This is a genomic window from Burkholderia sp. AU45251 (genome assembly GCF_030482905.1).
In the GTDB taxonomy this organism is placed as follows: domain Bacteria; phylum Pseudomonadota; class Gammaproteobacteria; order Burkholderiales; family Burkholderiaceae; genus Burkholderia; species Burkholderia aenigmatica.
This window is the reverse complement of sequence record NZ_JAUJQH010000018.1, coordinates 1-56,565: the sequence shown is the minus strand read 5'-3', so window position 1 is coordinate 56,565 and position 56,565 is coordinate 1. Positions and strand designations below refer to the sequence as shown.

Genomic DNA, 56,565 nt, shown 5'->3' with positions numbered 1-56,565 from the left:
CGCCCAGTTGATGAAGTCCGCAACGATCAGGAAGTAGCCCGGGAAGCCCATCTTCGTGATGGTCCCGCACTCGAACTCGAGGCGCTTGTAGTACGTGTCGCGCTGCGCGTCGCGCTCGGCTTCGGCCGGATACAACTGCGCGAGGCGGGTCTCGAGCCCTTCCTTCGACAGCTGGACCAGGTAGTCGTCGAGCGACATGCCGTCCGGTGTCGGGAACAGCGGCAGTTTCGGCTTGCCGAGCTCGAGCTTCAGGTTGCAGCGTTTCGCGACTTCGACCGTGTTCGCGATCGCCGACGGCAGGTCGGCGAACAGCGCGGCCATGTCGTCCTGCGTGCGGAAATACTGGTCGGTCGTGAAACGCTTCTGGCGCCGCGGGTTCGCGAGGATGTCGCCTTCCGAGATACACACGCGCGCCTCGTGCGCGGTGAAATCGTCGTCGGTCATGAACTGCGTCGGGTGCGTCGCGACGACCGGCAGCTGCAGCGCCGCGGCGAGCGTCGCGGCCTGCTGGATGTACGCCTCGGCGCCCGGCTGGCCATAACGCTGCAGTTCGATGTAGAAACCGTCCGGGAACACCTTCGCCCAGCGCTCGGCGTGACGGCGCGCGGCTTCTTCGTTGCCCGCGGCAAGCGCGAGCCCGATATCGCCCTGTTGCGCGCCCGACAGCGCGAGCAGCCCCTGCGCGAGCTCGCCGTCGAGCCAGCTCGCGTCGAGTTCCGCACGGCCGCGGTACTGGTTCGTGAGCCACGCCTTCGACAGCAGCTCGCAGAGATTCAGGTAGCCGACCTTGTCCTTGACGAGCAGCAGCAGCCGCGACGGCTTGTCGCGGTCGTCCGGATTGGCGATCCAGACGTCGCAGCCGGCGATCGGCTTGATGCCCTTGCCGCGGGCTTCCTTGTAAAAACGGACGAGGCCGAATGCGTTGCCGAGATCGGTGAGCGCGAGCGCGCCCTGACCGTCTGCGGCTGCCGCCTTGACGATGTCGTCAATGCGCACGATGCCGTCGGCAATCGAGAATTCGGAGTGAACGCGAAGATGGACGAAGCGGGGATCTGACATGGGCGCTATTGTAGCCGCCCCGCCACGCGGGCTGCCCAAAAAATCCCCGCACCAGCCGTTCGGCCGATGCGCGCGACCACACGCCGCGCAGCTGGCCAAACGGCCGGATGCCGGCCTGAGCGCGGTTTGCGGGATAATACGGTTTTTCGAATCAACGCCCCGGCTTCGCACCCTTTTTTGCGGGCCGCCGTGCGGCCGTTTTCCCGTCGGACCATCATGACCATCGTCAACCTCGCCGCCTACCACTTCGTGTCGCTCGACGCGAACGACCAATGGCGCCCGCTCGTCACCGCCCGCTGCAACGAACTCGGCCTGCGCGGCACGATCCTGCTCGCACCGGAAGGCATCAACCTGTTCATCGCCGGCACGCGCGAAGCCGCAGACGCGTTCATCGCGTATCTCCGCCACGATCCGCTGTTCGAAGGCAAGTTCGCGTCGCTGCAGTTCAAGGAAAGCCTGTCCGACTCGCAGCCGTTCCGCCGCATGCTCGTGCGCCTGAAGCGCGAGATCATCACGATGAAGAAGCCGGCGATCAAGCCGGAACTCGGCCGCGCGCCGTTCGTCGACGCGCGCACGCTGAAGACGTGGCTCGATCGCGGCCACGACGACACGGGCCGCCCGGTCGTGATGCTCGACACGCGCAACGCGTTCGAAGTCGACGTCGGCACGTTCGACGATGCGCTCGACTACCGGATCGACAAGTTCAGCGAATTCCCGGAAGTCATCGACGCGAACCGCGCCGACCTCGAAGGCAAGACGGTCGTGTCGTTCTGCACGGGCGGCATCCGCTGCGAGAAAGCCGCGATCCACATGAAGGAAATCGGCATCGAGAACGTGTACCAGCTCGAAGGCGGGATCCTGAAGTACTTCGAGGAAGTCGGCGGCGCGCACTATCACGGCGACTGCTTCGTGTTCGACTACCGCACCGCGCTGAACCCGCAACTCCAGCCCACCGAGAACGTCACGTGCTTCGCGTGCCGCGCGGTCGTCACGCCGGAAGCGCAACAGTCGCCGAGCTACGTGCCCGGCAAGTCGTGCCCGGCCTGCGCACCGGCAGCGAGCGCCGCGTAAGCGCGCGTTGCCCCGCGCCCCGATGACTGCCTATCGCGGCCGCTTCGCGCCGTCGCCCACCGGCCCGCTGCACTTCGGCTCGCTGGTCGGCGCGCTCGCGAGCTGGCTCGACGCACGCGCGCACGGCGGCGCATGGCTCGTGCGCATCGAGGATCTCGACGGCCCGCGCACGGTACCCGGCGCGGCCGACGACATCCTCGCGACGCTCGCGCATTTCGGCATGACGCCCGACGAACCGCCCGTCTGGCAAAGCACACGCGATGCCGCCTATACGGTCGCACTCGAACGCCTCGTCGCGGCCGGGCTCGTTTATCCGTGCGGCTGCACGCGCAAGGAAATCGCCGATTCGCTGCGCGCCGCGCACGAGCGCCACACGACGCTCGCCTACCCTGGCACCTGCCGCACTGGCCTGCACGGCAAGCCCGCGCGCGCGTGGCGGCTGCGCGTGCCGGACGGCGACGATGCGGTCGTCACGTTCGACGATCGCTGGCAGCACACGCAATCGCAGAACCTCGCGACCGAAGTCGGCGATTTCGTGCTGAAGCGCGCGGACGGGCAATGGGCCTATCAGCTCGCGGTCGTTGTCGACGATGCCGATGCGCACATCACGCACGTCGTGCGCGGCGCCGACCTGCTCGACTCGACCGCGCGCCAGATCCACCTGCAGCACTGCCTCGGCGTGCCGACACCGCGATACCTGCATGTGCCCGTCGTCGTCGATGCGAACGGCGAAAAGCTCAGCAAGCAGACAGGCGCGACCGCGCTCGAATGCGACGATCCGCTGCCGGCGCTGCAAGCCGCAGCCGCGCACCTGGGCCTCGCTCCCGGCGGCGCGCTCGCAGGCACGACGCTCGACGCGTTCTACGCGGCGGCAACGGCCGCGTGGGCGACGCGCTTCGGGCCGCAAGCCGGCTAAACGCGCGGCAGCGCGCCGGTTTCGCGGCGATCGGGCGTCGGCCGGGTGCCGACTGCATCGCTCCCCGCCAGCGCCCCACACGTCCCCCATCGAACCGCGGCTCCAATGAAAAACGGGCACATGCTCATCGCATGCACCCGCTTCTCCCGCAGCGCTCGCGCGCCGCACCGTCACATCCGCCGGGCTTACGCCGACGGCTTGCGCGGCATCCCGAACCCGCCGAGCAGCGCGGCGACCTGACGCTTCGGCCCCTTCTTCTCGGGCTGCTGCGCAGGCTGCGCGTCTTCCTGCTGCTTCGCCGGCGCCGACGGCTCGTACGGCTTCAGGAAGAAATCGTCGACCGGCGCTTCGTGGCGACGGTGATGGCCGCGCTCGGAACCGCCCGGCCGGCGACCCGATGCGCCACGATGCTCTTCGCGTTCGCGACGGCCGCCGCGTTCACCGCCTCGTTCGCCACCGCGCTCGCTGTTGCGATCGCCGCCGCGGTCGTTGCCGCGCTCGTCGTGACGGTGGCGCGCCGGCTTGTCGAGCGCGAGCGTCTGCATTTCGAGCGGACGCTTGATCAGCTTCTCGATATCGGCGAGCTGCTTGCGCTCGTTCGGGCTGCACAGCGACAGCGCGTCGCCCGTCGCACCCGCACGGCCGGTACGGCCGATCCGGTGCACGTAGTCTTCCGCGCTGAACGGCAGGTCGAAGTTGATCACGGCCGGCAGCTCGGCGATGTCGAGACCGCGCGCGGCCACGTCGGTCGCGACCAGCGCTTCGATCTCGCCGCGCTTGAACGCGTCGAGCGCCTGCATCCGCTCGATCTGCGTCTTGTCGCCGTGGATCGCCGACGCGACCACGCCGTCGCGCTCGAGATTGCGCGCAAGCCGGCTCGCGCCGATCTTGCTGTTGCAGAACACGATCACCTGCTTGAGCCCGCGATCGCGCAGCAACTGCACGACAGCTGCCTGCTTGTCGCCTTCGGCGACGTCGTAGACGATCTGCGTGACGTTCGCGTTCGTCGAGTTGCTGCGCGCGACCTCGATCGTCTGCGGGTTGCGCAGGTAGGTCGACGCGAGCTTCTTGATTTCGCCCGAGAAGGTGGCCGAGAACAGCAGCGTCTGGCGCTCCTTCGGCAGCAGGTTCAGGATGCGCTGCAGGTCGGGCAGAAAGCCCATGTCGAGCATCCGGTCGGCTTCGTCGAGCACCAGGATCTGCACCTGGCCGAGGTTCGCCGTCTTCTGCTGCACGTGGTCGAGCAGGCGGCCTGGCGTCGCGATCAGGATCTCGACGCCGCGGCGCAGTTCGGCCATCTGCGGGTTCATGTCGACGCCGCCGAACACGACCGCGCTGCGCAGCGGCGTGTGCTTCGCATACGCGTGCACGTTCGCGGCGACCTGGTCGGCGAGTTCGCGGGTCGGCGTGAGGATCAGCGCACGCACCGGGTGGCGCGCCGGTGACGCGCTCGTATTGGCCTGCGGCAGCAGCCGCTGGATGATCGGCAGCGAGAAGCTCGCGGTCTTGCCGGTACCCGTTTGCGCGGCGCCCATGACGTCGCGGCCGGCGAGCACGACCGGAATGGCCTGCGCCTGGATCGGCGTCGGCGTCGTATAGCCCTGCTCCGCAATGGCTTTCAGGATATCGGCGGCAAGGCCGAATTGATCGAAGGTTGCGTCGACGGGCTTGGCGACAGAATCGGACATGGTGGCGTTTCGCTCAAAAGGCGCGGCGGGGACATCGTGCGTCAGGCCAGCCGGGCCTGCGCTCATCACAATTCGGAAATAGACGGAGCCGCGGCGCGCCGCGCGGCGCCGCTCTGGCGCATGGGACCGGTTCAATACGAACGCTGGACGCCAGGCCGTGCGGACTCCGTTCGGCGCGAATGCCGGCGGAAAGGGGCGTATTGTAGCACTGCGCGGCCATCTGTCCGTGACAACGCCGCGAACGGCCGCAATGGCGGTTCGCGCAATGGGCCCGGGCAGGCCCTCGTGGTCGACGGATGGCCCGATCGGGCTGTCCCGATCGGCCGGTGGGCAATTTAAAGGGTCCGATCCCGGATCGTCTTGCCCGGCCGCCCGCTGCCAGCCCGCCTGCCGGGCCGTCACGCACGGGAGCCGGCCGCCGACAGGCACCGGCAGCGCACGATCCGCGTTCGCCCAGGCGCTCAGCCCTTCTTCTTTTTCTTCTCGACCTGTACGCAATCGCCCAGCAGCGGCGGCGAATTCTGGTCGGCGATCTCGTCGCGCAGCGTCGCTTCCTTGCCCTTCGTCCACCACGTGTAGCGGCCGGCCTGGTAGCGCGCGCCCGACGCCGACACGGTGTCGACGAACAGCATCTGCTTCCCGTTGACCGGCACGAGCGCAAAGCTCTGGCCGTTGCCCGCGAGCCAGTACGACACGCGCACCGGCTGCTTCTGGTTCGCACATTGGTAGACGGCCTGCTGGCGCGAATCGGCGTCGATCTCTTCGACGGTCAGCTGTGCGGCATGCGCGACGGAGACGGCGGTGCCGGCAAGCGCGAGCGCGGCGAGGGTTTGGCGAATCATGCAGGTCCTCTCACGAGACGGTTGGAAACGCGCCCTCGCGGGGCGCGCGATTATTGTTGGCGATCGGTTGGCGATCGCGTCGGGTATCGCGATCAGGGATCGATGACGTCGGCACACGCGTCGGTCGGCGCGGCCGCGACGTGGCCGACGAGCGGCACGATCTTGAGCCCGGCCGAGGCCACCCGGCACGGTGCGGCCGCAAGGCCGCAACCCGCGAGACTCGCGGCAAGCGCCAGCGCGGCGGCCAGCTTTCCGATACGCAACCACTTCGACGTCATCGTCCTCTCCTGGTTACGTCAGCGCGCCGACACGGGCCGGACGGCCGCCGCAGCACGCTTCGCGCGTTCGCGGGCTTCGTCGACGGTCGCGCCGGTCGCCAGCGCGACGCCCATGCGCCGCTTCGCAAAACTTTCCGGTTTGCCGAACAGGCGCAGGTCGGCGCCCGGCACCGCCAGCGCGTCGCGCACGCCTTCGAACGCGATGCCGCGCTCGTCGAGCCCGCCGTAGATCACGGCCGATGCCGCCGGCGTGCCGAGTGCCGGATCGACCGGCAGCCCGAGAATCGCGCGCGCGTGCAACTCGAATTCCGACTGGCGCTGCGATGCGAGCGTGACGAGGCCCGTATCGTGCGGCCGCGGGCTCACCTCGGAGAACCATACGTCGTCGCCGCGCACGAACAGCTCGACGCCGAACATCCCGCGCCCGCCGAGCGCCTCGGTGACCTTGTGCGCGATCTCGCGCGACTTCTCGAGCGCCACCGCGCTCATCGGCTGCGGCTGCCACGACTCGACGTAGTCGCCCGCGACCTGCACGTGGCCGACCGGCTCGCAGAAGTAGGTGCGCGTGGCGTTCGTCGCCGGATCGATCGCGCGCACGGTGAGCTGCGTGATCTCGTAGTCGAAGTCGACAAAGCCTTCGACGATCACGCGGCCGTGATTCACGCGGCCGCCCGCCATCGCGTAGTCCCACGCCGGCTTCACGTCGGCTTCCGTCTTCACGACCGACTGCCCCTTGCCCGACGACGACATCACGGGCTTCACGACGCACGGCATGCCGATCTTCGCGATCGCCGCGCTGAACGCGTCGAACGAATCCGCGAACGCATACGGCGACGTCGGCAGGCCGAGCTCCTCGGCCGCAAGCCGGCGAATCCCTTCGCGGTTCATCGTGAGCTGCGTCGCGCGCGCGGTCGGGATCACTTCGGCGAGACCGGCCGCCTCGATCGCCGCGAGTGCGTCGGTGGCGATCGCCTCGATCTCGGGCACGATCAGGTGCGGGCGTTCGGCCTCGACGATCGCCCGCAGCGCGGCGGCGTCCGTCATGTCGATCACGTGCGCGCGATGCGCGACCTGATGGCCCGGTGCATCCGGATAGCGGTCGACCGCGACGACTTCGACGCCGAGCCGCTGCAACGCGATGATGACTTCCTTGCCGAGTTCGCCGGCGCCGAGCAGCATGACGCGCGTGGCCGAGGGTGAGAGCGGCGTACCGAGCCGCTGACCGATCTGCATGTGATTACCCGCTTCTGGTGGAGGACGAAAACGGCTCCGATGTTAACACGCGCCACGACACCGGTTTGGTGCGTTTCGCCGGGCCGGCAACCGGCCGCGGGCCGCTCGCGAGCGGACTGCGAACGTTTTCACGCGCGAAGTGTCGGCTCGCCTGCCGCGGGGCGGGTGCGTTACTCTTACGCCTTGATCAGAATCCGATGAGGAACGAGGCTCATGTCCCACCTGTCCGCGGCCGCACGCGCACGCACCGGCCTGCTTCGCCCGTTGCGCGCGCCGCTCAGCGCGTTGACGCTTGCCACGCTTCTCGCCGCCTGCGCGATGCCGACCCACCCCGATTCCGCCGCACCCGCACCCGACCCGTACAACCCGGCCGCCGTCCAGCTGCTCGACGACACGAGCTGGGAGCTCACCAGCTGGCTGAATGCCGACGGCACGCAGCGCGCGATCCCGCACGGCGACAACGGCGAGCCGATCAAGCTCGCGCTGTCGAGCGACTCGGGCATCCGGCGCGCCAGCGGGTTCTCGGGCTGCAACCGCTACATGGGTACCTACGCGATCAAGAACGGCCTGTTGAGCTTCGGGCCGCTCGCCGGCACGCGGATGGCCTGCCCGAATACGCTCGGCGGCCAGCTCGAAGCCGCTTACCTCGACGCACTCGCCCACATCGACAAGGCCGGCGTGCAGATGCGCGAGCCGCAGCAATTACAGATCGTGACCGCTTCCGGCGCAACGCTGACCTTCACGCACCGGAGCCCCTGATGCACGGCGCGCGCGAAGGCCGACCGACCGCCTTCGCGGGCGCGCCACGCGCGGGTGCCGCGCACCCGCGTCGCGCGGCGTGAATCGGATGCACGCCGCGTTAGAGTCTTGTCCGCCGGCCGGTTAAACTCGGCGGGTCGCGCCCCGCGCGCCCCTCCCCACTCCTGTTTCAAAGCATGCACACGGTTGTCTTCGGCTGGTTCGGCATCTCCGCCGTCTGGTTCCTCCTTCTCTTCTGGCGTCTCGTGCAGGCGATGCTGCCCGGCGGCGGCGGGCTCGCCGGCCGCGGCTCGATCCGCCTGTGGCTCGGCTTCGCCGCGGTATTCGTGGCGAGTTGCACGCTGACGAGCCCGCTGTCGGGCCCCGACACGGACGCGCTCGGCCACGCATTCTCGGCAGGCTTCGCCCACGTGCTCGGCCCGATCGGCACGCCGGTCGCGATGGTCGTGCTGTTCTTCGCCGGGCTACCCTGGCTGACCGGCATCGGCTGGCGGCAGTTCGCCGCGTGGGTCGACACGTCGTTCGGCGTCAAGCTGTCGCGCGACGGCAGCGACGACGATGCGCGCAGCATCGCCGACCTGCCGCGCAGCGCGCTGCATCGCGACGACGACGTCGTCCAGCCGAGTACCGCACATACCGTCAACTCGATGGCGCCGCGCCAGAACGGCCGGTATTCGCGTCCGACGCTGTGGAAACCCGACCCGCAGGCGCGGCCGAAGCCGCGCAGCACCCCGCCCCCGCGCCCTCATGTGGAACCCGTTGCGCCGTCAGGCTGGCTGAAGCCGACCGCGCCCCAACGCACGCCGACGACGCCCGCGCCGATCCCCCCGGCCAGCGCGATGCCGCCGCCCACGACCGGCAGCACCGCCAGCCTCGCGCGCGCAGCGGCGAACTCGCAAGTCCCGCGCCCCGACCCAGCCCCGCTTCCGGTCGGATTCGAACCCGTCCGCCCGCGGCCGACTGCCGCGCGACCGACCACTGCCGCGTTGAAGCAGACCCCGCCGCGTACCACGGTCACGCCGCGGCCGGCCGCCGCGCAGCCGCAGCGCCCGCCGGTGCGCCCCGCCGCAGGAGCCGGTTCGGCCGGCCTGCCGTCGGATGCGGCACGACGTCGCCCGGCGCCGCCAACGCCGGCGCGCGCGCCGCTCTATGCCTGGACGGAAAAACCCGCCGCGGCGATCACGCCGGCGCCGAGCGTGCACGACACGCTGCGCTCGATCGAGGCCAGCACCGCACAGTGGGCGACGCTGGGCAGTGCGCCGTCGGCCGACGCAGGGCACGCGGCAGCGGCAGCCGCGACCGTGGCTGGTGTGGCTGCGGCAGCAGCCGGCATGGCAGCGCCCGCAGCGGCGGCCGTGCCGACCGGGATCGCGTCCGCGACCCACGGCCTCGCGGCGCATGACGCCCCTGTTCCGCTCGCACACGATGCGGCGCCGGCGTACGACGACAACGCACCGATCGTGCTCGACGCGTTCATGCCGGCAGCGCCCGCTGCCCATGCACCGGTTAGCGATGCAGGCGCCGTGACGTTCGACGCTACGGCACCGCACGCGCTGCCGGATACCGGCATCGACGATGCCGCGTTCCCGGATCGCGCCGACGATGCGATCCGATTCGCCGACGATGCGCCCGCCGCGCCGGCATCGGGAATCACGCCCGCGCCGTCGTTCGACGCACCCATCGACCTCGCGCCGTGGGAAGATCTCGCCAGCCAGCCGGCTTCCGCGTTCGACGCATCGGGCTGGAATCCGGTCGCCGAATCATCGACGGACACGACGGGATCGGAAGCGGCTCATGCTCCCGCCGCACAACCCGCGACCGAGGCGGTTCACGACATCGCCGCAAGCGACCCGTCGGCATCGTTCGATACCGACGACGAGGACACGGCGCAACCGGCTCCCGCAATCGATCGCACGGCATCGGCCCGCGTGCCGCAGGGCATCGCCGACGTGAAGCCCGCCGGGAACATCGCACCGTTCGCGGCCCTCCCCTCTTCGCCGATCGCCGAAACGCCGTCGCGCGCAAGCACCGAAGCCAGGCCGTTTGCGGCAGCGCCGACACCGGCCGCACCGGAAGCCGCCAAGCCGGACACGGTGGAATCTGCGGCACGGCCGTCGGGAGTCGCTCAGGGCGCCGCCCCGACAGCGGCATGGACGTGGACGCCGTCGACGGCACAACCTGCCACGACGAATCCGCCCGTTGCCGCTGAATTGCCGAAATCTCCGGTCGCCGCTCAACCGTTTGCCGCCGCGCAAACGGCTTCGGCAACGGCTGCGTCGCCGCTCGTTGGCACCACCCACGGTTCGACCGCGCAAGCACCAGCATCGCCCGTTGCGCCGGTCACCGCTGCCGCTTCACCGAATGGCATGACCGGCGCTGCGTCGGCTGCGCTTTCGCAGCCCGCCGCGTCGGCATCGACCGTTGCATCTGGCACGCCGGCATCCCCCATCGGCGTGACCAGCACTGCGTCGGCTTCGCTTTCGCATCCCGCTGCTTCGGCACCGACCGTTGCATCTGTCACGCCGGCATCTCCCATCGACGTGACCGGCGCTGCGTCGGCTGCGCTTTCGCAGCCCGCCGCTTCGGCATCGACCGCCGCATCTGTTGCGCCGATCAGCGATACGGGCACGGTTTACGGTTCGCTCTCCCGCGCATCGACACCCGTACCGAACGTTGCGCCCACCGTGACGCCGTCGACGGTCGGCCCGTCGGCTTCGACATCCGGTTCGAACGCACCGGCGCCCGCACCGGTTGCCTCGTCGGCAATCGGCACCGCGACGCCCGTAAATGTCGCGTCCGGCTCGATCACTGCGCCGTCTTCCGCCCCCGCCCCGACACCTCCGGTCAGCCCGGCAACCTCGTCGACGGGTACGACATTCGGCACATTTAGCCCCTCCGGCGCAGTCGCACCGATCGCCACGGCCGCGGCCACTCCGGCGCAACCGATCGCCGGCTCGCCCGTCACGCCGGCCGGCTCGCTGATGTCGTTCGGCGCAACCGCCGCGACACAGGCTCCGTCGATCGCTTCCGCCCCCATAGCAATCGGAGCCACGACGTTCGCCCCCCAACCCGCCCCGGCCTCGTCGCCGGCCAGCTGGTCCGTGTCGAATGTCGCCGCAACACCGGCAGCCGCATCGACCGTGGCACCGCCGCAACCCGCCGCGACACTCCCCGGCGCGAATCTGTCCTCACCGGCAATCCCCGTTGCCCCGCCGGCCGAAGCAGCCACCGCCGCGGCGACCGAACCGGCCGCGCCGATCGAAGCCGCATCGCCGCCGCCCCCCGACACCCCCGCTCGCCAGCCGCGCCCGAACGCGTTCGAATTCCACGCGCCCGCGTCGTTCAACGTCGAACTGCCGACGCTCGACCTGCTCGAACCCGCATCCGGCGACATCGAAACGATCACCGAAGAACACCTCGCGCAGACGGCGCAGGTGATCGAACAGCGCCTGCAGGAATTCAAGGTGCCGGTGACGGTGGTCGGCGCGTCGGCCGGCCCCGTGATCACGCGCTTCGAGATCGAACCCGCGCTCGGCGTGCGCGGCAGCCAGATCGTCGGGCTGATGAAGGACCTGTCGCGCGGCCTCGGCCTCACGTCGATCCGTGTCGTCGAGACGATTCCCGGCAAGACCTGCATGGGCCTCGAACTGCCGAACGCGAAGCGCCAGATGATCCGCCTGTCGGAAATCCTCGAATCGCGCCAGTACCAGCACTCGGCCTCGCAGCTGACGATCGCGATGGGCAAGGACATCACCGGCCACCCGGTCGTCACCGATCTCGCGAAGGCGCCGCACATGCTGGTCGCGGGCACGACGGGCTCGGGCAAGTCGGTCGCGATCAACGCGATGATCCTGTCGCTGCTGTACAAGGCGACACCCGAGGACGTGCGGCTGATCATGATCGACCCGAAGATGCTGGAGCTGTCGGTCTACGAAGGCATCCCGCACCTGCTCGCACCGGTCGTCACCGACATGAAGCTCGCGGCGAATGCGCTGAACTGGTGCGTCGGCGAGATGGAGAAGCGCTACCGGCTGATGTCGGCCGTCGGCGTGCGCAACCTCGCGGGCTTCAACCAGAAGATCCGCGACGCCGAAGCGAAGGAAAAGAAGATCGGCAACCCGTTCTCGCTGACGCCCGAGGATCCCGAGCCGCTGTCGACGCTGCCGCTGATCGTCGTCGTGATCGACGAGCTGGCCGACCTGATGATGGTCGCCGGCAAGAAGATCGAAGAGCTGATCGCGCGCCTCGCGCAGAAGGCCCGCGCGGCCGGCATCCACCTGATCCTCGCGACGCAGCGTCCGTCGGTCGACGTGATCACCGGCCTGATCAAGGCGAACATCCCGACGCGCGTCGCGTTCCAGGTGTCGTCGAAGATCGACTCGCGCACGATTCTCGACCAGATGGGCGCGGAATCGCTGCTCGGGATGGGCGACATGCTGTTCCTGCCGCCGGGCACCGGTTATCCGCAGCGCGTGCACGGCGCGTTCGTCGCCGACGAGGAAGTGCACCGGGTCGTCGAGTACCTGAAGCAGTTCGGCGAGCCGCAGTACGAGGAAGGGATCCTCGACGGCCCGGCCGCCGACGGCGCAACGCAGGACCTGTTCGGCGAAGCGCCGGACGCGGAAGCCGATCCGCTGTACGACGAAGCCGTCGCGTTCGTCGTGCGCACGCGGCGCGCGTCGATCTCGTCGGTGCAGCGGCAGTTGCGCATCGGCTACAACCGCGCCGCACGCCTCGTCGAGCAGATGGAAGCAGCCGGGCTCGTGTCGCCGATGGGCATCAACGGCAGCCGCGAGGTGCTCGTGCCGGCCGCGGCCGACTGAGCGCGGCGGCTGGCCGCCGGCAACCGACAGGGGCGCACCGGTAAACCGGCGGCCCCTGAAAAACGAAGGGCGCTGCATCGGCAGCGCCCTTTTTCATTTACTGCACCGGCACCAGCTTGAAGTCGACCGGCTTGCCGACCGCCACCTTCTGCGGATTCGGGCCGAGCTGCCCCGTTTCGACATTGCGGCTGAACACGTAGAACGTATCGCTGTCCTGGTTGCCGACGATCAGCCACTTGCCGGTCGGATCGATCAGGAACTCGCGCGGCGTCTTGCCGAGGCTCGACTGGCGGCCGACCTGCTTCAACCGGCCGTCGGCCTGGTTCACCGCGTAGATCACGAGGTCGTTCGCGTCGCCGCGGTTGCTCACGTACAGGAAGCGGCCGTCCGGCGACAGATGGATCGCGCCGCCGCCGACCTTGCCCTTGAAGCCCGGCGCCGTCATCGACACGGTCTCGACCGGCGTCAGCTTGCCGTCGTGGTAGCCGAACACCTCGACCGACGCGTTGAGCTCGCTCGTCACGTACGCGTACCGGCCGTCGGCGCCGAACACCATGTGACGCGGGCCCGAGCCTGCCTTCACCGGCGTGTAGCGGGTGTCGGTCGGGCTGATCAGCCCGCGGCTGCCGTCCACCGTGTAGCGGTAGCCGTAGATCTTGTCCGCGCCGAGATCCTGCACGAACAGGTAACGGCCATCCGGCGAAAACACCGTCGAATGCACGTGCGCGCCGTCCTGGCGGCCCTTCACGGGACCGGTGCCTTCATGGTGCACGGTCAACACGGACTGGCCGACCGCGCCGTCGTCGCGCAGCGGAAACACCGCGAAGCTGCCGCCCGGATCCTTCGCGACCGAGTAGTTGGCGGTCACGAGGTACTTGCCGTCCGGCGACAGCGCGAGATAGCAAGGATCGTTCCCTTCCGACGACACGCGGTCGATGAAGCTCAGCGCGCCCGTCTTCGCGTCGAAGCGGAATGCGCTGACGCCGCCGCGCTGCGTCGCCGGCCCGTCGTCGCCGGGCAGTTCGTTGACCGCGTAGACGGTGCGACCGTCGCGGCTCGGCAACAGGTAGGACGGATTCACGGTCTTCGCCGACGACACCGGCGCCACGCTGCCGGATTTCGTATCGAAGCGGTACACATAGATCCCGTCGCTGCCGCCGCCCGTGTAGGTGCCGACGAGCAGGTTGTAGACGCCGTCGGCCGGGGCGGGTGATTGCTGCGCAAATGCGTGGGTCGCGGACAAGGAGAGCACGATCGCGAAACCTTTCATCCAGTGAGCGAGCCTAAGCGGGAACCCTCGTGTCGAAGCGCGTGCGTCACGCTCGCGTAAACGGTTGGGCATTGAATCCTCCTTGCATCGAGTCGCTTCAAGTGTTGAGATAGGACGAAACGCCGGCCGTTCATGCGCTCCGCCGCCCGGCCGAGTATACGGGGCGCGGTGCCAAGGCGTGAAGCCCTGGCCACCGCCGTCCGCATTGTGAACTCGAATACCCAAGGATCGCCTGCCCATGCCCGCCCTGATCGAAGACTACGCCCTCGTCGGCGACGGCCACACGGCCGCGCTGATCGCCAAAGACGGCTCCGTCGACTGGCTGTGCTGGCCCCGCTTCGATTCGGGCGCCTGCTTCGCGGCGCTTCTCGGCACGCCCGAGCACGGCCGCTGGCTGCTCGCGCCGGCCGCCGACGCAGCGATCACGCACACGACGCGCCGCTATCGCGGCGACACGCTGATTCTCGAAACCGACTACGAAAGCGCCGACGGCGCCGTCACCGTGATCGACTTCATGCCGCCCGGCAACGGCTGGTCCGAACTGGTGCGGATCGTGGTCGGCCGCCACGGCACGATGAAGATGCGCATGGAGCTCGTGTTGCGCTTCGACTACGGCTTCTCGATCCCGTGGGTCACGCAGCTGACCCGCGAGGACGGCATGAAGGCGATCGCGGGCCCCGACACCGTCGTGCTGCGCACCCCGGTGCCGCTCACCGGCGAAAACCTCCATACGCTCGCGGAATTCACGGTGAGCGCCGACGAGCGCGTGCCGTTCTCGCTCAGCTATGCGGCGTCGCACCTGCGGCTGCCGCCCGCGCGCGACCCGCTGTCGATGCTCGCGCGCACCGAGAACTACTGGCTCGAATGGTCGGGCCGCTGCCAGGTGCAGGGCCGCTATGCGGCCGCCGTGCGCCGCTCGCTGATCACGCTGAAGGCGCTCGCGTACGAGCCGACCGGCGGCATCGTCGCCGCGCCGACCACGTCGCTGCCCGAGAAGATCGGCGGCAACCGCAACTGGGACTACCGCTACTGCTGGCTGCGCGACGCGACGATCACGCTGCTCGCGCTGATGCGCGGCGGCTACTACGACGAGGCGCGCGCGTGGCGCACGTGGCTCGGCCGCGTGATGGCCGGCTCGCCCGAGCAGATCCAGATCATGTACGGGATCGCCGGCGAACGCCGGCTGCCGGAAATGGAACTCGACTGGCTGCCCGGCTATCAGGACTCGAAGCCGGTGCGGGTCGGCAACGGCGCCGCGAACCAGCTCCAGCTCGACGTGTTCGGCGAGGTGATGGCGGCGCTGCACCTCGCGCGGGTGGGCGGCCTGCAGGCCGACGACACGGTCTGGTCGGTGCAGTGCGCGCTGCTCGACCATCTCGAGAAGATCTGGCAGGAACCCGACGAAGGCATCTGGGAAACGCGCGGCGGCCGCCTCCATTTCACGTTCTCGAAGGTGATGGCGTGGGTCGCGTTCGACCGCGCGATCAAGTCGGCGGAGATGTTCCGGCTGCCCGGCTCGCTCGATCGCTGGCGCGCGCTGCGCGAGCAGATCCACGCCGACGTATGCAACAACGCGTGGCACGAAGGCAAGCAGGCGTTCGCGCAGAGCTACGGCAGCGACGAGCTCGACGCGAGCGTGCTGCTGATGCCGCTGCTCGGCTTCCTGCCGCCGGAAGATTCGCGCATCGTCGGCACGGTCGAAGCGATCGAGCGCGAATTGCTGCACGACGGACTCGTGATGCGCTACCGCACGACCGACTATGACGACGGCCTGCCGCCCGGCGAAGGCACGTTTCTCGCTTGCAGCTTCTGGCTGGTCGACAACTATGCGCTGCTCGGCCGGATCGACGATGCGCACCGCCTGTTCAGCAGGCTGCTCGCGCTGTCGAACGACCTCGGACTGCTCGCGGAGGAGTACGACCCGGTGGCCGGGCGGCTCGTCGGCAACTTCCCGCAGGCGTTCTCCCACGTGGCGCTCGTGCATACCGCGATGAACCTGATGCACCACGAAGATGCAATGGCACGCGCAGCCGGCCAGCCCGCGCCGGCCGTCGCCACGGGGCGCTGAACGGGGGCGCGGGCGGCTTGGTCAGAGAACGTCAAATCGCAAAACTTTGATGAAAAATCGGGGAAATGTTGCATTGCACCACCCATCGTTGTCCGATATGATCGACGCGATTGTCCGGCCGCAGTGCAACATGGCCGGCCGCTGACCCACACGGCACGCCGCGACGCCCCACGCCGCCCTTGCGCACCGTCCCCCACGCGGGAGTAGTCTGCATGCTTTACCAACTGCACGAATTCCAGCGCGCCATGCTGAGCCCGCTGACGGCCTGGGCTCAGGCCGCGTCCAAGTCGTTCGCCAATCCGTCCAGCCCGTTCTCGCTGATGCCCGGCGCGACGCGGATGGCCGCCGCGTACGAACTGATGTACCGGCTCGGCAAGGATTACGAGAAGCCCGAATTCAACATTCATCAGATCGTCAAGGACGGCCACAACATCCCGATCGTCGAGCAGACGATCGTCGAGAAGCCGTTCTGCCGGCTGCTGCGCTTCAAGCGCTATTCGGACGACGCCGATGCCGTCACGCAGTTGAAGGACGAGCCGGTCGTGCTGGTCTGCGCGCCGCTGTCGGGCCACCACTCGACGCTGCTGCGCGACACCGTGCGCACGCTGCTGCAGGATCACAAGGTGTACATCACCGACTGGATCGACGCGCGGATGGTGCCGGTCGAGACCGGCCCGTTCCACCTGCACGACTACATCGCGTACATCCAGGAATTCATCCGCCATATCGGCGCGCGCAACCTGCACGTAATCTCGGTATGCCAGCCGACGGTGCCGGTGCTCGCGGCGATCTCGCTGATGGCGAGCCGCGGCGAGGACACGCCGCTCACGATGACGATGATGGGCGGCCCGATCGACGCGCGCCGCAGCCCGACGTCGGTGAACTCGCTCGCGACGCAGCACTCGACCGCGTGGTTCGAGAACAACGTGATCCACACTGTGCCGGCGAACTATCCGGGCGAAGGCCGCCAAGTGTATCCGGGCTTCCTGCAGCACACGGGCTTCGTCGCGATGAACCCGGAGCGGCACGCGCAATCGCACTGGGATTTCTACCAGAGCCTGCTGCGCGGCGACGAGGACGACGCCGAAGCGCACCGCCGCTTCTACGACGAATACAACGCGGTGCTCGACATGGCCGCCGAGTATTACCTCGAGACGATCCGCGTCGTGTTCCAGGAATTCCGGCTGGCCGAAGGCACGTGGGATGTCGAAGGCGAGCGCGTGCGTCCGCAGGACATCAAGCGCACCGCGCTGATGACGATCGAGGGCGAGCTCGACGACATCTCCGGCAGCGGCCAGACGCACGTCGCGCACGAACTGTGCACGGGCATCCCGCAGGATGATCGCCGCAGCCTGACCGCCGAGAAGTGCGGCCACTACGGGATTTTCTCGGGCCGCCGCTGGCGCACGATCATCTATCCGCAACTGCGCGACTTCATCCGCGAGCATGCGCCGGAGCCGAAGCACGGCGCGACGAAGGATGTCCCGGAGGCACCGGCGGCCACGACGCTCTCGGCCGTGCCGGCCGGCGACGCGCCAGCCGAAACGACGCGCGCCACCGCGGCGAAGCGCACGCGCGCGAAGGCGCCGGCCAAGGCCGCCGCACCGGTTCCCGCCAAGGCCGCACCGGCCGCGAAACGCGCCGCCGCCGGCAGCCCGCGCGCCAAGACCGTGCGCACGCGCAAGGCCGCCTGACGCACCGCGTTCCGACGAGAAAACGCCGCCGTTGCCTGCGCACGGCGGCGTTTTTACATCCGGCGGCCGCTACGGCCCGGTCAGCCCATCAGCGCCGCAACAGATACGCGAGCAGCACCTCGGTATTCATCCGGACCATCTCGGCGCGCTCGTCGGTGTCGGTGAAGTCACGGCCGAGCGTCGCGGCGAGCGTGAAGCGGTTCGACACGATGTAGTAGCCGAGCCCCGACAGCGTCACGTAGAAGCGCAGCGGATCGACATCGGTACGGAACAGCCCGGCCTTCTGGCCACGCATCAGCACGTTGCCGAGCTTCGCGACAATCGGCGACATCATCTCGCGGATCCGCGTCGACTTGTGCAGGTAGCGCGCTTCGTGCAGGTTCTCGTTGTTGATGAGCCTGAGCAGCTCCGGATGGTCGCGGTAGTAGTCCCAAACGAAATGCGCGAGCCGCGTGACGGCTTCGACCGGCGCGACGCCGTCGAGATCGAGCTCGCGCTCGGCCTCGGTCAGCGCGGAGAACGCGTGTTCGAGCACGGCCGTGAACAGTTGCTCCTTGCTGCCGAAGTAGTAATAGAGCATGCGCTCGTTGGTTTCGGCCCGGCGCGCGATCTGGTCGACGCGTGCGCCGAACAGCCCTCCACTCGCGAACTCTTCGGCTGCCGCCATCAGGATGCGGCGGCGCGTACCTTCAGGATCTCTTTTGATTTTTGGCTGATTCATGTGGCGTTTTGCTATGTGAGCCGCGTGATCCGGACCGGCACCCCCACCGCCTCGGCGCCGGCCGCCCTGGAACGGGCGCGCCGTAGGCGGCCGCCCTCCTGCTGAGCCCCTGCAAAAAAGCGGTTCGATTATGCGCACAGACGGCGTCCAGCGCAATGCGGGAAATCGGCGATAATCGAGCTTTGGCAAACCTTTCCGGCCGCGCCCGACGTGGCCGCGAGCCATTCGGCGCCGCTACGCCCGTTGTCACCGTGACCGACTCCAAAACACTCGCGGATCGCATCGAAGATCTGCTTCCCCAGACGCAATGCACGAAGTGCGGCTATAACGGCTGCCGCCCGTACGCCGAGGCAATCGCCGCCGGCGACGCGAACTACAACCAGTGCCCGCCCGGCGGCGCCGAGGGCATTGCGCGCCTGTCGAGCCTGCTCGGCAAACCCGTGATTCCGCTGAACCCCGTCAACGGCAGCGAGCATCCGCGCGCGGTCGCCTTCATCGACGAAAGCCTGTGTATCGGCTGCACGCTATGCATGCAGGCGTGCCCGGTCGATGCGATCATCGGCGCGCCGAAGCAGATGCACACGATCATCGAGTCGCTGTGCACCGGCTGCGACCTGTGCGTGCCCCCCTGCCCGGTCGACTGCATCGCGATGCTGCCGGTGACCGGCGATCGCACCGGCTGGGACGCGTGGTCGCAGGAACAGGCCGACGCCGCCCGCGCGCACCATGACCTGCGGCTTGCGCGCCAGCGCCGCGAACGCGAGGCCGCCGAAGCGCGCGCGGCCGCACGCCGCGCGGCCAGTGCCGCGAAGCCGGCTGCGGCACCAGCGGAAACGCCCTCCGCCACGCCGGCCGCCGCACCGGCCGCAGACGACGCCGAAGCGAAGAAGCGCGCGATCATCGCCGCCGCGCTCGAACGCGCGCGCAAGAAGAAGGAAGAGCTGTCCGGGCAAGGCGCCGGGCCGAAGAACACCGAAGGCGTGAGCGCAGCCGTCCAGGCGCAGATCGACGCGGCCGAGGCGCGCCGCCAACGGCTCGCCGAACAGCAGGCCCAACGCGACGCCAAAGCGGCGGCCGCGAGCGGCAACGACGAAGAGAACGACGCAGGCAACGACGGCCCCGGCGGCCCGTCCGCACCGCCCGACCAGAACGCTCCATGAACGCCAGCAAACGACGCGCGATCTACGAAACGCTGCAGAGCCTCAATCCGCATCCGACCACCGAGCTCGAATACTCGACGCCGTTCGAGTTGCTGATCGCCGTGATGCTGTCCGCGCAGGCGACCGACGTATCGGTCAACAAGGCGATGCGGAAGATGTTTCCGGTCGCAAACACCCCGCGACAAATCGTCGCACTCGGGGAAGAAGGCGTCACCGAGTACATCAAGACGATCGGCCTGTACCGGACCAAGGCGAAGAACGTGGTCGCGACATGCCGGATCCTGCTCGACCGCTACGACGGCGAGGTGCCGGCCGATCGAGAAGCGCTCGAAGGGCTGCCGGGCGTCGGCCGCAAGACCGCGAACGTCGTGCTGAACACCGCGTTCGGCCAGCCGACGATCGCGGTTGACACGCATATCTTCCGCGTCGCGAACCGCACGGGGCTCGCGCCGGGCAAGGACGTGCGGGCCGTCGAGGCCGCGCTCGAGAAGTTCACGCCGAAGGAATTCCTGCAGGACGCGCACCACTGGCTGATCCTGCACGGGCGTTACGTGTGCAAGGCCCGCAAGCCCGAATGCTGGCACTGCGTGATCGAGCCGCTGTGCGAATTCAGGCCGAAGACGCCGCCGCCGAACGAGTGATGCGCAACTGCGGCTAACGTGTCGCAGACCGCCCGGCGCCATGCGGCCGGACGCTCGATGCACACCCTATCGGGCGTGGTTCCGCCTGCAAGCCGCAGCCGCGACCGCGCGTAGTCACCCGCACCGCCGCGCCGCTTTCCTCCTTCTCGACTACGCGTTGGACGTCGCAGTTGCATCGTCGGCCGCCGCACCGCCCGCGCGTACCAGCGCCAGCACGGCCGCAAGGATCGCGACCCCGCCCGCCCACTGCAGCGGCGACAGCGCTTCGCCGAACAGCAGCGCCGCGAGCGCGACCGTCACGACCGGTTCGAGCGTCGACAGCATCGACGTGCGTGCGGCCCCGAGCCGTTCGAGCCCGGCAAAGAACGCGAGCATCGCGGCGACCGTCGACACGAGCGCGATCGCGAGCATCGACGCCCAGCCTCCGGCCGTCGCGGGCCAGCGCGGCGGCGCACCGAACGCCGCGGTCCGCACGACGGCGATCGCCACGAGCGTCGCGGTCGCCGACAGGCAGATGATCGCGGTAGTCGCGAGCGGATCGACGCCGCGCGTCGCCTTCGTGCCGCCGACGATGTACAGCGAATAGATCACCGCGGCGGCCAGCGCGAGCGCGATCCCGAGCGGCTCGCCATGCCCGCCGCCGACCATCAGCGCCGAACCCGCGATGCACAGCACGAGCGCGACGGCCTTCGCGCGCGTGAGGCGCTCGCCGAGCCACCACGCGGCCAGCAGCGTGACGAAGGCCGGATACAGGTACAGCAGCAGCGCGACGAGGCTCGCCTGCGCGTGTTGCAGCGCGCTGAAATAGCAGAACGACTGCCCGACGTAGCCGAGCGCGCCCATCGCCACGAGCGGCGCGAGCGCGCGCCCGCGCGGCCACGCGACGCGGCGATGCCGTGCGATCGCGGCAAGCACCGCGCCGCCGATCGCGAAGCGCACGATCAGCAGCCCGAGCACATCGACACCGGCCGCATACGCGTAGCGGCCGAAGATCGCCATCGCGCCGAACGCGGCGGCGGACAACGCGACGTAGAGCGTGCCCTGCAGGGCGGTGGACGACGGGCGGGCGGTGGCGGTCATGACGGAACGGGCGCGAACGGCGTGGCGACGGAAATCGTCGGAGTGTAACGGCGCGGCGGCAGCGAGCCTAGCCCGCGCTTACCCGTTCCCCGGCGCCGGTGGCGGGCGCCAACAACCGGCCCGCGGGCGACCACCACTACCGCCACCGCCGGCCGCGCAACCCGCTCCGCGCCCGCCGCCAGCACCGTCCGCCGACCCGGCGTACAATGCGCGACGCGGCATCACGCCGTCCGAATCACGACGTCTCCCCACCATGTTCAATCCAAGCCGCGACGATGTGCGTCGCTTTTTCACCGAGACCTGGCGCAAGCAGCGCGCCGGCGAGATCCTGACGCCGCTGGAAGCGATCGCAGCCGACTGGATCGTCGAGCATCCCGAATACCACGACGACCTCGCCGACGCCGATGGCGCGACCGCGCGCGAGTACACGCCCGAGGAAGGCCGCACGAACCCGTTCCTGCACCTGTCGATGCACCTCGCGATCAGCGAGCAGCTGTCGATCGACCAGCCGCCCGGCATCCGCGCCGCGCACGACAAGCTGGCGGCAAAGCTCGACTCGACCCACGAAGCACAGCATTCGATCATGGAATGCCTTGGCGAGACGATCTGGGAAGCGCAGCGCACCGGCACGCCGCCCGATACCGACGCGTATCTGCAGCGCATCCTGCGCCGCGCATCGCGCGACTGAGCGCCGCGGCACCGGCCCACGGGCGCCGGAGCGCGGACAAAAAAATACCCCGCCTCGGCGGGGTATTTTTGCTGCGCGAGCCCGTCGGGCCCGTCGCGCTTACTTCTTGAACACGAGATCGGTTTCTTTCAGCGACTCGATGTAGGCCGCGATGTCCTTCATGTCGCTGACCGACAGGCTCTGCACCTGTGCCTGCATGATCGCGTTGTTGCGACCGAGCAGCGGATTCGTCAGGCCCATCTGGTACTGGCGCATCGCCCACACGAGGTAGTCGGCATGCTGGCCGGCGAGGCGCGGATATTCGGCGTTGATCGGCTTGTTCATCTGCGCGCCGTGGCAGGCCGCGCAGTTGTGCGATTCGACCAGTTCCTTGCCCTTCGTGGTGTCCGCCGCGTGCGCGGTACCGATCGCGAGGCCGGCCGCCAGTGCAACCGCCGCCGTCTTGAATGCGTTGTTCATGAATGCTCCTGTCCCGCCGGAGAGATCGGCGGCGCGCGCTTACTTGTAGGGGTTGTCCTTCGAGTCGGCCTTCTGGGCGGCGTAGTACGCCGACAGATCCGCGATGTCCTGGTCCGTCAGCGAACCGGCGATCGCATTCATCGACGGGAAGTGACGATCCTTCTTGCGGTAGGCCTTCAGCGCGTTCTCGAGGTATTGCTGGTTCTGGCCGCCGAGGACAGGCACCCGGTAGACCTCCGGGTACGCCGCGCGGTAGTCCTGGATGCCGTGGCAACCGATGCACATGGCGGCCTTGCTCGCCCCGTCCTTCGGGTTGCCGACCACACCGGCCGCCTGCGCGCTGCCCGCGAGCGCCACGAGCGCTGCGACAACGACGTGTTTGCCGACGAATTTGTTCATAGCTCTTGTAACCTAGCTTGAGGGGAAACTGGCGCCAAAGCGGCAACGGCCCGCGCCGTTTTGCTTATTGGATCGCCACGCAGGCCAAAAAAAACGGCCAGATTGTACCGCGTCGGCGGGGAACGCGTCCATAAGGCGCCCCGCTTCGCCCCGCCGCAGTCCCGCAACGATACGCGGGCGCGGCCCAACCGCACAGCCCTTCTGACTTATACTGGGTTTTTTTCCCGATTGAGAAGAGCGCCGCCATGCGTTTCGAAGGGTCCTCGCACTACGTCGCCACCGACGATCTGAAGCTCGCGGTCAATGCCGCGCTGACGCTGCAACGCCCGCTGCTGATCAAGGGCGAGCCCGGCACCGGCAAGACCATGCTCGCGGAGGAAGTCGCGGCGGCCCTCGAGATGCCGCTGCTGCAGTGGCACATCAAGTCGACCACGAAAGCGCAGCAGGGCCTGTACGAATACGACGCCGTGTCGCGGCTGCGCGACTCGCAGCTCGGCGACGAGCGCGTGAAGGACATCTCGAACTACATCGTCAAGGGCGTGCTGTGGCAGGCGTTCGACGCCGAGCGCCCGACCGTGCTGCTGATCGACGAGATCGACAAGGCCGACATCGAATTCCCGAACGACCTGCTGCGCGAGCTCGACCGGATGGAATTCCACGTGTACGAGACGCGCGAAACGGTGCGCGCGAAGCACCGCCCGCTCGTCATCATCACGTCGAACAACGAGAAGGAACTGCCCGACGCGTTCCTGCGCCGCTGCTTCTTCCACTACATCCAGTTTCCCGACCCCGCGACGATGCAGAAGATCGTCGCGGTTCATTTCCCGGACATCCGCGAGGAGCTGCTGCGCGCGGCGCTCGAGAGTTTCTTCGAGTTGCGCGGCGTGTCGGGCCTGAAGAAGAAGCCGTCGACGTCCGAGCTGCTCGACTGGCTGAAGCTGCTGCTCGCCGAGAACATCCCGGCCGACGCGCTGCGCGGCGTGGACGCGAAGCAGATCGTGCCGCCGCTCGCGGGCGCGCTGCTGAAGAACGAGCAGGACCTGAGCCTGCTCGAACGGCTCGTCTACATGAACCGGCACAACCGGTAATCCTCCCCCCATCCGCGAAGGCTCGGCCATGTTGCTCAATTTCTTCTACGCGCTGCGCGCAGCCAAGCTGCCCGTCTCGGTGAAGGAATACCTGACGCTGCTCGAATCGCTGAAGGCCGGGCTGATCTCGCCGTCGATCGACGCGTTCTACTTCCTCGCGCGGATGACGCTCGTCAAGGACGAGCAGTACTTCGACAAGTTCGACCAGGCGTTCGGCGCGTATTTCCACGGCGTGTCGTCCCTGCCGTCCGAAGCATTCGACATTCCGCTCGACTGGCTCGAAAAGCGCCTCGAGCGCGAGCTGTCGCCGGAGGAGAAGGCGCAGATCGAGGCGATGGGCGGGCTCGACAAGCTGATGGAGCGCCTGAAGGAACTGCTCGACGAGCAGAAGGAACGCCACGAAGGCGGCAACAAGTGGATCGGCACCGGCGGCACGTCGCCGTTCGGGCACGGCGGCTACAACCCGGAAGGCGTGCGCATCGGCGGCCCGTCGAATGGCAACCGCACCGCGGTGAAGGTGTGGGAGGCGCGCGCGTATCGCGACTACGACGATTCCGTCGAGATCGGCACGCGCAACATCAAGGTCGCGCTGCGACGGCTGCGCCGCTTCGCGCGCGAAGGCGCCGCCGAGGAGCTCGACCTGCCCGGCACGATCCGCAGCACTGCCGCGAACGCGGGCTGGCTCGACCTGCGGATGGTGCCCGAGCGCCACAACAACGTGAAGGTGCTGATGCTGCTCGATGTCGGCGGCTCGATGGACGACCACATCAAGCGCACCGAAGAGCTGTTCTCGGCCGCGAAGGCCGAGTTCAAGCACCTGGAATTCTTCTACTTCCACAACTGCGTGTACGACCACCTGTGGAAGAACAACCGCCGCCGCCACTCGGAACGCACCGCGACGTGGGACGTGCTGCACAAGTTCACGCCCGACTACAAGCTGATCTTCGTCGGCGACGCGACGATGAGCCCGTACGAAGTGCTGCAGCCCGGCGGCTCGGTCGAATACAACAACCCGGAAGCCGGCGCCGTATGGCTGCGCCGCCTCGCCGACCAGTTCCCCCATCATGCATGGCTGAACCCGGAGCCCGAGCGGCTATGGGAATACCGGCAGTCGGTCGCGGTGATCCGCGACCTGCTCGGCCATCGCATGTATCCGCTCACGCTCGCGGGCCTCGAAACCGCGATGCGCGCACTCAGCAAGTAACGACACCCACCAAGACACGAAGGCCGCGTCCGAGCGGCCTCCCCCGGAGATAGCATGAACCCCTCGCCCACCGCGAGCGCGAGCCGCGCCGGCGGCCGCCGCTTTTTCGCCGATACTTCCGTCTCCGCACTCGTCGCCGGCTTCGTCGCGATGATGACGGGCTATACGAGCTCGCTCGTGCTGATGTTCCAGGCCGGCCGCGCCGCCCACCTCACCGATGCGCAGATCTCGTCGTGGATCTGGGCGCTGTCGATCGGCATGGCGCTGACGACGATCGGCCTGTCGCTGCGCTTTCGCGCGCCCGTCGTCGTCGCATGGTCGACGCCCGGCGCCGCGCTGCTGATCGCGTCGCTGCCCGGCGTGCCCTACCCCGAGGCGATCGGTGCGTTCGTCGTCTGCGCGGTGCTGCTGACGGCCGTCGGCGTGAGCGGGCTGTTCGACACGCTGATGCGCAAGATTCCGGCCGGCATCGCCGCCGCGCTGCTCGCGGGCATCCTGTTCGAGATCGGCATCGAGATCTTCCGCGCCGCGCAGTTCCAGACCGCACTCGTACTCGCGATGTTCTTCACGTACCTGATCGTCAAGCGGCTCGCGCCGCGCTATGCGATCGTGACGACGCTGATCGTCGGCACGGCGGTCGCCGGCGGTCTCGGCCTGCTCGACTTCAGCGGCTTTCATATCGCGTTCGCGCAACCCGTGTTCACGATGCCGGCCTTCTCGATCGCGGCGATCGTCAGCATCGGCATTCCGCTGTTCGTCGTCGCGATGGCGTCGCAGAACGTGCCGGGCATCGCGGTACTGCGCGCGGACGGCTACCAGACCCCGTCGTCGCCGCTGATCGCGACCACCGGCCTCGCGTCGCTGCTGCTCGCGCCGTTCGGCTCGCACGGCGTCAACCTCGCGGCGATCACGGCCGCGATCTGCACGGGCCCGGAAGCGCACGAGGATCGCGCGAAGCGCTACACGGCCGCCGTGTGGTGCGGCACGTTCTACCTGATCGCGGGGATCTTCGGCGCGACCATCGCCGCGCTGTTCGCGGCGCTGCCGAAAGCGCTCGTCGTGTCGGTCGCCGCGCTCGCGCTGTTCGGCTCGATCATGAGCGGGCTCGCGAACGCGATGCAGGACGTGAAGCAGCGCGAGGCCGCGCTCGTCACGTTCATGGTCACCGCATCGGGCCTCACGCTGCTGTCGATCGGTTCGGCGTTCTGGGGGCTCGTCGCGGGGATCGTCACGCAGGTGATCCTGAACGCGCGTCGCCCGGCGTGACGCGGCGCGGCGCCCGCCGCTGCGGCCATCGGACACGCCAGAACGTGCCCGACACGAATCGGGCCTAGAATAGCGGATCGGAGGCGGCGCCCGGCGCCGCTTCGCTTCGCCGCCGCGCTCGCGCGGCCCGTGAGAACCCGGCGCCTTGCGCCCTTCTTCCGAATCGCCATGACTACCGCACTCGACCAGCTGAAGCAGTACACGACCGTCGTCGCCGACACGGGCGATTTCCAGCAGCTTGCGCAATACCAGCCGCGGGACGCGACCACGAACCCGTCGCTGATCCTGAAGGCCGTCCAGAAGGATGCGTACAAGCCGATCCTCGAGAAAACCGTCCGCGATCATCGCAACGAAAGCACCGATTTCATCATCGACCGCCTGCTGATCGCATTCGGCACCGAGATCCTGAAGCTGATCCCGGGCCGCGTGTCGACCGAGGTCGACGCGCGCCTGTCGTTCGACACGCAGCGCTCGATCGACAAGGGTCGCGAGCTCATCAAGCTGTACGAAGCCGCCGGCATCGGCCGCGAGCGCATCCTGATCAAGCTCGCGTCGACGTGGGAAGGCATCCGCGCGGCCGAAGTGCTGCAGAAGGAAGGGATCAAGTGCAACATGACCCTGCTTTTCTCGCTCGTGCAGGCCGCTGCATGCGCGGAAGCCGGCGCGCAGCTGATCTCGCCGTTCGTCGGCCGGATCTACGACTGGTACAAGAAGCAGGCCGGTGCAGAGTGGAATGAAGAAAAGGATGGTGGCGCGAACGATCCGGGCGTGCAGTCGGTGCGCCGCATCTACACGTACTACAAGACGTTCGGCTACACGACCGAAGTGATGGGCGCGAGCTTCCGCACGACCAGCCAGATCACCGAACTCGCCGGCTGCGACCTGCTGACGATCAGTCCCGATTTGCTGCAGAAGCTGCAGGACAGCAACGACACGGTCACGCGCAAGCTGTCGCCGGAAGCGCTGCAGGACAAGCCGGCTGCGCGCGTCGCGATCGACGAGGCAGCGTTCCGCTTCCAGCTGAACGACGACGCGATGGCGACCGAAAAGCTCGCTGAAGGCATCCGCGTATTCGCCGCCGATGCGGTGAAGCTCGAGAAGCTGATCGACTCGCTGCGCTGAGCCGCCACACGCGTCAGCGGCTGTCAGCAACATTGACAACAGCCGTCAGCACGCACGCCGCACACGGCCGCGAACGTCATGTTCGCGGCCGTTTTTATTTTTCATTCCATCGTCAAGCACGCGCACTACAATCCACGTCACGGGTGCGCCGGCCGCCTCCCGATGCCCCCTTTCCCAGTCAGTCTTGCACGGTGCCGAACCCGCGCGGATGCGCAGGCCGGCCCATTACAGGAGACAGCGATGCAAGTTCAACCGTACCTGACGTTCTACGGTCGCGCCGACGAAGCCCTTCAGTTCTACGAAAAGGCACTCGGTGCGAAGACGATGTTCAAGATGCACTTCAAGGACGCGCCGCCGAATCCCGACTACCCGCTGACGCCGGAGATGGGCGACAAGGTAATGCACGCGAGCTTCACGATCGGCGACTCGATGATCATGTGCTCGGACGGCGACTGCAGCCAGCCCGGCGGCGGCATGCACGCCGGCTATTCGCTGTCGCTGAATCCGGCGACGGTCGAAGAGGGCCAGAAGCTGTTCAATGCGCTCGCCGACGGCGGCGAAGTGACGATGCCGTTCGGCAAGACGTTCTGGGCGCTCGGCTTCGGGATGGCGAAGGATCGTTTCGGCGTACACTGGATGGTCAACGTCGAAGACCTGTCGCAACGCGAGGACCTCGCGAAACGCGCGCAGGGATGACACGAAAGACAAAGCCCGCCACCTTGCCGGTGGCGGGCTTTTTTATTGCGCGGCCACGCGATCCGCGTCAGCCCTCGACGACGTCGAAATAGTCCTCCGGCCGCGTGCGGTCCTCCGCATGCGCCATGCCCATCACGCGCACCAGCACGCTCACCACCACCGCCACCACCAGGTTCACGATCAGCGACCACACGGCCGCGTAGCCGGGAATCGCCAGACCGAACAGGTGGATCGTGAAGATCGATCCGGCCAGCTTCAGCGAGATCGCCATCCACGTGCCGCACACGATGCCGGCGGCCCAGCCGGCCAGCAGGCCGCGATGGTCGAGCATGCGCGTGTACAGGCCGAGCACGATCGCGGGCAGTGTCTGGATGATCCAGATCCCGCCGAGCAGCTGCAGCTGGATCGCGTAAGTCAGCGGCAGCCCGAGGATGAACGCGACCGCTCCGACCTTCACGATCAGCGACACGAGCTTCGCGACGTGCGTTTCCTGGTCGTGCGACATGTTGCGGTTCACGAACTCGCGGTGAATGTTGCGCGTGTACAGGTTCGCGGCCGCGATCGACATGATGGCCGCCGGCACCAGCGCGCCGATGCCGATCGCCGCGAACGCGACGCCCACGAACCACGACGGGAAATACTCGAGGAACAGCGCGGGCACCGCGAAGTTCGGGCCGAATGCCTTGAAGTACGGCGCGTACTGCGGCATGTCCTTCACGCCCGACGCGAGCGCCATGTAGCCGAGCAGCGCGAGCAGGCCGAGCACGAACGAGTATGCGGGCAGCATCGCCATGTTGCGGCGGATCGAGTTGCCGGACGACGACGACAGGATGGCCGTCACCGAGTGCGGATACAGGAACAGCGCAAGCGCCGAGCCGATCGCGAGCGTCGCATACGCGCTGTAGCCATTCAGGCTCATCGCGTCGGGCGCCTTCAGCAGCAGCTTCGCGGGCGGCACGCTCGCGAAGATGTGCCCGAAGCCGCCGAGCTTCGCCGGGATCACGATGACCGCCGCGGCGATCGTGATGTAGATCAGGATGTCCTTGACGATCGCGATCATCGCCGGCGCACGCAGCCCCGACGTGTACGTGTACGCGGCGAGGATCGCGAACGCGATGATCAGCGGCAGGTCGCCGACGAAGCCGGTCGTGTCGAAGCCGAGCGCGCCGATCACCACTTCGATGCCGACGAGCTGCAGCGCGATGTACGGCATCGTCGCGAGGATGCCCGTCACCGCGATCGCGAGCGCGAGCATCCGGCTGCCGTAGCGCGCATTGACGAAGTCGGCGGCCGTCACATAGCCGTGCCGCTTCGCGATGCTCCACAGCTTCGGGAACACGACGAACGCGAACGGATAGATCAGGATCGTATAAGGCAGCGCGAAGAACCCCATCGCGCCGGCACCGAACACGAGCGCGGGAACCGCGACGAACGTGTAAGCCGTGTAGAGGTCGCCGCCGAGCAGGAACCACGTGACGATCGTGCCGAAACGGCGTCCGCCGAGGCCCCATTCGTCGAGATGGGCGAGATCGCCGCGCCGCCAGTTCGCGGCCAGGAAACCGATGATCGTGACGCCGATGAACAGCAGGACGAAGACGAAGGTTGCGCCGAGATTCATCGCGCATCTCCCTGCGGACCGCTCGCCTTCCACGCGTTCTTGGTCTTGAAATAGACAAACGCGGTGATCACCGCGCTAATGAAGACCCACAGCAGCTGGTACCAGTAGAAGAACGGAAAACCGAACCATTGCGGTTCGATCTTGCTGTACGACGGTACCCACACCATCGCGATCAGCGGCAGGACCAGCAGCCAGAGCCAGCGCTTGGCGGCCCGGTTGGCGTCGGCATCGTGAGCCATGACGTCTCCTCATCTTTCCCGGTTATCGATCTTGTTGAGCGGGTACGGCGCCGAGAGGAGCGCAAAACGGGTAGGCTGCGGCTCCCCTGGCTTCGCGCCAGTATAGGAGCCGCGGGCACGCGGTCAAGCAGGGGCGAACCCGAGGTGATCCGCCCCTTGTCGTGCGGTTGCACCGGCATGCCGCCGGTGCATGAAACGTCAGATCGCGAACACGGTGTCGCGCGCGCCGGTCGTTTCTTTCAAAGCTTTCACCCACTTGCGTGCGGGCAGCTTCAGCGTGTCCTCGATCAGCTTCGCACGTGCGTCGAGCTGCGCGAACGACACGTCGAGCGCGGGGCCCGAGAACGCGATCGCGATCCGGTTGCCGTCGTGCACTTCGGGCAGCGCGATCACGCGGTGATCGAACGCCGCGTTCAGGTGCTTCATGTTGCGCACGAAGCTCGGATGATCGCCGAACAGGTTGATGGTCGCGATGCCCGCATCGGCGAGGCAGCCGCGCACCGCGCGGTAGAACGCGACGCTGTCGAGCACGGGGCCGCGCGCGGTCGCGTCGTACAGGTCGATCTGGATCGCGCCCGTCGTGCCGCGGTTGGCCGGATCGTTGACGAAATCCCATGCGTCGGCTTCGTGCACGGCGAGACGTGCGTCGTCGGGCGGCAGCGCGAACATCGTGCGCGCGGCGACGATCACGGCCGGGTTCAGCTCGACGGCCTCGACCTTCGCGTGCGGCAGGAAACGGTGCGAGAACTTGGTCAGCGCGCCGGTGCCGAGCCCGAGCTGGACGATCCGCTCGGGCGTTTCGAGGAACAGCAGCCACGCCATCATCTGCTGCGCGTATTCGAGCTCGATATGCAGCGGCTTCGAGATCCGCATCGCGCCCTGCACCCATTCGGTGCCGAAGTGCAGGAAGCGCACGCCGCCCTCTTCCGAGAACGTGACGGGCGCGAAGCGCGGCTTGCGCGGCGCTTCGAGCACCGGCACGTCGTCGTGTTCGTCGATTTCCGGGCGGCGCTTCAGGCGCGGCGGCTGGAGTTTTTCGGAGCCGTTGTAGGCAGACGGCTTGCTGCGCTTGGACGCGCGCGCCTCGGCGGACGCGCGCTTGATCAGTCGGGTCATGTGTGAATCTCGCTGGGTGAAGCTGGTTTTAGCGGACGAGAGGATAGCATTGGTGGAGGGTGGCGGCCGCCGAGCGCACGGCAGATCACCCGGCCATCCGGTCGACTTGCCTGCGATCCGAGCGTGCGCGATAATGCATCGCAATTGCGATGCATTGAGGGCACAATGAAAACCGCTACTTTTCCGTCTGTCCGGGTCGAACCGGAATTGCGCGATGCCGCCGAGAATGTCCTTCAGGAAGGCGAAACACTGTCGGGCTTCGTCGAGCAATCGATTCGCGAAGGCATCGAACGTCGACGCCTCCAAAGCGAATTCATTGCGCGCGGCATTGCGTCGCGCGACGAGGCGCGCCGAACCGGCGAGTACGTCCCTTCGTCTGAAGTGCTGGAACGACTGGGCCGACGGCTCGATACGCTGCGTGACAGGAAGCGGCAGACTCTATGACCTATACGGTTCGCTTCACGTCCGGGGCATCGGACGATCTGGACCGGCTTTATGCTTTCGTCGTCGACCGTGACGACGCAGAGGTCGAACAGGCTGAACGCGCATTGGCGGCCATTGCGTCAGGAATCGCCACGCTCGAATCATCGCCGTTCACCTGCCGCAAAGTCCACCCGTCCATGCCGTTTCTGCGGGAGCTGATCATTCCATTCGGGGCATCCGGTTACGTCGCATTGTTCGAGATCGATGACAGCCGAACGGTGACGATCCTTGCAGTCCGACACCAGCGAGAAAGCGACTACCACTGACGACGAGGAATCACATGACCTCGACCGACAAGAAGATCTGGTTTCCGGCGAAACGCTACGGCTGGGGGTGGGGGTTACCGGTCGCGTGGCAAGGCTGGGCCGTCCTGCTGCTCTTTGTGATCGGGATCGTGGTGGTTGCGACGCGCGTGTCGCCCGCCCGGTCGCCGCTGGCGTTCGCGGCTTGCATCGTCGCGTTGGTCGCCGCGTTCACGGTCGTGTGCTGGCTGAAAGGCGAAAAGCCGAAGTGGCGCTGGGGCAAGGACGAGTAAGCGACGATCCGTCGAATCGTCAGGCACGAATCCCCTGCCACTGCGCGAGCTTCTGCTCGAACGACAGCATTGCATTCGCCGGGCTCGACGAAGGCAGCACGAGCGTGTCGTACCCCGCCGCACCAATCACCTCTGCAAACCGCCCTGCCGTCTTGCCGTTGAAACACACGCGCTTCAGCAACGGCGCATGTTCCCTCAACGCATCGAAATCGTTCGGCTTCGCATGCCGGATCGCCGAATCGAGGCTGCCCTCGCGATGGCACGCGGCCAGCACGTCCCAGATCCCGATCCCGTGCATCAGCACGCGTTCGAGCCGCGCGTCGTACGCGAGCTCGTGCAGCCCGGGCTCGCCGAGCACCGTGCCGAGCAGCCGCCAGAACTGGTTGCGCGGATGCGCGTAGTACTGCGCGGCATCGAGCGACGCCTCCCCCGGAAAGCTGCCGAGGATCATCGTATGCGTATTCGCCGCGACGACCGGCGGGAACCCCCGCAGCATCACGCGCCTCCGCCGGGCCCGCCCGAGCGCGGCCCGTCGCCGTGCGCATCGAGATGGCGCCACAGCGCCGGCAGCATGCACTCGGTGACCATCAACGGCTTGCCGTGACGCTGGAACACCGAGCGCCGCGCGGCGAACGCGTGCGGTGCTCGCGCACCGTCGAGCGCATGGGTCGCCAGCGCAAACAGCGGATGGCCCGCGATCACGCGCCGGCTGACGAGCGCCGAACGCTCGACCTGCGGATCGCTGTACAGCAGTTCCGCCAGCGGCCGCGTGCGCAGCCGCCGCATGGCCTGCCACACACCCTTGCTGGCCGCGAGCGGCGCGATGCTGTGCGCGGCGACGTACGGCGTGCCGTCGACCGACAGGATCACCTCGCGCACCCACATCGGCGCGCGCGGTGCACTGGCGACCGCGTCCGGCTCGTCGAACCACGGACAGTCGACGGCCTCGCGCGTCACGCGCACGTTCACGCGGCCAAGCCTTGCAAGGTGCGCGGTCAGCGATCCGCCGCGCGTCAGCCAGTCGCGCTGGTCGAGCGTGCAGCCAGGCCGCGGCGTCTCGCGCCAGCCGGCCTGCCCGCCGTCGAATCGCAGGCGCGTGTTCACGCGGCGCGCGACAGCAGCAGCGCGTTGGTCCGCTTCACGAAGCTCGCCGGATCGTCGAGCATGCCGCCTTCGGCCAGCAGCGCCTGATCGAACAGCAGGTGGCACCAGTCGCCGAAATCGGCGCTGTCGGCCTTCAACTGCTTCACGAGCGCGTGCTCCGGATTGATCTCGAGGATCGGCTGCATCGCCGGCGCGTTCTGGCCTGCCGCCTTCAGCATCCGCTGAAGGTAGCCGCTCATGTCGTTGTCGTCGGCGACGAGGCACGACGGCGAATCGGTCAGGCGGAACGTGACGCGCACTTCCTTCACCTTGTCGCCGAGCGCTTCCTTCATCTTCTCGACGACGGGCTTGATCGCCTCGCCTGCCTGCTCCTGCGCCTTCTTCTCTTCGTCGTTCAGCTCGCCGAGATCGAGGTCGCCACGTGCCACGCTCGCGAGCGGCTTGCCGTCGAATTCCTGCAGGAACGACAGCATCCATTCGTCGACGCGATCGGTCAGCAGCAGCACCTCGACGCCCTTCTTGCGGAACACTTCGAGATGCGGGCTGTTCTTCGCCGCCTGCCATGCGTCGGCCGTCACGTAGTAGATCTTGCTCTGCTCGGGCTTCATGCGCGACACGTAGTCGGCGAGCGACACGTCCTGCGCGTCGGTGTCGCCGTGCGTCGACGCGAAGCGCAGCAGCTTCGCGATGCGTTCGCGGTTCGCGTGATCCTCGCCGAGGCCCTCCTTCAGCACCTGGCCGAACGCGCCCCAGAAGGTCTTGTACTTCTCCTTGCCGGCATCGTCTTCCGCGTTCGCGAGCTCTTCGAGCATCGACAGCGCACGCTTCGTCACGCCTTCGCGGATCGCCTTCACGTCGCGGCTTTCCTGCAGGATCTCGCGCGACACGTTCAGCGGCAGGTCGGCCGAATCGACGACGCCCTTCACGAAGCGCAGGTATTGCGGCAGCAGCTGCTCGGCGTCGTCCATGATGAACACGCGCTTCACGTACAGCTTCAGGCCGCCGCGATAGTCGCGGTTCCACATGTCGAACGGCGCGTGCGCCGGCACGAACAGCAGTTGCGTGTATTCGCTGCGGCCCTCGACGCGGTTATGCGTCCACGTGAGCGGATCCTGGTGGTCGTGCGCGATGTGCTGGTAGAACTGCGTGTACTGCTCGTCGGTGACGTCGCTCTTCGAACGCGTCCACAGCGCGCTCGCCTGGTTGACGGTCTCGTCCTCGTCCTTCAGGACCATCTCGCCCTTTTCATGATCCCACTCTTCCTTCTGCATCAGGATCGGCAGCGCGATGTGGTCGGAATACTTCTGGATGATCGACTGCAGGCGGTGCGACGACAGCAGCTCGTCCTCGCCTTCGCGCAGGTGCAGCGTGATCGTCGTGCCGCGTTGCGCGCGCTCGATCGCGTCGATCGTGAAATCGCCCTCGCCCGCGCTTTCCCAGCGCACGGCTTCGCTCGCCGGCAGGCCCGCGCGACGCGTCTCGACGGTGATCTTGTCGGCAACGATGAAGCCCGAGTAGAACCCGACGCCGAACTGGCCGATCAGCGCCGCATCCTTCTGCTGGTCGCCGGACAGCTTCGTGAAGAATTCCTTGGTGCCCGAACGCGCGATCGTGCCGAGGTTCGCGATCGCCTCGTCGCGGCTCATGCCGATGCCGTTGTCGTCGATCGTGATCGTGCGCGCGGCCTTGTCGTAGCCGATGCGGATGCGCAGGTTCGGATCGTTTTCGTACAGCGCGTTGTCCGCGAGCCCTTCGAAACGCAGCTTGTCGGCCGCGTCGGACGCGTTCGACACCAGTTCGCGCAGGAAAATTTCCTTGTTGCTGTAGAGCGAATGGATCATCAGGTGGAGGAGTTGCTTGACCTCTGCCTGAAAGCTCATCGTTTCATGTGCCATGGATGCTGTTTCCTCTTACTTGAACTTGAATGGTGTGGCGCAGGCGTCCGGCGCGCGATGCCGGCCGGCCCGTGAAAGGCTGCCGCCTGGCGCAAGCGGTTTGCGCGGGTATCTGGGGACGGCACGCCCGATTTCAAGGGCCGGCGTGCCGCCCAGGGTCACGACGCGCGACGCGCGGCCGAATCGATATAACGCGACAGCAGCCCCGGCAGCGCCGGATCGCCGCAATTCGCGACGTTGAAGCGCATCCACGTCGACGGCGATTGCTGCGGCGAGAACAGGCTGCCCGGCGTCAGCAGAAAGCCGGCCTCGTGCGCGACCGCCGCGAGCGCGTCCGAATCGACGCCCGTGTCGGCCCACAGGAACATCCCGGCCGCCGGCATCGTGAAGAGGCCGAGCCCCGTGCGCTCGAGCATCCGCGCGGTCTTGTCGCGCACGCCGTCGAGCCGCGCGCGCAGCCGCTCGACGTGGCGACGGTAGTGCCCTTCGGTCAGGATCTTGTAAAGCACGCGCTCGTTCAGCTCGGGCGTCGTCATCCCGACCAGCATCTTCTGGTCGGTGACTGCCTTCGCGATCTCCGGCGCGCAGGCGACATAGCCGACCCGCAGGTTCGCCGCGAGCGTCTTCGAATAGCTGCCGAGGTAGATCACGCGCTTCAACTGGTCAAGGCTCGCGAGGCGCGTGGCCGGATAGCTCGGCGGGCACAGGTCGCCGTACACGTCGTCCTCGACGACGAGAAAGTCGTACGCCTCCGCGAGCTTCAGGATCCGGAACGCCTGCGCGGCCGACAGCGACGTGCCGGTCGGGTTCTGCAACACCGAATTGATCACGAGCATCTTCGGCCGCCACATCTGCACGAGCGTCTCGAGCGCGTCGAGATCGGGGCCGTCCGGCGTGTACGGCATCCCGACGAGCTGCGCGCCCTGCGCCGCGAAGCGGCCGAACATCTGGAACCAGGCCGGATCGCCGACGATCACCGCATCGCCGGGCTTCACGTAGATCCGCGAGATCAGGTCGATCGCCTGCGTGATCCCCGACACCAGCACGATCTGTTCGGGCTTCGCGCCGATCTCCACTTCGGCGAGACGCGTCTGCAGTTGCTGGCGCAGCGGCAGGAAGCCCTGCGCGGTGCCGAAGCCGAGCATCTGCGCGCCGGACTGGCGCCCGAGCGCGCGCAGCGCGCCGGTGATCAGTTCGCCGTCGAGCCAGCGGCCCGGCAGATAGCCGAGACCCGGCCCCTTTTCCGGGCTGACGGTGTGCAGCATGTTGCGCAGCAGCCAGACGACGTCGATCGTGTTGTGCACCGGCGCGGCCTCGGCCACGCGTGCGACGCTGTCGGCCGGTTGCGGGCCGGCGGCCGTGCGCTCGCGCACGTAGAAGCCCGAGCCGCGCCGCGAGTCGAGGTAGCCCTGCGCGACGAGCCGCTCGTACGCCTCGACGACGGTGAAGCGCGACACGCTCTTGTCGAGCGCGAGCTTGCGGATCGACGGCATCCGCATGCCGGGACGGAACACGCGTTCGTCGATGCGCCGCCGCGCCCACTGGACCAGCTGGTCGACGAGCGTGAGCGTGGCCGTGTCGTGCGGCACGGGAATCTGGGCGAGTGGGACGGTGGACATGGGCGGCAGCTCCAACTGTACCGAAGGCTATCGCGCCGATTGTACCGTTACTGTGCCGGTAGCGACGATTACAGTTGACCGGCATGGCGACCCTGCGGCCGCCGCTTTGGCCCCGCCGCACCGGGTACCGCGCCCACCGGCCTGCATCGCGGCCGGTACGCCGGCCGGTCCGGCCACCGCCCGGCGCATCGCCTGCCCACCATGACACTTTCGCTTCCCGACCGACGTTCATGCCAGCCCGCTCCCTGACACTCGACCATCTCGTGATCGCCGCGCGCACGCTCGACGAAGGCGTCCGCCACGTTGCCGACGCGCTCGGTATCGAACCGGCCGGCGGCGGCGGCCACCCGCTGATGCGGACCCACAATGCGCTGTTCGGCGCGTGGGGCGGGCTCTACCTCGAAGTGATCGCGATCGACCCCGACGCGCCGGCGCAAGACGACAGCGCCAAGCCGCCGCGCGCGCGGCTGTTCGGCCTCGACGATCCGGCCATGCATGCGCGGCTCGCGCAAGGTCCGTTTCTCGCGCACTGGGTCGCGCGCGTCGACCGTCCGCGCCAGCTCGCGCTGTGGCAGAGCCAGTACCCGGCGCGCATCCCGCCGGTCGTCGCGATGCGGCGCGGCGACCTGAGCTGGGGCCTCACGGTGCCCGACGACGGCGCGTTCCCCGCGTGGCAAGGCGCGGGCGACGGCCTGCTGCCGTCGCTGATCCAGTGGGACAGCGCGCACCACCCGGCCGAATCGCTGCCGGGCGACGGCGTCGCGCTGAAGGCGCTCAAGGGCGTCCACCCGCGCGCAGACGCGCTTCGCGAGCAGCTCGACTGGCTCGGCGCCGCGCACCTGCTCGACCTCGAAGCCGCCGACGGCCCGCCCGCGCTCGTCGCCGAATTCGACACGCCGCAGGGCGCGCGCACGTTGCGCTGAACGCCCTCCTCCCCTCAACGACATCAATACCGGCAACACGGAGACACCCCTCACATGAATTCGCGCGAAACCCGGGGCATGCTGCTCGGCCTCATCGGCGTGATGATCTTCAGCCTGACGCTGCCGATGACGCGTATCGTCGTCTCCGAACTCCATCCGCTGCTCAACGGGCTCGGCCGCGCGCTCGCCGCCGCGGTGCCGGCCGGCCTGCTGTTGTGGTGGCGCCGCGAGCCGCTGCCGACCCGCGCGCAACTGAAAAGCCTCGCGATCACGTCGCTCGGCGTGATCATCGCGTATCCGGTGTTCTCCGCCTGGGCGATGAAATCGGTACCGGCATCGCACGGCGCGGTGGTCAACGGCCTGCAGCCGCTGTTCGTCGCGCTGTACGCGGCATGGCTGTCGCACGAGCGGCCGTCGAAGGCGTTCTGGGCCAGCGCGGTGGCCGGCAGCGCGCTGGTGATCGCGTTCGCGCTGCGCGACGGCGGCGGCACCGTGCAGGCCGGCGATGCGCTGATGCTCGTCGCGGTCGGCATCGGCGCGCTCGGCTATGCGGAAGGCGCGCGCCTCGCGCGCCAGATCGGCGGCTGGCAGGTGATCTGTTGGGCGCTCGTCGTGTCGGCGCCGTTCCTCGTGTTGCCGGTCGGCTGGCTCGCCTGGATGCAGCATGCCGCGCATCCGGGCCCGCTCGCGCTGCGCACGTGGCTCGCGTTCGGCTACGTGACCCTCTTTTCGCAGTTCATCGGCTTTTTCGCGTGGTATGCGGGGCTCGCGATGGGCGGCATCGCGCGCGTCGGCCAGGTGCAACTGCTGCAGATTTTCTTCACGATTGCTTTTTCCGCGCTGCTGTTCGGCGAAACGGTGACGCCGTCGACGTGGCTGTTCGCGGCCGCGGTGATCGCCACCGTGGTGCTCGGGCGCCGCTCGGCGGTCGCCACCGCCGCGCAACCGGCTCGCGCCGGCTGAACAGCTGCGCCATAATGGACGTTTTGCCTGATCGGTTTTGCCCACCCGGCCGCGAAGGCTCGATCGCGCTCGTGCCTGCCCACCCGGCAGCGTCGAAGCGATTTGCCCGAACGACCTTTCTTGACTGACCACGATATCCGAACGAGGAGACTATGAATCCGAGCGACCTGCATCCGCCGCACTGGCAGCTTTCCGAACGCGCACGCAAGCTGACGAGCTCTGCAATCCGCGAGATCCTGAAGGTCACGGAACGCCCCGAGGTCATCTCGTTCGCCGGCGGCCTGCCCGCCCCCGCGACGTTCCCGGCCGAGCGCATGCGCGCCGCCGCCGATCGCGTGCTGCGCGACGCGCCGGCCGCCGCGCTCCAGTACAGCGCGACCGAAGGCTACCTGCCGCTGCGCGAATGGATCGCCGAGCGCTACAGCGTGCGCGTGTCGCAGGTGCTGATCACGACCGGCTCGCAGCAGGCACTCGACCTGCTCGGCAAGGCGCTCGTCGATCCGGGCAGCCCGATCCTCGTCGAAACCCCGACCTACCTCGGCGCGCTGCAGTCGTTCTCGCTGTACGAGCCGCGCTACGTGCAGGTGCCGACCGACGAGCAGGGCCTGCTGCCGGAAGGCCTCACGCCCGAACTCACGCAAGGCGCGCGCCTCTTGTACGCGCAGCCGAACTTCCAGAACCCGACCGGCCGCCGCCTGCCCGTCGAGCGCCGCCGCGCGCTCGCCGCGTTCGCGCAGTCGAGCCCGTTCCCGGTGCTGGAAGACGATCCGTACGGCGCGCTGAACTACCGCGGCGAGCCGCTGCCGACGATGCTGTCGATGGCGCCCGATCACATCGTGCACCTCGGCACCTTCTCGAAGGTGCTCGCGCCGGGCCTGCGGATCGGCTACATCATTGCGCCCGAGGAACTCCACTTCAAGCTCGTGCAGGCCAAGCAGGCCACCGACCTGCACACGCCGACGCTCACGCAGCGCATCGCGCACGAAGTGATCAAGGACGGGTTCCTCGACGAGCACATCCCGACGATCCGCGAGCTGTACAGCGCGCAGTGCGACGCGATGCTCAGTGCGCTCGAGCGCCACATGCCGGAAGGCGTCACGTGGAACCGGCCGGAAGGCGGGATGTTCATCTGGGTGAACCTGCCCGCGCAGATCGACAGCATGAAACTGCTCGCCACGGCCGTCGACAACCACGTCGCCTTCGTGCCGGGCGCACCGTTCTTCGCGGACAACGCGCAGCAGAACACGCTGCGCCTGTCGTTCGTGACGGTGCCGCCCGAAAAGATCGAGGAAGGCGTCGCGCGCCTCGGCAAGCTGCTGCGCGAGCGCCTCTGATCCCCTTTTTCCTGTCACGACTCTCAACGAGGAATCGAATACATGGCTAACGTCTACGACAAACTCAAGTCGCTCGGTATCGAGCTCCCGACCGCCGGCGCACCGGCCGCCGCCTACGTGATGAGCGCGCAAACCGGCAACACGGTCTTCCTGTCGGGCCACATCGCGAAGAAGGACGGCAAGGTCTGGGCCGGCAAGCTCGGCGCCGATCTCACGACGGAAGACGGCAAGGCCGCTGCCCGCTTGATCGCGATCGACCTGCTCGCGACGCTGCACGCGCACACCGGCGACCTGAACAAGGTCACGCGCGTCGTCAAGCTGATGAGCCTCGTCAACTCGACGCTCGACTTCACCGAACAGCACGTCGTGACGAACGGCGCGTCGGAACTGATCGCGGAAGTGTTCGGCGACGCCGGCAAGCACGCGCGCTCGGCCTTCGGCGTTGCGCAGATCCCGCTCGGCGCGTGCGTCGAGATCGAGCTGATCGCCGAAGTGGCGTAACGAGCGCATCGCGATGTCCGACCATCGGGTCCGTTTCAAGCAGGTCGACGTGTTCACGTCGGTGCCGTTCAAGGGCAACGCGCTCGCCGTGGTGTTCGACGCCGATTCGCTCGGCGACGACGACATGCTCGCGATCGCCCGCTGGACGAACCTGTCGGAAACGACGTTCGTCTGCACGCCGACCGATCCGGAAGCCGACTACCGCGTCCGGATCTTCACGACGGAGGGCGAACTGCCGTTCGCCGGCCACCCGACGCTGGGCACCGCGCATGCGTTCCTGGAAAGCGGCGCGCAGCCGCGCACGCCGGGCCGGCTGATCCAGCAGTGCGGGGTCGGCCGGGTCGCGCTGCGCAAGCAGGCCGACGGCTGGGCATTTGCCGCGCCGCCGGCACGCGTCACGCCGCTCGACCGTTCGGACTACGCGGCGCTGGCTGCCGCGTTGCGCAGCAACGCGATCGACCTGGAGGCCGAGCCGTGCGCGGTCGACAACGGTGCGCCGTGGCTGGTCGTGCGGCTGAAGTCGGCCGATGCGTGCATCGGCCTGTCGCCCGATCCGGTCGCGCTGGCGGCGCTCACGCACCGCTACGGCATGGACGGCCTCGCGGTCTACGCGCCGCACGCCGACAGCGGCCCCGCGACGTTCGAAATCCGCTGCCTGATGACGGGCGGCAACTTCGGCTTCGGCGAGGATCCCGTCACCGGCAGTGCAAACGCGGCGCTCGCCGGGCTGCTGACGCGGCAGGAACGCCGCCCCGGCCAGTCGTATACGGTCCGCCAGGGGACGGCGATCGGCCGTGAGGGCCGCATCTTCGTCCGCTACGACGAAGACGGCACCGCGTGGATCGGCGGCCAGGTCGTCACGGTCGTCAACGGCACCTTCCTGTCCCCCGCGTAACATTTCGCGATGTGCGATGGCGCCGGCCCGTCCGGCGCCCCCTACGATTCGCCCAACTATCGCAAAAGCGTTCCAGCCAGTAATATCGGGCCTAATCCGTTGTTTCGGAGGTCTGTCCATGGTTGCGTGTCCCGCGAACGAACAGACGTCGGGACAACCCGAACCCTAGACGGCCATCCAGACGGATGGCGCACGCGAGCAGGACGCCACCCTCTTCGATGAGCTCCGCCCGGTCCAACCACACGCCGCCGACCCGGCCGCTACGCGCGCCGCGCAAATCGCGCCGGCGTGCGCTATTTGCGATCCCGCTGCTCGGGATGCTGGCGCTTGCGCTGCTGTGGGCCGTGATCATCGCGCGTCTGTCGGTGGAAAAGGACAGCGCGTACAAGGAAGCGGCGGCTTCCGCCGCGATCCTCTCCTCTGCGCTCGAGCAGCACACGGTCAAGGCGATCCATCAGGTCGACCAGATCACCCGCTTCGTCAAGTTCGAATTCGAGAAGTCGCCCGCGCGCTTCAACCTCGCCAGCGCCGTCGAGAAAGGCGTCGTGCCGAGCGACACGCTGATCCAGGTGTCGCTCGTCAACGCGAAGGGCATCCTGTTCGCGAACACCGCCGAGCTGCATCCGCAGCCGATCAACCTGTCCGACCGCGAGCACTTCAAGGTCCACCTCGCGCACAACGACGATCGCCTGTTCATCAGCAAGCCCGTCCTCGGCCGCGTGTCGAGCCACTGGACGCTGCAGATGACGCGGCGCCTGAACAACCCGGACGGCAGCTTCGCGGGCATCGTCGTCGTGTCGGAAGACCCGAGCTACTTCACGAACGACTTCTACAACAACGCGGCGATCGGCAAGGAAGGCGTGATCGCGGTCGTATCCGATACGGGTGCCGTGCTCGCGCGGCGCACGGGCTCGGTCAGCAACGCGCCGGGCGCGTTTTCGGCGTCGGGCGTCTATCCGATCGCCGAGCGCGTGACGGGCACGATCATCGACCCGATCGACGGCGTGACGCGCATCGTGTCGTACCGCCACCTCGACGGCTACCCGCTCGCGGTGATGGTCGGGCTGTCGCAAACCGAGGAATTTGCGGACTACGACCATACGCGCAACGTCTACCTGCTGATGACGAGCTTCATCACGCTCGCGATGCTCGCGTTCTTCGGCGTCGCGACGGGCCTGATCGGCAAGCTGCTCGGCCGCGAGCGCGAAATGACGCAGCTCGCCGAATACGACCTGCTCACCGGCCTCGCGAACCGCTACGCGACGCTGCGCGGGCTGCGTAACGACGTGTCGATGCCGACGAGCCTGTCGCGGCTCGGGCTGCTGTTCATCGATCTCGACAACTTCAAGACCGTCAACGACACGCTCGGCCACAACGCCGGCGACATCGTGCTGCAGATGACCGCGTCGCGCCTGTCCGATGCGGTCGGCGACGAAGGCTCGCTTGCGCGCATCGGCGGCGACGAGTTCGTCGTGGTGATGAAGGGCGACGACGTCGAGCGGCGCGCGGTGCGGCTCGCGGAAGCGATCATTCGGATGTTCGGCGAGCCGTTCGACGTGCGCGGCAGTTCGTTCGTGCTGCATGCGAGCATCGGCATCGCGCTGCACACCGTCGCGAACGAAAGCGAGATCGACCTGCTGAAGAAGGCCGATCTCGCGATGTACAGCGCGAAGGACGCCGGCAAGAACTGCTACCAGTTCTACGCGCCGCACCTGTCGCACCGCGCCGACCACCTGATGCGCTGGGAACAGCAATTGCGCGTCGCGCTCGCCGAGGGGCAGCTGTTCCTCGCATACCAGCCGAAGATCGACCTCACCCACCGCACCATCACCGGCTTCGAGGCGCTCGCGCGCTGGGACCACCCCGAACACGGGATCATCTCCGCGAACGAATTCATTTCGATCGCCGAATCGACCGGCCTGATCGTGCCGATCGGCGACTTCGTGATCCGCACCGCGTGCGAGCAGATCGCGCGCTGGCGCGACGAGGGCCACGACACGCTGACGCTCGCGGTCAACATCTCGCCGGTGCAGTTCTGGCGCGGCGACCTGATCGAGACGATCTCGCGCACGCTGCAGGAAACCGGCATCGACGCGAACCGCCTCGAAATCGAGATCACCGAAACCGCGATGATGGAGTATCCGGAACTCGTGTCCGAGAAGATCGTCGCGCTGAAGAAGCTCGGCATCCGGATCGCGCTCGACGATTTCGGCACCGGCTATTCGTCGCTGTCGTACCTGCACCGCTTCTCCGTCGACACGCTGAAGGTCGACCGCTCGTTCGTGCAGGCGATCCCGAACGATCGCAGCGTGTGCGTGATGGTGTCGTCGATCGTGCATCTCGCGCGCTCGCTGGGCCTGACCGTCGTCGTCGAAGGCACCGAAACCGAGGAGCAGATCACGTGGCTGTCCGCGCTCGGCGAGATCGAGGCGCAGGGCTTCCTGTTCTCGCGACCGGTGCCGGCCGACGCGATTCCCGCGCTGATCGCACGCTTCGGCGTGCGCGCCGAACCGCCGAACGTGATCGCGCATCGCGCGACCGGCAGCACGGGCGCGTGAGCGCACCGCAGCCGTGGCGGGCCTTGCGCACACCATCATTGTTTCGTTTTCCGATCTGATTGTTTAGTTCATGAACTAGCGTTTCCGCGCATGGCAGTGTCACGGTGCGCGGCGGACAATCGGGAGGGCCAACGTGTCGGCGGGCCGCCGGCATGGCTATACGCGAGAGATCGGGCCTCCGGCCCACCCTACCAACATGACAACCGTCGAAATCGAAGCGACTGCTGATGTCGAACAGGCGCAGGCTTCCCTGTGGAACCTGTTCAAAGTCGTCGCGAGCATTTCGGCGGTTTCGTGGGGCGGGCTGTCGATGATGGCGCAACTCGAACGCCACTACGTGGAACGGCTGCGGCGCATCGAGCCTCACGTATTCGGCGATCTCGTCGCGCTGGCCTGGCTCGTGCCAGGCCCCGTCGGCTGCAACGTGGCAGTACAGGTCGGCCAGATCCTGCACGGCCGCATCGGCGCATGGGTCGCCGGCCTCGCGAGCGTGCTGCCGTTCTCCATCCTGATGACGCTGTTCGCGATCTTCTATCGCACGCCACTCGTGCGCTCGCTGGCCGCGCCGATGCTGATCAATCACTTCGGGATGGTGCTCGCCGCGCTGATCGGCGTCACGTGGGTCAAGCAGTTGCGCTCGCTCGCTCGCACGCGGCGCGAACAGCTGATCGCCGCGCTGTCGACGATTCTGCTCGGTTTTGCGCATAATCCGGCCGCCTTCGTCGGGATTCTTTTCGCCGCGTTCGCGGCGGGCTGGCTGACGGGGCCACCGCAACGCGACGCGGTCGATGTCACGCTGTCGGCCCGCGACCGCAACCTGCTCGTGCTGCTCGGCGTGCTCGTCACGCTGTTCGCGATGCCGCTGCCCGGCGACTATCAGGCGACGCTGCTGTGGCCGCGCCTCGCCGGCGCCGGCATGACACTGTTCGGCGGCGGCTTCTCCGCGCTGCCCGTGCTCAAGACGCTGTTCGTCACGCCGGCAACGGGCATCTCCGATCACGACTTCACGCTTGCGTTCGCGTTGTCGCCCGTCGCACCGGGGCCGCTGCTGAATGTCGTGCCGTTTCTCGGCTACCTGACCGACGGCTGGGTCGGCGCGCTGGCCGCGACGGCCGCGCTGTTCATTCCGTCGGGCTGCCTCGTCGTGTTCGCGCAGAACCACCTGTTCCGGCTCAAGCGCCATTCGCGCTTCGAACACGGGATGCGCCTGTTGCGCGCGGCGACCACGGGTTTTCTCGTCGTCGCCGTCGTGAAGATCCTGCATCGCGAGCCGGCCGACCCCGTTTATTGGCTGACGGGCGCCTTCGCGACGCTGTGCTTCGCGCGCTTCAAAGTGCCCGTCTATGCCGTGTACGGCACCGTCGCGGCTGCGTGCGGCGTGTGGCTGTGGGCCGCCGCGCGCTGACCGGCGACGGCCGCCGGCCTCTGCCGGCATTCGCCGGTCTCGCTCGTCCTCAACCTGCCTGCACCGCAACCCGGCGTTCCATCCAGCGAGCGCGCAGCGCGTCGTATGCGAGGTTGAAGCAGAACGTGTAAGGCAGGAAGAACAGCACGATGCCGAGGTCGAGCAGCAGCGCCTCGACGAGGCTCACGTTCAGCCACCACGCGGCAACCGGCACCACCATCGCGACGAGACCGAGCTCGAACATGATCGCATGCGCGATCCGCATGCCGAGCGTGCGCTTCAAGCCCGCCCGCCGCTCGAAGCGGTCGAACAGCGTGTTGAACGCCATGTTCCACGCCATCGCGATCAGCGACACCATCACCGTCAGCACGCCGACGTGCGACACCGGCATGTCGAGCAGCCACGCGCCGATCGGCGCGCACAGCGCGATCGCGATCAGCTCGAATGTCAGTGCATGCAGCAGCCGTTCCGTCACTGTTTTGTTGATCTGTTTCATGATTCCCTCCGATTCGTCTACTTCGTACATGGCAGCCATTTTGATCGGCACAACCGTATGAATCCAGTTTGATATCATCGGTTTTTCCGATATAACGCCGCCAGGAGTGCTGCATGCGTCACGCCCCCGAAGCCCTGCTCGCATTCGCCGAAGCCGCGCTGCTCGGCTCGTTCACGGCCGCCGCGCGCAAGCTCGGCAAGCGCCAGTCGACCGTGTCGGAGGCGATCGCGAACCTCGAGATCGATCTCGGCGTGCAGTTGTTCGACCGCTCGACGCGCGCGCCGACGCTGACCGATGCCGGGCGCGCGCTGCTGCCGCAGGTGCAGCGCGCGCTCGAGGCCGGCGCGGCGATCGACCGCATGGCCGCGCGGCTCGCGCGTGGCGAGGAAGCACGGCTGACGCTCGTCGTGTCCGACACGTACCAGTCGAAGCGCTACGAGGAAACGTTGATGGCACTCGAACGGCGCTTTCCGGCGCTTGAGCTCGAATGCCAGATCGCCGAGCACGAGGACGTGCTCGACCTGATCCAGCAAGGGCGCGCGCAGCTCGGGCTGATGGCCGCGCGCGCGGCCTATCCGGCCGATATCGGCGCGGCGACGATCGCGGAGGAATCGGAGATCGGGCTATTCGTCGGCCGCACGCACCCGCTCGCCGAATACGGCGACGCCGACGTGCCGCACACCGCGCTGCGCGACGTGCGCGAACTGCGCCTCAATACCTATGTGAAGACGGAAGGCCGCAGCGCCGACGACCGGATCGTCGTCGGCACGCAGCACTGGCTGGCACCGAGCTACCTGATGCTGCTGGAGATGGCCGTGCTGGGGTTCGGCTGGGCCGAACTGCCGCGCTGGATGGTCGACCACTTTGCGCACGATCGGCTGTGCGAACTGCGTGCGCGCGGCTGGCCGCGCCGCGTGCGGGTCGATGCGGTCTGGTCGCGCAACCGGCCGCTCGGCCCGGCCGGCTCATGGCTGCTCGACGCGATGCTGGCCGCGTAGCGGCGCTTGCGGCGCACCGGCGGCTGCACGCCGGCCGACTCCGGTCAATCAGAAACCGCGAGACAGCACCGCCGCGCCGATCGTGACGACGCCGAGCACGAGGTTCACGACGACGAGCAGGCGCACCGTGTTCACCGCGCGTGCGCCGTCCGGCCACTTTTGCGCCTGCACCGCGCGGCGGATGCGCGGGAACAGCGCGAACCGGATATGCCCGAAGATCAGCATCATCACGACGCCGAGCCCGGCCATCGCGTGCAGCGACCACGTCGCGTGCGCGCCACCGAATTCCATGAGCAGGAAGCCGCCGGACAGCAGGATCACGATCACGGAACCCGATACCCAGTTGAAGAAGCGGCCGAACACGCCTTCGATCAGCGGCAACCGAAGCTGCGGCGACAGGTCGGACAGCGCCGGGCGCAGGCAGAAGTTGGCGAAGACCATCCCGCCCACCCACACGGCGACGGCCAGCAGGTGAAGAAACAGCGCGACGGCGACAGCATGGGACATGACGGCAATCCTGTGAGGAGTTGGGTGCGGCGAACGGCCGCGTCGCACGCGGCATCGAGCGACGTTCGACCGGATTGTCGCTGCGCGGTTCAGACCCCAGGCGCGATTTCACACTATTTTGCAAGTTCCGCGTGACAGCGCCACGCTTGCTTACCCGAATCCCCATGCCAAAAAGAAAAGGCCGCACGTCCGCCGAAGCGGAGGTGCGGCCTTCGATCGCGGCCGAACCGAACGAACGATCGATCGTGCGTCGCGTCAGCCGAGCAGCGGACGCAGCTCGCTGACGACCTTGAGCTTCGTCTCCGGCGCGCGGCCCTTGCGCGCGCGCTTGCCGACGTGCGGCGCGAGCGCCGCGTACGACAGCGTCTCGTCCATCGCCTTGCCGCCACGGCCCGTGCCGATCAGCACGACGCCGGCCGGATCGATCGCGAGCGCCTGCACGAGCGTTTCCTTGTCGTCGAGCGCCATCAGGATCACGCCGCGACCGCCGCCGGACAGCGTCTTCATCTCGTCCATGCCGAACACCAGCAGGCGGCCGCCGCTCGACAGGCAGGCAACCTGCTTCGCGTTCGGCAGCACGGGCATCGGCGCGAGCGGCACCGCGCCTGCGTCGATCGTCATGAACGCCTTGCCGGCCTTCACGCGGCTCACCATGTCGCCAACCTTCGCGAGGAAGCCGAAGCCGTTGCTCGACGCGAGCAGCAGTTGCTGGTCGGCCGGCGCCGCGTAGTAGTGCATCAGGTGCGAGCCCGATTCGAGCTCGATCAGCGACGTGACCGGCACGCCGTCACCGCGCCCGCCCGGCAGCACCGACACGTCGACCGAGTACACGCGGCCGCTGCTGCCCCACGCGATCAGACGATCCGGCGTGCGGCACTGGAACGCCGCGTACAGATGGTCGCCGGCCTTGAACGAGAAGCTGGCCGGGTCGAGCCCGTGGCCCTTCAGCGCACGCACCCAGCCCTTCTGCGACACGACCACCGTCACCGGCTCGTCGACCACCTTCGCCTCGAAGGTCGCGCGCTTTTCCTGCTGGATCAGCGTGCGGCGCTCGTCGCCGTACTGCTTCGCATCGGCCTCGATCTCCTTGATCATCAGCCGCTTCATCGCGCTTTCGTTTGCGAGCAGTTCCTCGAGCTTCGCCTTTTCGTCGCGCAGCGCTTCGAGTTCCTTCTCGATCTTGATCTTCTCGAGCCGCGCGAGCTGACGCAGCCGGATTTCGAGAATGTCTTCCGCCTGCCGTTCGCTGAGGCCGAACGCGCTCATCAGCGCGGCCTTCGGCTCGTCCGACTCGCGGATGATGCGGATCACCTCGTCGATGTTCAGGAAGACGATCATCCGCCCTTCGAGGATGTGGATGCGGTCGTCGACCTTCGCGAGACGATGGCGGCACCGGCGCGTCATCGTCAGCTGGCGGAACTTCACCCATTCGTCGAGGATCGTCAGCAGGCCCTTCTGGCCCGGCCGGCCGTCGGCGCCGATCATCACGAGGTTCAGCGTCGCGTTCGATTCGAGGCTCGTGTACGCGAGCAGCGTGTTCACGAATTCCGTCTGGTCGATCGTGCGCGACTTCGGCTCGAACACGAGCCGCACCGCCGCTTCCTTGCCCGACTCGTCGCGCACCGCGTCGAGCAGGTCGAGCATCGCCTTCTTCGTGTTGAGCTGCTCGGGCGTCAGCGTCTTCTTGCCGAGCTTGAGCTTCGGGTTCGTCAGCTCCTCGATTTCCTCGAGCACCTTCTGGCCCGACGTACTCGGCGGCAGCTCGGTGACGACCAGTTGCCACTGGCCGCGCGCGAGATCCTCGATCTTCCAGCGCGCGCGCACCTTGAGGCTGCCGCGGCCCGTTTCGTAGGCCGCCGCGATTTCCGCGTCGCTCGAGATGATCTGGCCGCCGCCCGGGAAATCCGGGCCGGGGATCAGGTTCATCAGCTCTGCGTGCGTGAGCTTCGGATTGCGGATCAGCGAGACCGCCGCCGCTGCGACTTCACGCAGGTTGTGCGACGGGATTTCGGTCGCGAGACCGACCGCGATGCCCGACGCGCCGTTCAGCAGCACGAACGGCATGCGGCTCGGCAGCGTCTTCGGCTCTTCGAACGAGCCGTCGTAGTTCGGCATGAAGTCGACCGTGCCCTGGTCGATCTCGTCGAGCAGCAGCTTCGCGATCGGCGTGAGACGTGCTTCGGTGTATCGCATCGCCGCCGCGCCGTCGCCGTCGCGCGAGCCGAAATTGCCCTGCCCGTCGATCAGCGGGTAGCGCAGCGAGAAATCCTGCGCGAGACGCACCAGTGCGTCGTACGCCGACTGGTCGCCGTGCGGGTGGTATTTACCGAGCACGTCGCCGACCACGCGTGCCGATTTCACCGGCTTCGCGTCGGGGCCGAGGCCCATTTCGTTCATCGCGAACAGGATCCGGCGCTGCACCGGCTTCTGGCCGTCGCACACGTCGGGCAGCGCGCGGCTCTTCACGACGCTGACCGCGTAGCTGAGATACGCCTGCTCCGCGTAGTTGCCGAGCGTCAGCGCTTCGGCATCCGGTGCATCGGGGCCGGCGAAGAGATCGGAAGTGTTGTCGTCCATCTGAATTCCGTATTCGTAAGTGGCGTGAGGCCGGGCCGGGTGTCATGCCCGGCCGCGCAGGTGCTCGGCTTAGATGTCCGCTTCGACGTCGTTGCCCTTTTCCTCGAGCCAGCCGCGCCGCGCGGCTGCCTCGCCCTTGCCCATCAGCATCGTCATGCGCGCGACGGTCGCCTCGTAGTCGAGCTCGCCGAGCTTCACCGGCATCAGGCGGCGCGTGTCGGGGTTCATCGTGGTATCCCACAGCTGCTCGGCGCTCATTTCGCCGAGACCCTTGAAGCGGCTGATGCTCCATTGCGTCTCGCGCACGCCGTCCTTGCGCAGCTTGTCGAGGATCGCTTCGAGCTCGCCGTCGTCGAGCGCATAGAGCTTCTGCGCGGCCTTCTTGCCGCGCGCGGGCGCGTCGACGCGGAACAGCGGCGGGCGCGCAACGCACACATGGCCGCGCTCGATCAGTTGCGGGAAATGCTTGAAGAACAGCGTGAGCAGCAGCACCTGGATGTGCGAGCCGTCGACGTCCGCGTCCGACAGGATGCAGATCTTGCCGTAGCGCAGGTTCGACAGGTCGACGCTTTCATCGGGGCTGTGCGGATCGACGCCGATCGCGACCGAGATGTCGTGCACCTCGTTGTTCGCGAACAGGCGGTCGCGCTCGGTTTCCCACGTGTTCAGCACCTTGCCGCGCAGCGGCAGGATCGCCTGGTATTCCTTGTCGCGGCCCATCTTCGCGGAGCCGCCCGCCGAATCGCCCTCGACGAGGAACAGTTCGTTGCGCGCGATATCTTCCGTCTCGCAGTCGGTCAGCTTACCGGGCAGCACCGCGACGCCCGAGCTCTTGCGCTTCTCGACCTTCTGGCCGGCGCGCGTGCGCGCCTGCGCCTGCTTGATCACGAGTTCGGCGAGCTTCTTGCCGTGCTCGACGTGCTGGTTCAGCCACAGCTCCAGCGCAGGACGCGAGAACGACGACACGAGCTTCACCGCGTCGCGGCTGTTCAGGCGTTCCTTGATCTGCCCCTGGAACTGCGGATCGAGCACCTTCGCGGACAGCACGAACGACACGCGCGCGAACACGTCTTCCGCGAGCAGCTTCACGCCCTTTGGCTGCAGGTTGTGCAGCTCGACGAAGCTTTTCACCGCCTGGTAGAGACCGTCGCGCAGGCCGGATTCATGCGTGCCGCCGGCCGGCGTCGGGATCAGGTTCACGTACGACTCGCGCACGAGCGAGCCTTCCTCGCTCCATGCGACGACCCACGACGCGCCCTCGCCTTCGGCGAAGGTGTCGTCGCCCGAACGCGAATCGGCGAAACGCTCGCCTTCGAACAGCGGGATCAGCAGCTCGCTGCCGTTCATTTCGTCGAGCAGGTAGCCGCGCAGGCCGTCTTCATACTTCCACGTCTGGCGCTCGCCACTCTTCTCGTTGACGAACACGACCTCGACGCCCGGCAGCAGCACGGCCTTCGAGCGCAGCAGGCGCTGCAGTTCGCCGAGCGGCAGGTTCGGCGAATCGAAGTACTTCGGGTTCGGCCACACCTGCACGCGCGTGCCGGATTTCTTCTCGCCGCGGCCTGCGCCCTGCGTCGAGAGCGGCTTCACGACATCGCCTTCGGCGAAGCCGAGTTCCGCGATCTTGCCGTCGCGCCAGACCGTCACATCGAGGCGCGTGGCCAGCGCGTTCGTCACCGACACGCCGACGCCGTGCAGGCCGCCGGAGAACGTGTAGGCGCCACCGGCGGCCTTGTCGAACTTGCCGCCCGCGTGCAGGCGCGTGAATACGATCTCGACGACCGGCACACCCTCTTCCGGGTGCATGCCGAACGGGATGCCGCGGCCGTCGTCTTCGACGGAGACCGACTGGTCGGCGTGCAGCGTAACCGTGATCTGCTTGCCGTAGCCGCCGAGCGCCTCGTCGGACGCGTTGTCGATGACTTCCTGGATGATGTGCAGCGGATTCTCGGTACGGGTGTACATGCCGGGCCGCTGCTTGACCGGCTCGAGACCCTTGAGCACCTTGATCGATGCTTCGCTATAGGCCGCGCTGGGTTTCTTCGTTGACATAGGCGCTGAATTTCGTCATTCATCGGGACGTTGTCCACACCTCGTGTGGATAACGTCGTGGACAAAACGTTGAGTTCCGTAAAAAAGCGAATCGAAACAACGGTGTGCTTGGACTGCTCCGAAAGCGGGCGCGCGGCGTGCGCTGCGCTGCCCGGGACGCGCGGTATTTTACTGGTTCCGCGTGGCACGCCAATCGCGGAATCGCGCGCAGCGGCCACCGGCCGCGCGACGCGTCTGCGTATTACGCGGGCTTGCGCTTCGCCTCGAGCGTTTCCCACCGTTCGAGCGCGGCGAGCAATTCGTCGTCGATCGCCGCAAACCGCTCGGTCAGGCGCGTGCCTTCCTGCGGATCCTTCGCGAAAATCGAGCCGTCTTCGAGCCTGGCGTTGATGGTCTTCTGCTCCTCTTCGAGCGCGGCGATCTTCTCCGGCAGCGAATCGAGCTCGCGCTGCTCGTTGAACGACAACTTCACCGTGCGTTGCGCGTTGCGGCCCGCGGCGCTTTTCGCCGCGTCTTCCTTGACGGGTGCCGCATCCTTGACCGCACGCTTCGCGGCGTCCTGCTGCGCGAGCTGATCCGCGCGCGCGCTCTGGATCTGCCAGTCGCTGAAGCCGCCCACATATTCGCGCCACTTGCCGTCACCCTCGGCCGCGATCACCGACGTCACGACGTTGTCGAGGAACGCGCGATCATGGCTGACGAGCAGCACCGTGCCGTCGTAGTCGGCCAGCAGCTCCTCGAGCAGTTCGAGCGTCTGGATGTCGAGGTCGTTGGTCGGTTCGTCGAGCACCAGCACGTTGGCCGGACGCGCGAACAGGCGCGCGAGCAGCAGCCGGTTGCGCTCGCCGCCCGACAGCGACTTCACCGGCGAACGCGCACGCTCCGGCGCGAACAGGAAATCGCCGAGATAGCTCATCACGTGCTTGCGCACGCCGCCGATCTCGACCCATTCGCTGCCGGGGCTGATCGTATCCGCGAGGCTCTTTTCCTGGTCGAGCTGCGCACGCATCTGGTCGAAATACGCGACCTGCAGGTTGGTGCCGATGCGCACCGTGCCTTCGTCGGGCTTCAGTTCGCCGAGAATCAGCTTGAGCAGCGTCGTCTTGCCGGCGCCGTTCGGGCCGATGAAGCCGATCTTGTCGCCGCGCATCACCGTCGTCGAGAAGCGATCGACGACCGCGCGGCCGCCATAGCGCTTCGTCACGTCGGTCAGCTCCGCGACGATCTTGCCGGACTTCTCGCCCTGCGCGACGTCGAGCTTCACGTTGCCCAGCGAGTTGCGGCGCTCCGCGCGCTCGTTGCGCATCTGCACGAGCCGCGCGATGCGGCCGACGCTGCGCGTGCGGCGCGCTTCGACGCCCTTGCGGATCCACACTTCTTCCTGCGCGAGCAGCTTGTCAAACTTCTCGTTTTCCACGCGCTCGATTTCGAGTTGCTGCGCCTTGCGCGTCTGGTATGCGGAGAAATTGCCCGGGTACGACAGCAACCGGCCGCGGTCGAGATCGACGATGCGCGTTGCGACGCGGTCGAGGAACGCGCGATCGTGCGTGATGAACAGCAGGCCGGCGCGCTGCGCGACCAGCAGCTCTTCCAGCCAGCGGATGCCGTCGAAGTCGAGGTGGTTGGTCGGTTCGTCGAGCAGCAGCACGTCGGGCTGCAGCACCAGCGCGCGCGCCAGCGCGACGCGCTTCTGCATCCCGCCCGACAAGGCATCGACGGGCGCATCGACGTCCGCCAGGCCGATCTGCGCGAGCGTCATCGATACGCGCGTGCGCCAGCTCCATGCGTCGTGCGCGTCGAGCGACGACTGCAGGGCGTTCATCCGCGCGAGCAGTGCATCGTGTTCGGCGCCTTCGGGTATATCCGCGAGGCGGTGCGCGATCGAATCGTATTCCTCGAGCAGTTCGCGCGTGTGCGCGAGCCCCGACGCGACCGCATCGAACACCGTCGCGCCCGGCTCGAATTCGGGCTCCTGCGGCACATAGACGGTCACGAGTTCCTGCTGGCGCGTGACGAGCCCGTCGTCGGGCTTCGCGAGCCCGGCGACGATCTTCAGCAGCGACGACTTGCCCGCGCCGTTGCGGCCGATCAGGCCGACGCGCTCGCCGGCTTCCAGCGAGAAATCCGCGTGATCGAGCAACGCGACGTGACCGAACGCGAGCTGCGCGCCGGAAATGGAATAGAGCGACATGGGGAGACGGCGAAGAGAGAAATCGGAAGCGCCCATTGTACCGGTCGCGAGCGGCGGCACCGCTATGGCTGGACGGACTAGGCCGGTAAACGGGTTGAGAGGCAGGTTGGAACGCGCTTTTGACGGCAGGCAGCGGCCATCGACGCGCAGCGACGCGATGCGATGGCGCGCCGGGTGCACCCGGCTTTCGGTAGCGGAGCCGCGCCGCGGGTTCTGAGCGAAAGCCAACGTCGGCCGGATGCCTGTGGCCGGCCCGCCGGACGCCTCGGGCGCCCGTACGCGGCACGCGTGATTACTTCACGTTGACCGTGATCGTCGAGCTCATTTCGGGGCCGTACGACCGGTGGATGCCGTCGCCGAACTGCAGCGTCAGCGTGTGCTGGCCGGGCGGCAGCTTGATTTCGGTTTCGGTCTGCGCCTTGCCGAAGTGCAGCGAGCGCTCGCTTGCGGGAATCACGTCGCCCTTCGGAATCGGCCGGCCGTCGATCAGCAGGTGATGATGGCCGGTGTTCGGCGTCATGTCGCCGGCGGGCCGAAGCTCCATCCCTTCGAGCCCGAACTTCACGAGCACCGGGTTCGACACCGTCGCGCCGTCGCTCGGCGCTTCGAAATACACGCGCGCCTCGGCCCGTGCGACCGTCGACACGGCCATTGCCGCCACGCATACCGCACCTGCGATCCACTTTCTGTTCAGCATCGCATTCTCCTTATGATTGGACAGCCCCGGAAGCATACACCTCGCGAACGGCAACCGTGTTTCGGTTGCATTGTTCGCGATGCGTACGTTTAAAACGACGTTGCGGAGCCGTTCGGCGAAATTCCGGTACCATTGCGCCTTTCGTCCGCCGGCGACGCTGCGGATTGCATCACCGAATTTCCCTTTTCCCGAGCGCTACATGAGCGAAGTAACCGAATACCAGAGCTGGGTCTGCCTGATTTGCGGGTGGGTCTACAACGAAGCGGAAGGGCTGCCCGACGAAGGCCTCGCGCCCGGCACCCGTTTCGCCGACATCCCCGCCGACTGGCGCTGCCCGCTGTGCGATGTGGGCAAGGAAGATTTTGTCGTCGTCGATTTCTGATTCGCTGACTCGCTGATTCGCTGATTCCCTGGTTTTCCGATCGCGGCTGATTGCGCGATCGCGCGCGTCGGCGTGCATTCCGCCCCGCCGATGCGCCGCGCGTTTGCTATACTCTGCGCGCTGTCCACACCGCCGTCCGGTTCGCGTTTTTTGCGCGTGTCTCCCGGACATGGCTCTCCCCGTAGTTCAATGGATAGAACAAGCGCCTCCTAAGCGCTAGATACAGGTTCGATTCCTGTCGGGGGGACCAGCTCAGTTCCAAGCGCCTCCCACGTCTCACAACAAAAAACCCGCCCGGCATAGCTTTGCGGTTTTTTTGTTGCGAACTTCTGCAAAGCTCCCTCAGCCAAAGCAACGCATCGGCAGGGGTTCTTTCGGGGTTCCTCAGCCCCCAAACCAGAACCCCGACATCGCTCAAACGGCACCCCAGCAGAGGAGCGGACATGGCGCTTACCGACATGGCAATACGCAATGCCAAGTCAAGCGATCGTCTCGACCGGCGCATCGAGCGCGCCGGCCTGGGGCGGTCCGTCTGCGGCGGTCCTCACGGGCGTCACGCAATACGATGTCGCGATCGGCAATTCGACCGGGTTCACGTTCATCTCGCCCGGATCGTCGGGCGGCTTCCTGATTTCGAATGGCCCCTCGACCAATCCGTCGTTCGGCAATACCGTCACGACGCTGACGGCGACCGGCGCCATCACGCCCTCGCAAACATCCGGCATAGTCGGCACGACGACCAACAACGCAAACGCGGGCAGCGTCGACAACTACGGTCTATCTGCTCGCGTACGCGTCGTTTTCAACCAGCACTTGCACGGCGGTTGTTTTTGTTACCGCTCGCCGTGTTCGGTTGCGCGGCGAAATTTTTAAGCCGTAGCGCAGGTTTCTCGATGATGTGCCAAGACATGTAACCGGAGGCGACCGACAGAATGATCGACGCAAGCACGAATGCCCCGAACCCGATGTGCGGGAATAGCGCCATCAAGGTTTGCTGGATCAGGAAGGCGTAGACATAAATGCCGTACGACGGGTCGCCTAGCGCCCCGATCCGGCTGAGATAGGGCGTCTCGGTCACGGCAAACGAGATGACCGCGTAAGGGATCGCAAGCATCAGCAGCCATATCCCCCCGCGGCAAAATAGTTGTCGCCCCGATAGAAACTTGAATCTTTCCTGAATTCAAGTTTCGTAGATGGTGGTGGGTTGCCGTCGCCGAAGGCGACGGCCCCCTTGCCACCGATTTCCGCAACA

51 protein-coding genes and 1 tRNA gene (1 of these 52 only partly in view) are annotated in these 56,565 nt (G+C 67.4%); 27 read left to right on the top strand and 25 right to left on the bottom strand.

The window, feature by feature from the left end; translation table 11 throughout:
• Positions 1–1,059, bottom strand: partial view of a DNA polymerase III subunit alpha gene (gene dnaE / locus QZM67_RS27965; protein WP_301808377.1) — the start only. It extends 2,475 nt beyond the left edge of the window; 1,059 of the gene's 3,534 nt are visible here — the first part of the coding sequence; the start codon lies at positions 1,057–1,059; the stop codon falls past the left edge of the window.
• 216 nt (positions 1,060–1,275) lie between these two features.
• On the opposite strand from dnaE, the gene QZM67_RS27960 reads away from it, so the two are divergent.
• Complete coding sequence (locus QZM67_RS27960) at positions 1,276–2,130, top strand: sulfurtransferase (RefSeq protein WP_301808373.1); 855 nt, start codon at positions 1,276–1,278, stop codon at positions 2,128–2,130.
• A gap of 22 nt (positions 2,131–2,152) precedes the next feature.
• Complete coding sequence (gene gluQRS, locus QZM67_RS27955) at positions 2,153–3,046, top strand: tRNA glutamyl-Q(34) synthetase GluQRS (RefSeq protein ID WP_301808370.1); 894 nt, start codon at positions 2,153–2,155, stop codon at positions 3,044–3,046.
• A gap of 185 nt (positions 3,047–3,231) precedes the next feature.
• Here the strand turns inward: gluQRS and QZM67_RS27950 are convergent, their stop codons facing one another.
• From QZM67_RS27950 to purT, 4 genes are all read right to left on the bottom strand, one after another.
• Positions 3,232–4,800 carry a DEAD/DEAH box helicase gene (locus QZM67_RS27950; protein ID WP_301808368.1) on the bottom strand — a complete coding sequence of 523 codons (1,569 nt, stop codon included), beginning with the start codon at positions 4,798–4,800 and terminating at the stop codon, positions 3,232–3,234.
• Between the two features lie 395 nt (positions 4,801–5,195).
• Positions 5,196–5,576, bottom strand: a complete 381-nt coding sequence (locus QZM67_RS27945; protein ID WP_043189002.1) for an MliC family protein — start codon at positions 5,574–5,576, stop codon at positions 5,196–5,198.
• Between the two features lie 92 nt (positions 5,577–5,668).
• On the bottom strand, positions 5,669–5,854 hold the full coding sequence (locus tag QZM67_RS27940) for a DUF6726 family protein (RefSeq protein WP_175023674.1): 186 nt from the start codon (positions 5,852–5,854) through the stop codon (positions 5,669–5,671).
• Between the two features lie 18 nt (positions 5,855–5,872).
• Positions 5,873–7,087, bottom strand: coding sequence for a formate-dependent phosphoribosylglycinamide formyltransferase (purT, locus tag QZM67_RS27935; protein ID WP_301808362.1), 1,215 nt, complete (start codon positions 7,085–7,087; stop codon positions 5,873–5,875).
• A 213-nt stretch (positions 7,088–7,300) separates the two neighbouring features.
• On the opposite strand from purT, the gene QZM67_RS27930 reads away from it, so the two are divergent.
• Together QZM67_RS27930 and QZM67_RS27925 are read left to right on the top strand one after the other, a co-directional pair.
• On the top strand, positions 7,301–7,846 hold the full coding sequence (locus QZM67_RS27930) for an META domain-containing protein (protein ID WP_301808360.1): 546 nt from the start codon (positions 7,301–7,303) through the stop codon (positions 7,844–7,846).
• A 176-nt stretch (positions 7,847–8,022) separates the two neighbouring features.
• On the top strand, positions 8,023–12,669 hold the full coding sequence (locus QZM67_RS27925; protein WP_301808357.1) for a DNA translocase FtsK: 4,647 nt from the start codon (positions 8,023–8,025) through the stop codon (positions 12,667–12,669).
• A gap of 97 nt (positions 12,670–12,766) precedes the next feature.
• Here the strand turns inward: QZM67_RS27925 and QZM67_RS27920 are convergent, their stop codons facing one another.
• Positions 12,767–14,011, bottom strand: coding sequence for a lactonase family protein (locus tag QZM67_RS27920; protein ID WP_301808354.1), 1,245 nt, complete (start codon positions 14,009–14,011; stop codon positions 12,767–12,769).
• 166 nt (positions 14,012–14,177) lie between these two features.
• On the opposite strand from QZM67_RS27920, the gene QZM67_RS27915 reads away from it, so the two are divergent.
• Together QZM67_RS27915 and QZM67_RS27910 are read left to right on the top strand one after the other, a co-directional pair.
• Positions 14,178–16,007 (top strand): glycoside hydrolase family 15 protein, encoded by a 1,830-nt coding sequence (locus QZM67_RS27915; RefSeq protein WP_043189016.1) that lies wholly within the window; start codon positions 14,178–14,180, stop codon positions 16,005–16,007.
• Between the two features lie 212 nt (positions 16,008–16,219).
• Positions 16,220–17,701, top strand: a complete 1,482-nt coding sequence (locus QZM67_RS27910; RefSeq protein WP_043189018.1) for a polyhydroxyalkanoate depolymerase — start codon at positions 16,220–16,222, stop codon at positions 17,699–17,701.
• A gap of 88 nt (positions 17,702–17,789) precedes the next feature.
• Here QZM67_RS27910 and QZM67_RS27905 read toward each other — a convergent pair whose 3' ends face one another.
• Positions 17,790–18,422, bottom strand: coding sequence for a TetR family transcriptional regulator (locus QZM67_RS27905; RefSeq protein WP_175022421.1), 633 nt, complete (start codon positions 18,420–18,422; stop codon positions 17,790–17,792).
• A gap of 155 nt (positions 18,423–18,577) precedes the next feature.
• On the opposite strand from QZM67_RS27905, the gene rsxB reads away from it, so the two are divergent.
• Positions 18,578–19,582: an electron transport complex subunit RsxB gene (rsxB, locus tag QZM67_RS27900; RefSeq protein WP_301808349.1), complete on the top strand. Its 1,005-nt coding sequence runs from the start codon at positions 18,578–18,580 to the stop codon at positions 19,580–19,582.
• The gene (gene nth / locus QZM67_RS27895) at positions 19,579–20,223 is read left to right on the top strand and encodes an endonuclease III (protein ID WP_011352789.1); all 645 of its coding nucleotides are present in this window, start codon (positions 19,579–19,581) and stop codon (positions 20,221–20,223) included. The genes rsxB and nth overlap by 4 nt, the downstream gene beginning before the upstream one ends.
• A gap of 150 nt (positions 20,224–20,373) precedes the next feature.
• Here the strand turns inward: nth and QZM67_RS27890 are convergent, their stop codons facing one another.
• Positions 20,374–21,303 (bottom strand): DMT family transporter, encoded by a 930-nt coding sequence (locus QZM67_RS27890; protein ID WP_205824213.1) that lies wholly within the window; start codon positions 21,301–21,303, stop codon positions 20,374–20,376.
• 253 nt (positions 21,304–21,556) lie between these two features.
• On the opposite strand from QZM67_RS27890, the gene QZM67_RS27885 reads away from it, so the two are divergent.
• Positions 21,557–21,991 carry a DUF1841 family protein gene (locus QZM67_RS27885; RefSeq protein ID WP_043189033.1) on the top strand — a complete coding sequence of 145 codons (435 nt, stop codon included), beginning with the start codon at positions 21,557–21,559 and terminating at the stop codon, positions 21,989–21,991.
• Between the two features lie 99 nt (positions 21,992–22,090).
• Here the strand turns inward: QZM67_RS27885 and QZM67_RS27880 are convergent, their stop codons facing one another.
• On the bottom strand, positions 22,091–22,450 hold the full coding sequence (locus tag QZM67_RS27880) for a cytochrome c (RefSeq protein ID WP_011352792.1): 360 nt from the start codon (positions 22,448–22,450) through the stop codon (positions 22,091–22,093).
• Positions 22,451–22,489: 39 nt separating this feature from the next.
• Positions 22,490–22,849: a c-type cytochrome gene (locus QZM67_RS27875; RefSeq protein ID WP_043189035.1), complete on the bottom strand. Its 360-nt coding sequence runs from the start codon at positions 22,847–22,849 to the stop codon at positions 22,490–22,492.
• A gap of 245 nt (positions 22,850–23,094) precedes the next feature.
• On the opposite strand from QZM67_RS27875, the gene QZM67_RS27870 reads away from it, so the two are divergent.
• The 5 genes from QZM67_RS27870 to QZM67_RS27850 all read left to right on the top strand — a co-directional run bounded on the left by QZM67_RS27870 (position 23,095) and on the right by QZM67_RS27850 (position 28,225).
• Positions 23,095–23,937, top strand: coding sequence for a MoxR family ATPase (locus tag QZM67_RS27870; RefSeq protein WP_043189037.1), 843 nt, complete (start codon positions 23,095–23,097; stop codon positions 23,935–23,937).
• Between the two features lie 28 nt (positions 23,938–23,965).
• Positions 23,966–25,141, top strand: a complete 1,176-nt coding sequence (locus QZM67_RS27865; protein WP_175022425.1) for a VWA domain-containing protein — start codon at positions 23,966–23,968, stop codon at positions 25,139–25,141.
• 54 nt (positions 25,142–25,195) lie between these two features.
• Positions 25,196–26,407 (top strand): benzoate/H(+) symporter BenE family transporter, encoded by a 1,212-nt coding sequence (locus QZM67_RS27860; protein WP_043189041.1) that lies wholly within the window; start codon positions 25,196–25,198, stop codon positions 26,405–26,407.
• Positions 26,408–26,575: 168 nt separating this feature from the next.
• A complete protein-coding gene (gene tal / locus QZM67_RS27855; RefSeq protein WP_043189043.1) occupies positions 26,576–27,529 on the top strand; it encodes a transaldolase in 954 nt (317 codons plus the stop codon).
• Between the two features lie 240 nt (positions 27,530–27,769).
• Positions 27,770–28,225 carry a VOC family protein gene (locus tag QZM67_RS27850; RefSeq protein WP_089450997.1) on the top strand — a complete coding sequence of 152 codons (456 nt, stop codon included), beginning with the start codon at positions 27,770–27,772 and terminating at the stop codon, positions 28,223–28,225.
• 67 nt (positions 28,226–28,292) lie between these two features.
• On the opposite strand, the gene mctP is transcribed toward QZM67_RS27850, so the two are convergent.
• The 3 genes from mctP to QZM67_RS27835 all read right to left on the bottom strand — a co-directional run bounded on the left by mctP (position 28,293) and on the right by QZM67_RS27835 (position 31,198).
• A complete protein-coding gene (gene mctP, locus QZM67_RS27845; RefSeq protein WP_043189048.1) occupies positions 28,293–29,843 on the bottom strand; it encodes a monocarboxylate uptake permease MctP in 1,551 nt (516 codons plus the stop codon).
• A complete protein-coding gene (locus QZM67_RS27840) occupies positions 29,840–30,082 on the bottom strand; it encodes a DUF3311 domain-containing protein (RefSeq protein WP_301808336.1) in 243 nt (80 codons plus the stop codon). The genes mctP and QZM67_RS27840 overlap by 4 nt, the downstream gene beginning before the upstream one ends.
• A 198-nt stretch (positions 30,083–30,280) precedes the next feature.
• A complete protein-coding gene (locus QZM67_RS27835; protein WP_175022428.1) occupies positions 30,281–31,198 on the bottom strand; it encodes a spermidine synthase in 918 nt (305 codons plus the stop codon).
• A 165-nt stretch (positions 31,199–31,363) separates the two neighbouring features.
• Here QZM67_RS27835 and QZM67_RS27830 point away from each other — a divergent pair, with 165 nt between their 5' ends.
• The 3 genes from QZM67_RS27830 to QZM67_RS27820 are packed head-to-tail and all read left to right on the top strand — an operon-like array spanning position 31,364 to position 32,216.
• Entirely contained in the window at positions 31,364–31,642 is a 279-nt protein-coding gene (locus QZM67_RS27830; protein WP_301808332.1) for a YlcI/YnfO family protein, read from the top strand.
• Complete coding sequence (locus QZM67_RS27825; RefSeq protein ID WP_301808329.1) at positions 31,639–31,947, top strand: type II toxin-antitoxin system RelE/ParE family toxin; 309 nt, start codon at positions 31,639–31,641, stop codon at positions 31,945–31,947. Before QZM67_RS27830 ends, QZM67_RS27825 begins: the two co-directional genes overlap by 4 nt.
• Positions 31,948–31,961: 14 nt before the next feature.
• On the top strand, positions 31,962–32,216 hold the full coding sequence (locus QZM67_RS27820; protein ID WP_301808326.1) for a hypothetical protein: 255 nt from the start codon (positions 31,962–31,964) through the stop codon (positions 32,214–32,216).
• Between the two features lie 19 nt (positions 32,217–32,235).
• On the opposite strand, the gene QZM67_RS27815 is transcribed toward QZM67_RS27820, so the two are convergent.
• From QZM67_RS27815 to QZM67_RS27800, 4 genes are all read right to left on the bottom strand, one after another.
• Positions 32,236–32,712 carry a DNA-deoxyinosine glycosylase gene (locus QZM67_RS27815; RefSeq protein WP_175022431.1) on the bottom strand — a complete coding sequence of 159 codons (477 nt, stop codon included), beginning with the start codon at positions 32,710–32,712 and terminating at the stop codon, positions 32,236–32,238.
• A complete protein-coding gene (locus tag QZM67_RS27810; RefSeq protein WP_175022497.1) occupies positions 32,712–33,308 on the bottom strand; it encodes a chorismate lyase in 597 nt (198 codons plus the stop codon). The genes QZM67_RS27815 and QZM67_RS27810 overlap by 1 nt, the downstream gene beginning before the upstream one ends.
• 8 nt (positions 33,309–33,316) lie before the next feature.
• Positions 33,317–35,215 (bottom strand): molecular chaperone HtpG, encoded by a 1,899-nt coding sequence (gene htpG / locus QZM67_RS27805; protein WP_301808324.1) that lies wholly within the window; start codon positions 35,213–35,215, stop codon positions 33,317–33,319.
• A gap of 158 nt (positions 35,216–35,373) precedes the next feature.
• Positions 35,374–36,834 carry a PLP-dependent aminotransferase family protein gene (locus tag QZM67_RS27800; protein WP_043189062.1) on the bottom strand — a complete coding sequence of 487 codons (1,461 nt, stop codon included), beginning with the start codon at positions 36,832–36,834 and terminating at the stop codon, positions 35,374–35,376.
• Between the two features lie 230 nt (positions 36,835–37,064).
• On the opposite strand from QZM67_RS27800, the gene QZM67_RS27795 reads away from it, so the two are divergent.
• From QZM67_RS27795 to QZM67_RS27765, 7 genes are all read left to right on the top strand, one after another.
• Positions 37,065–37,757, top strand: coding sequence for a VOC family protein (locus QZM67_RS27795; protein ID WP_301808322.1), 693 nt, complete (start codon positions 37,065–37,067; stop codon positions 37,755–37,757).
• Positions 37,758–37,811: 54 nt separating this feature from the next.
• Positions 37,812–38,720 (top strand): DMT family transporter, encoded by a 909-nt coding sequence (locus QZM67_RS27790; RefSeq protein ID WP_039370357.1) that lies wholly within the window; start codon positions 37,812–37,814, stop codon positions 38,718–38,720.
• 152 nt (positions 38,721–38,872) lie between these two features.
• On the top strand, positions 38,873–40,054 hold the full coding sequence (locus QZM67_RS27785; protein WP_043189067.1) for a PLP-dependent aminotransferase family protein: 1,182 nt from the start codon (positions 38,873–38,875) through the stop codon (positions 40,052–40,054).
• A 42-nt stretch (positions 40,055–40,096) separates the two neighbouring features.
• Entirely contained in the window at positions 40,097–40,555 is a 459-nt protein-coding gene (locus tag QZM67_RS27780) for a RidA family protein (protein WP_301808320.1), read from the top strand.
• Positions 40,556–40,568: 13 nt separating this feature from the next.
• The gene (locus tag QZM67_RS27775) at positions 40,569–41,450 is read left to right on the top strand and encodes a PhzF family phenazine biosynthesis protein (protein WP_301808319.1); all 882 of its coding nucleotides are present in this window, start codon (positions 40,569–40,571) and stop codon (positions 41,448–41,450) included.
• A gap of 218 nt (positions 41,451–41,668) precedes the next feature.
• Positions 41,669–44,008, top strand: a complete 2,340-nt coding sequence (locus tag QZM67_RS27770; RefSeq protein ID WP_301808317.1) for an EAL domain-containing protein — start codon at positions 41,669–41,671, stop codon at positions 44,006–44,008.
• Between the two features lie 196 nt (positions 44,009–44,204).
• Entirely contained in the window at positions 44,205–45,413 is a 1,209-nt protein-coding gene (locus QZM67_RS27765) for a chromate transporter (RefSeq protein WP_175022436.1), read from the top strand.
• A 49-nt stretch (positions 45,414–45,462) separates the two neighbouring features.
• On the opposite strand, the gene QZM67_RS27760 is transcribed toward QZM67_RS27765, so the two are convergent.
• A complete protein-coding gene (locus QZM67_RS27760; RefSeq protein ID WP_175022437.1) occupies positions 45,463–45,909 on the bottom strand; it encodes a multidrug/biocide efflux PACE transporter in 447 nt (148 codons plus the stop codon).
• A 113-nt stretch (positions 45,910–46,022) separates the two neighbouring features.
• Between QZM67_RS27760 and QZM67_RS27755 the strand changes: the two genes are divergently transcribed.
• The gene (locus QZM67_RS27755; RefSeq protein ID WP_043189081.1) at positions 46,023–46,907 is read left to right on the top strand and encodes a LysR family transcriptional regulator; all 885 of its coding nucleotides are present in this window, start codon (positions 46,023–46,025) and stop codon (positions 46,905–46,907) included.
• 48 nt (positions 46,908–46,955) lie between these two features.
• On the opposite strand, the gene QZM67_RS27750 is transcribed toward QZM67_RS27755, so the two are convergent.
• The 5 genes from QZM67_RS27750 to QZM67_RS27730 all read right to left on the bottom strand — a co-directional run bounded on the left by QZM67_RS27750 (position 46,956) and on the right by QZM67_RS27730 (position 54,931).
• Positions 46,956–47,414, bottom strand: coding sequence for a CopD family protein (locus QZM67_RS27750; RefSeq protein ID WP_043189083.1), 459 nt, complete (start codon positions 47,412–47,414; stop codon positions 46,956–46,958).
• 255 nt (positions 47,415–47,669) lie between these two features.
• Entirely contained in the window at positions 47,670–49,991 is a 2,322-nt protein-coding gene (gene parC / locus QZM67_RS27745) for a DNA topoisomerase IV subunit A (RefSeq protein WP_175022438.1), read from the bottom strand.
• Positions 49,992–50,060: 69 nt separating this feature from the next.
• Positions 50,061–52,043 carry a DNA topoisomerase IV subunit B gene (gene parE / locus QZM67_RS27740; protein ID WP_175022439.1) on the bottom strand — a complete coding sequence of 661 codons (1,983 nt, stop codon included), beginning with the start codon at positions 52,041–52,043 and terminating at the stop codon, positions 50,061–50,063.
• A gap of 241 nt (positions 52,044–52,284) precedes the next feature.
• Complete coding sequence (locus QZM67_RS27735; protein ID WP_301808312.1) at positions 52,285–54,270, bottom strand: ATP-binding cassette domain-containing protein; 1,986 nt, start codon at positions 54,268–54,270, stop codon at positions 52,285–52,287.
• 256 nt (positions 54,271–54,526) lie between these two features.
• A complete protein-coding gene (locus QZM67_RS27730; RefSeq protein ID WP_301808311.1) occupies positions 54,527–54,931 on the bottom strand; it encodes a DUF4399 domain-containing protein in 405 nt (134 codons plus the stop codon).
• Between the two features lie 199 nt (positions 54,932–55,130).
• Between QZM67_RS27730 and QZM67_RS27725 the strand changes: the two genes are divergently transcribed.
• Positions 55,131–55,313 carry a rubredoxin gene (locus QZM67_RS27725; protein WP_011352822.1) on the top strand — a complete coding sequence of 61 codons (183 nt, stop codon included), beginning with the start codon at positions 55,131–55,133 and terminating at the stop codon, positions 55,311–55,313.
• Positions 55,314–55,488: 175 nt separating this feature from the next.
• Positions 55,489–55,563: transfer RNA gene (locus QZM67_RS27720), tRNA-Arg, on the top strand.
• Positions 55,564–55,792: 229 nt separating this feature from the next.
• On the opposite strand, the gene QZM67_RS27715 is transcribed toward QZM67_RS27720, so the two are convergent.
• Together QZM67_RS27715 and QZM67_RS27710 are read right to left on the bottom strand one after the other, a co-directional pair.
• On the bottom strand, positions 55,793–56,014 hold the full coding sequence (locus QZM67_RS27715) for a hypothetical protein (RefSeq protein WP_301808309.1): 222 nt from the start codon (positions 56,012–56,014) through the stop codon (positions 55,793–55,795).
• Between the two features lie 101 nt (positions 56,015–56,115).
• Entirely contained in the window at positions 56,116–56,427 is a 312-nt protein-coding gene (locus QZM67_RS27710; RefSeq protein WP_301808307.1) for a hypothetical protein, read from the bottom strand.
• Positions 56,428–56,565 lie beyond the last annotated feature (138 nt).

Bases quoted from the DNA above. Each gene is read 5' to 3' on its own strand.
- QZM67_RS27960 (WP_301808373.1), top strand. From the start codon at position 1,276: ATGACCATCGTCAACCTCGCCGCCTACCACTTCGTGTCGCTCGACGCG.
- gluQRS (WP_301808370.1), top strand. From the start codon at position 2,153: ATGACTGCCTATCGCGGCCGCTTCGCGCCGTCGCCCACCGGCCCGCTG.
- QZM67_RS27950 (WP_301808368.1), bottom strand. From the start codon at position 4,800: ATGAGCGCAGGCCCGGCTGGCCTGACGCACGATGTCCCCGCCGCGCCT.
- QZM67_RS27945 (WP_043189002.1), bottom strand. From the start codon at position 5,576: ATGATTCGCCAAACCCTCGCCGCGCTCGCGCTTGCCGGCACCGCCGTC.
- QZM67_RS27940 (WP_175023674.1), bottom strand. From the start codon at position 5,854: ATGACGTCGAAGTGGTTGCGTATCGGAAAGCTGGCCGCCGCGCTGGCG.
- purT (WP_301808362.1), bottom strand. From the start codon at position 7,087: ATGCAGATCGGTCAGCGGCTCGGTACGCCGCTCTCACCCTCGGCCACG.
- QZM67_RS27930 (WP_301808360.1), top strand. From the start codon at position 7,301: ATGTCCCACCTGTCCGCGGCCGCACGCGCACGCACCGGCCTGCTTCGC.
- QZM67_RS27925 (WP_301808357.1), top strand. From the start codon at position 8,023: ATGCACACGGTTGTCTTCGGCTGGTTCGGCATCTCCGCCGTCTGGTTC.
- QZM67_RS27920 (WP_301808354.1), bottom strand. From the start codon at position 14,011: ATGCCCAACCGTTTACGCGAGCGTGACGCACGCGCTTCGACACGAGGG.
- QZM67_RS27915 (WP_043189016.1), top strand. From the start codon at position 14,178: ATGCCCGCCCTGATCGAAGACTACGCCCTCGTCGGCGACGGCCACACG.
- QZM67_RS27910 (WP_043189018.1), top strand. From the start codon at position 16,220: ATGCTTTACCAACTGCACGAATTCCAGCGCGCCATGCTGAGCCCGCTG.
- QZM67_RS27905 (WP_175022421.1), bottom strand. From the start codon at position 18,422: ATGAATCAGCCAAAAATCAAAAGAGATCCTGAAGGTACGCGCCGCCGC.
- rsxB (WP_301808349.1), top strand. From the start codon at position 18,578: ATGCGGGAAATCGGCGATAATCGAGCTTTGGCAAACCTTTCCGGCCGC.
- nth (WP_011352789.1), top strand. From the start codon at position 19,579: ATGAACGCCAGCAAACGACGCGCGATCTACGAAACGCTGCAGAGCCTC.
- QZM67_RS27890 (WP_205824213.1), bottom strand. From the start codon at position 21,303: ATGACCGCCACCGCCCGCCCGTCGTCCACCGCCCTGCAGGGCACGCTC.
- QZM67_RS27885 (WP_043189033.1), top strand. From the start codon at position 21,557: ATGTTCAATCCAAGCCGCGACGATGTGCGTCGCTTTTTCACCGAGACC.
- QZM67_RS27880 (WP_011352792.1), bottom strand. From the start codon at position 22,450: ATGAACAACGCATTCAAGACGGCGGCGGTTGCACTGGCGGCCGGCCTC.
- QZM67_RS27875 (WP_043189035.1), bottom strand. From the start codon at position 22,849: ATGAACAAATTCGTCGGCAAACACGTCGTTGTCGCAGCGCTCGTGGCG.
- QZM67_RS27870 (WP_043189037.1), top strand. From the start codon at position 23,095: ATGCGTTTCGAAGGGTCCTCGCACTACGTCGCCACCGACGATCTGAAG.
- QZM67_RS27865 (WP_175022425.1), top strand. From the start codon at position 23,966: ATGTTGCTCAATTTCTTCTACGCGCTGCGCGCAGCCAAGCTGCCCGTC.
- QZM67_RS27860 (WP_043189041.1), top strand. From the start codon at position 25,196: ATGAACCCCTCGCCCACCGCGAGCGCGAGCCGCGCCGGCGGCCGCCGC.
- tal (WP_043189043.1), top strand. From the start codon at position 26,576: ATGACTACCGCACTCGACCAGCTGAAGCAGTACACGACCGTCGTCGCC.
- QZM67_RS27850 (WP_089450997.1), top strand. From the start codon at position 27,770: ATGCAAGTTCAACCGTACCTGACGTTCTACGGTCGCGCCGACGAAGCC.
- mctP (WP_043189048.1), bottom strand. From the start codon at position 29,843: ATGAATCTCGGCGCAACCTTCGTCTTCGTCCTGCTGTTCATCGGCGTC.
- QZM67_RS27840 (WP_301808336.1), bottom strand. From the start codon at position 30,082: ATGGCTCACGATGCCGACGCCAACCGGGCCGCCAAGCGCTGGCTCTGG.
- QZM67_RS27835 (WP_175022428.1), bottom strand. From the start codon at position 31,198: ATGACCCGACTGATCAAGCGCGCGTCCGCCGAGGCGCGCGCGTCCAAG.
- QZM67_RS27830 (WP_301808332.1), top strand. From the start codon at position 31,364: ATGAAAACCGCTACTTTTCCGTCTGTCCGGGTCGAACCGGAATTGCGC.
- QZM67_RS27825 (WP_301808329.1), top strand. From the start codon at position 31,639: ATGACCTATACGGTTCGCTTCACGTCCGGGGCATCGGACGATCTGGAC.
- QZM67_RS27820 (WP_301808326.1), top strand. From the start codon at position 31,962: ATGACCTCGACCGACAAGAAGATCTGGTTTCCGGCGAAACGCTACGGC.
- QZM67_RS27815 (WP_175022431.1), bottom strand. From the start codon at position 32,712: ATGCTGCGGGGGTTCCCGCCGGTCGTCGCGGCGAATACGCATACGATG.
- htpG (WP_301808324.1), bottom strand. From the start codon at position 35,215: ATGGCACATGAAACGATGAGCTTTCAGGCAGAGGTCAAGCAACTCCTC.
- QZM67_RS27800 (WP_043189062.1), bottom strand. From the start codon at position 36,834: ATGTCCACCGTCCCACTCGCCCAGATTCCCGTGCCGCACGACACGGCC.
- QZM67_RS27795 (WP_301808322.1), top strand. From the start codon at position 37,065: ATGCCAGCCCGCTCCCTGACACTCGACCATCTCGTGATCGCCGCGCGC.
- QZM67_RS27790 (WP_039370357.1), top strand. From the start codon at position 37,812: ATGAATTCGCGCGAAACCCGGGGCATGCTGCTCGGCCTCATCGGCGTG.
- QZM67_RS27785 (WP_043189067.1), top strand. From the start codon at position 38,873: ATGAATCCGAGCGACCTGCATCCGCCGCACTGGCAGCTTTCCGAACGC.
- QZM67_RS27780 (WP_301808320.1), top strand. From the start codon at position 40,097: ATGGCTAACGTCTACGACAAACTCAAGTCGCTCGGTATCGAGCTCCCG.
- QZM67_RS27775 (WP_301808319.1), top strand. From the start codon at position 40,569: ATGTCCGACCATCGGGTCCGTTTCAAGCAGGTCGACGTGTTCACGTCG.
- QZM67_RS27770 (WP_301808317.1), top strand. From the start codon at position 41,669: ATGAGCTCCGCCCGGTCCAACCACACGCCGCCGACCCGGCCGCTACGC.
- QZM67_RS27765 (WP_175022436.1), top strand. From the start codon at position 44,205: ATGACAACCGTCGAAATCGAAGCGACTGCTGATGTCGAACAGGCGCAG.
- QZM67_RS27760 (WP_175022437.1), bottom strand. From the start codon at position 45,909: ATGAAACAGATCAACAAAACAGTGACGGAACGGCTGCTGCATGCACTG.
- QZM67_RS27755 (WP_043189081.1), top strand. From the start codon at position 46,023: ATGCGTCACGCCCCCGAAGCCCTGCTCGCATTCGCCGAAGCCGCGCTG.
- QZM67_RS27750 (WP_043189083.1), bottom strand. From the start codon at position 47,414: ATGTCCCATGCTGTCGCCGTCGCGCTGTTTCTTCACCTGCTGGCCGTC.
- parC (WP_175022438.1), bottom strand. From the start codon at position 49,991: ATGGACGACAACACTTCCGATCTCTTCGCCGGCCCCGATGCACCGGAT.
- parE (WP_175022439.1), bottom strand. From the start codon at position 52,043: ATGTCAACGAAGAAACCCAGCGCGGCCTATAGCGAAGCATCGATCAAG.
- QZM67_RS27735 (WP_301808312.1), bottom strand. From the start codon at position 54,270: ATGGGCGCTTCCGATTTCTCTCTTCGCCGTCTCCCCATGTCGCTCTAT.
- QZM67_RS27730 (WP_301808311.1), bottom strand. From the start codon at position 54,931: ATGCTGAACAGAAAGTGGATCGCAGGTGCGGTATGCGTGGCGGCAATG.
- QZM67_RS27725 (WP_011352822.1), top strand. From the start codon at position 55,131: ATGAGCGAAGTAACCGAATACCAGAGCTGGGTCTGCCTGATTTGCGGG.
- QZM67_RS27715 (WP_301808309.1), bottom strand. From the start codon at position 56,014: ATGGCGCCGGTCGCCGTCAGCGTCGTGACGGTATTGCCGAACGACGGA.
- QZM67_RS27710 (WP_301808307.1), bottom strand. From the start codon at position 56,427: ATGCTTGCGATCCCTTACGCGGTCATCTCGTTTGCCGTGACCGAGACG.